This window comes from Collimonas sp. OK307, assembly GCF_900113705.1.
GTDB lineage: Bacteria > Pseudomonadota > Gammaproteobacteria > Burkholderiales > Burkholderiaceae_D > Collimonas.
Genome location: NZ_FOQI01000018.1, coordinates 57,098 through 100,212, shown reverse-complemented (window position 1 = coordinate 100,212; position 43,115 = coordinate 57,098). Strand labels below are relative to the sequence as shown.

Below are 43,115 nucleotides of genomic sequence, written 5' to 3'. Positions count from 1 at the left end.
TGACCCGATGCCCCATCTCCATTAATCGGCGTGCCCAATGTTGAGCCCCACCGCAGGCTTCCATGCCAATCAGGCAAGGTGCCAGATTGGCAAAATGGGACAGAAAACCAGCCCGTTTGAGCTGCTTGCTCCTGATCTCGCCGGTCTCTGCTTCCACCCAATGCAACTGAAAAACAGTCTTTGCAATGTCAACACCAATTACGGTATTCTTCATTTCGGGTTCTCCTGTCTTAAGTGGTTTTTGCGAACCTCTACTTTGGCACAATGATGCCGTTGACAGCGAGAACCCCTTGCGTATTCCATCCCGTCTTGTCAGCTTCGCCCCTTAGGGGGAGGCGTCCATTCCATTTCTTTGGCGAAGCAAAGAAAGTGAGCGGCTGCCGGGCCGCCCCCGGCATGCATCCACGGAGTAGCAAACGTTTTAAGTAACGAGAATTTTCGCGTCGACCGCCAACGAACGTACTCCGTGGGCCGTTAAAAGGGGGCAGAGTAATTTACGACGATACGACTGTCGTAAAAAAACTCTGACCCCATTTAACTACGCTGGCTCTATTTCGAAATGTCCGAGATAGTCTATCTTGCCGATGGCCACACCTTTGTGCCGCAAGATGTCATGCGCCGTGGTTATATGAAAGAAAAAATTCGGCAAGGTAAACGTCAGCAAGTAAGCATCCCCCTGCAAAGTAGTTTTGAATTTGCCAAAACTCAACGTCACCGATCGCGTCTCGCTTCCCTGCAAATCCTCCAACCGTGCACTGTCCAAAAACGCAATAGTCTTGGCAACCCGCTCCTGCAACTCCGCAAAGGTAACTTCATTATCCTCGAAGCGCGGCGCCTCAATCGCCGACAACCGCCCAATCGCATTCTTCGAAGTATCGCTAGCCCGCTGCACCTGCCCCGCCAGCGACAACATATCCGGCGCCAGTTTCGCGTTAATCATCTCCGCAGGATCGATATTGTTAGCCTTGGCATACGCCTCCGCCTTCTCCAGATACCCAGCCAACACCCCCAACCCACGCACGAACACAGGAACGGAAATTTGATACATCGACAAGGATTGCATGTTGAACTCCAAAAAAGAAGGGCATCAGGCTGGAGCGAGCGTCAATCCGTCGTCCAACCCTATCAACCGTTACAGTAATCGTCCCGCAGGAAAGATCATTTATCTTTAGCGCTGACTGGCTGCTGCACCGCGAATTTGACGTTCGATTTGAGCAGATCCGATTCATCGCCAAGGATCTGCGCCGCTTCGTTCAGCAATACGTCTTTCGCATTCTTCAGCGCCTTTTCCGCCGCAATATCCGCACTCAGACTGCGTTCGTTGGCTTGCAAACCGTCGTCCGGCCGGTTCAGATCTGCGTCGGCATCGCCATCCTTGTCGTTCGCGCCGCCGCCGTCAGCTTTGCCGCGCGCCTTGAGACGCGCTTCCTGCTGGGCCATCTCGGCACGCCTGTCAGCTTCGTTGAGAGAGATGAGGCGCTTCTTGCGTTGCACATTCAACTCATTCACATCTTCCACGAAGCGCTGGAAATCCTTGTTTTTCTCGACACGCGCATCATGCCGGCTCTGGATCTGCGGCACCAGGCTTTTCAAATCACCGTAAGGCACATAATCCGCTGCCTTCACTTGCGACCACGGCAGCGCGTTATCGTAACTCGATTCGCCAAAAGCCTCGGTATCGGAGAAGCCGGGCAAGCTGATGTCAGGCGTTACGCCGCGCAGCTGGGTGGTGCCGCCGTTGATCCGGAAAAATTGCGCGATGGTCATCTTCAGTTCACCGTACTTCGGTTTGTCGTTATGCGTCAGCTCGTCAAGATTGACCATGGTCTGCACGGTGCCTTTGCCAAAACTGCCTTCGCCGACGATGATGCCACGGCCATAGTCCTGGATTGCCGCAGCAAAAATTTCCGAAGCCGAGGCCGAACCGCGATTGATCAGTACTGCCAGCGGGCCGGTCCAGGCTGGAGTAGGACGGTCATCGGCTTCGACGTTGACGTCGCCGCGCGCATTGCGCTGCTGCACGATCGGGCCCTTGCCGACAAACAGCCCGGTCAGGTCGACCGCTTCAGTCAGCGAACCACCACCGTTGTTACGCAAATCGATCAGGACGCTGTCGACCTTTTCCTTTTTCAGGTCGGCCAGGAGTGCCGCCACATCGCGGCTGGCGCTCCTGAAATTCTTGTCGCCCTTGCGCCGCGCGTCAAAATCTTCATAGAAAGCGGGCAGGGTAATCACGCCCACTTTGCGGGTGACGTCGCCGTTCTTGGTGGTGATGATGGTTTTCTTTGCCGCCTGTTGCTCCAGGCTGATCTTGTTACGCACCAGGCTGATCAGCTTGTGCTTGCCATCCGGACCGGCATCGGCCGGCAAAATGTCCAGGCGCACTACCGTGTCCTTGGCGCCGCGAATCTGTTTGACGACGTCGTCAATCCGCGTGCCGACCACATCTGTCATGGCGCCCTTTTCACCTTGCGCCACGCCGACAATCCGGTCGCCGACCGCAAGCTTGCCGGACAATTGCGCCGGACCGCCTGCCACCAGTTCGCGTATGGTCGTGTATTCATCCCGTTCCTGGAGTACGGCGCCAATGCCGACCAGGGACAGCTTCATGGAAATATCGAAATCTGCCGCTGCGGTGGTGCCCAGATAATCGGTATGCGGTTCGATCGATGTCGCATACGCGTTCATGAAAATCTGGAACACGTCGTCACTCTTATACCGATAGGCGCGCGTCAGGGAATTTTCGTAACGCTTGCTGAGCGTATCGCGAATCGCCTGGTCCTTCTTGCCGGCAAGCTTCAGGCGCAGCCAGTCGTTCTTGACACGCTTGCGCCACAGCTCACGACTGTCTGCGGTGGTTGTCGGCCATGGTTCCTTATCGCGCACGAAGGAATAATCTTCTTTCTGGGTAAAGTCGAAACCTTGCTTGAGCAATTCGCGCGCATAGGTCAGGCGTTCGACGATGCGTTGCTGATACACGTTGAAAATGGAGAAAGGAATTTGCAGGTCTTCGCGATAGATCGCATCGTCGAGTTTACTTTGCTGGGCTGTAAACTGATCGATATCCGCTTGTGTGAAAAAGAATTTTTCCGGGTCGAGCAATTTGATATAGCGAGTGATGATCTTCGCAGCCAAGGCGTCGTCCAGCGGCACCGGTTTGTAGTGGAAACGGCTCAGGAATTGCGCGCTCAGGTGAGCCGCTTGCGCTTGCTGCTGCTGTGGCGCCAGGACTGGAGGTGGCCCGGCTTCCAACGCATGGGCGGCGGTGGAAATTGCCAACAGTACACATAACAGAGTATTTCTTAGGCGCATATAACCTTCAATTCGATGTTCGGTGATGATTTGAGCAACAAGTGCATTGATTTTTTCCGCTTATCAAGAAGATCCGCAGCATGGTGCAATTCGACCTGCACGCCAGGCAAGCGTTCAATTTGACTAATTCTACTTGGCTTTACTTAAGGTTTGCTTAAACGGGTTTTCCTGAGTGGACTTGCCACCAGAACCGGCAGATGCTTTCAGTATAGTATTTATTTGGCAAGTCGGAGATGCTGCGGGAAGCGAACCGCAGCTGCGTGCCCTCTGGAACGAGGACGGCCGCGGCTGCACGAGGGGATTGGTGCCGTAATGAATTGAAGTAGTCGAACTCAGGCCTTGACGCCGACGATCACATGCGAAGCTTTGAAAATCGCCACTGCCGGCTTACCTGCGGCCAGGCCCAGCGCCACTGCGCTTTCCTGGGTAATGATGGCAGTCAGCGTAGCGCCGCCGTTCAGGCTTACCGTTACCTCGGTATTCACCGCGCCGGTCTTCACTGCCTTGACGGTGCCTTCCAAACGGTTGCGCGTAGAAAATTTGATGCCGGCGTCAGGGTTGGACAAAATCACCCATGGCGCTTTCACCAGCGCCAGTGCTTCCGTACCTGGTTTCAGTTCGAGGTATTTGGTGCTTTCCCGGGTGATGACCGCAACGATGCGGTCGCCGCCGGCGAGCGTGATCTCCACTTCGTCGTTGACGGCGCCTTCGTTAATCGCGGTCACCTTGCCTGCGAATTCGTTGCGTGCACTAGTCAGCATTTTGTACTCCTTGAGCTATATCGAAATTATGTCGGGTGCCAAGCCAGGGACTTGGAAAAGAAAAGGGCGAGGGGTTTTATCATACCTTGCTGCGAAATCATGGCAATCACATCCTGATGTTAATACCTATAGCCATGCGGTAATACGTTGTCTGCCGACGAGGTCTTGCAGGTGTTTCGGATAGGAAATCTGGAAATAGCGTTATATTCGCATATACATAATGAATCCCGGATAGCAATCAATGTCATTCGCCAACTGACGTACCTGGTTACCCTTGAACGAGAAAAGCATTTCGGCCGCGCCGCGCAAGCATGCAACGTCTCGCAACCGGCATTATCGGGCGCGATTCAAGAATTAATGATGGACTGATTTTGCCAGGAATGGGAGAAGGCCGATCGGTCTTTCTCCCGGCCACGCTGCGATATTCGCTATAGAATATTTCCAGGTGGAAATGAACTGTCTCTCCCAACCTTGGTCATACAGAAACCAGATGTTGACCAGACACGGAGTATTGAGGCCATGGCAAAAATCCCGAAGTCCCCCAAGATACCTCTTCCCGGCAGCGAACGCACCGTCCTTTCCGGAGCTCGCTGCATCGGCGCGGCAGCGCCCTCCGAGCAGATTGAAGTGACGATTGTCATGCGCTGCAATGCGGATCAAGAGTTGTGCGATATCGTCGATAAACAGAGTGCAAGCGCGCCTGCAGGATCACATGCAGCACATCTTTCACGTGAAGAATTTGCCCGTAGATTTTCCGCCACGGCACAGGACATTGCCAGGGTCGCCACGTTTGCGCACGATCACGGGTTGGAGGTGGTGCGCGAGAATCCAGCCTGCAGCAGCGTCACCCTGTCCGGCTCGGTAGCACAGTTCAATCAAGCATTCGATGTCGATCTGCAGCGTTATGAATCGCATCTTGGCAACTATCGCGGCCGTACCGGTGTAGTCAACATTCCTGCCGAGTTGCAAGATATCGTGACGGCCGTCATCGGCCTTGACGATCGGCCGCAGGCGCATGCACATTTTCGCTTGCAGCCGCCATTCCGCTACGCCGCGCACAAGGTTTCCACCTCCCTCTTGCCGACGCAGCTGGCGTCCTTGTATGACTTCCCTGATAACCTTGGTAAAGGCCAATGCATCGGCATCATCGAACTGGGCGGTGGCTACCAGGCGGCCGATCTGCAGACGTATTTTTCAAAACTCGGCATTGCACCTCCCAACGTTACTGCGGTCGCGGTAAACGGGCCGGGCAACCAGCCAAGCGGCGATCCTAACGGTGCAGATGGCGAAGTGGTGCTGGACATCGAGATCATCGGGGCGCTGGCGCCGGAAGCGCATATCGTCGTGTATTTTTCGACGAATACTGATGCGGGTTTTTTCAACGCACTCAACAACGCGGTACACGATAACGTCAACAAACCATCTGTCATCTCTATCAGCTGGGGCAGTGCCGAACCGCGCTGGACGCAGCAAGCCATGCAAGCCTTCAACACAGCGTTGCAAGCCGCCGCCGCGATGGGAGTGACGGTGTGCGTAGCCTCTGGCGACAGCGGTTCGGGAGACGGCGTGGCAAGCGGCAACCATGTCGATTTTCCGGCATCCAGTCCGTATGCGCTGGCCTGCGGCGGCACGCGTCTGCTCGTTGCCGGCAATGCGATCGGGAGTGAAGTGGTTTGGAATGACGGCACGCAAGGTGGTGCCGGCGGCGGCGGTGTCAGCGCGGTTTTCGCGTTGCCGGCGTGGCAGCAGAATCTGGTCCTGGCTGATAGCAACGGCAAGAGTCAGCCGTTACTAAAACGCGGCGTGCCGGACGTCGCCGGCAATGCCGATCCGGTCACCGGTTACCAGGTCTATATCGACGGCAGCGATGCGGTGGTAGGCGGAACCAGCGCGGTGGCGCCGCTGTGGGCAGCACTGTTCTCACGCATCAATACCGCGAAGGGCAGTGCGGTCGGTTTCGTCAATCCGAAGCTGTATCAGCAACAGGCCGCCTTCCATGATGTCACGCAGGGTAACAACGGCTACTATGCCGCCGCGCCTGGATGGGACGCTTGCACCGGAATGGGCAGCCCCGACGGCAAGAAACTGGCCAGCGTACTTTGATGTGCGCTGGCAGCCGGCCGGCTGCCAGCTGCCAGCATCTCGCAAGCATCTAACGATTGTCTCGGAAAGGAAGTGATCATGAGCTTCAATTTCGCATCGATCCGTGCCAAAGGCTCGCCGCTAGACCAGCCGTATTTCGATCCCACTGCCTACGGTAACGGGCCGGCCGATTCAGTGACCGATTCGAGCGAGAACGCGGCCATCACCCATCACAGCGTAAAGATCGGCAAGCGGACCTATCCGTACACGGCGACTGCGGGCCATCTGGTGGCGGTCGATGCTGATAATTCACAGCCCGCCGCAAAAATATTCTACGTGGCGTTAACCGTTGACGGTAGCGATCGCAATACTCGCCCGGTCACTTTTTTCTATAACGGCGGACCGGGTTCATCCTCGGTGTTCGTCATGCTAGGTTCGTTTGCGCCCAAGCGCATCAAGACCTCCATGCCGGGGTTCACGCCACCGGCGCCCTATACCCTGGAAGATAATCCGGACAGCCTGCTCGACAAGACCGACCTGGTATTCATCAATCCGGTCGGCACCGGTTATTCCGCCGCCATTGCCCCATACAAAAACAAGGATTTCTGGGGCGTGGACGAGGATGCAAAATCGATCCGGCAATTCATCAAGCGCTACCTCACCGCGAATGACCGCTGGAATTCGCCGAAATTCCTGTTTGGCGAATCGTATGGCACGCCGCGTAGCGCCGTGCTGGCATATCTGCTGCATGAAGATGGCGTCGACCTGAACGGCATCACCCTGCAATCGTCGATTCTCGATTACGCGCAAGCGGGCAATCCGGTGGGCGCGTTGCCGACAGCGGTAGCCGACGCCTGGTACCATAAGAAAACCCACCTGAAACCGCCGCCGGCCAGCCTGCCGCCACTAATGGCGAGCGCGGCGCTGTTTGCGCGCAGCGACTATGCTACGGCTTTGGAAAAATTTCCAAAATCCGATCCGGCGACGCTAAAAAAATTGAGTGATTTTATCGGCATAGACCCAACCACGCTAACCGCCTGGGGGCTCGATATAGCGGCCGGCGACAGCAACGGCAGGACGCTGTTCCTGATCAGTTTGTTGCAAAGCCAGGGTTTGGCGCTGGGTTCTTATGACGGCCGCGTCACCGGCGTCGATACCGGGATTGCTGCCGATATTTCGCCGAACTCGGGAGGCAACGATCCAACCATGACGGCGGTGTCCGGCGTTTATACGGCGATGTGGAACTACTACCTGAACGACGGTTTGAAGTTCACATCGAATTCGGCCTTCACAGATCTGAATGATCATGCATTCCAGAATTGGGATTTCAGCCATATCGATCCGACCGGCGCGCAAAAGGGCATCGATGCCAAGGGCAATATCATCTTGTACACCGCCGGCGACCTGGCCGCGACGATGAGCTTGAACGTTGATTTGAAGGTGCTGTCGGCCAATGGCTATTACGATTTCGTCACGCCGTTCTACCAGACCGTCATGGATCTGCAGCAAATGCCGCTGGTCGATCCCGCCGTGCGAAAGAACCTGAGCGCGAAGTTCTATCCGTCGGGCCACATGGTCTACCTGGACGGCGGATCGCGCACCGCCTTGAAGGCCGATGTGGCGGCGATGATAGATGCGGCGACTTCCGACCATCAGGCGATGGCCAGGATCCGTGCATTGCAAACGCTTAAAACCACCTGATCATCGACTGTCATCGACGCGTCACCCAAGCGTCACCGTTGCGTAATATTTCACCTATAGAGTCGGGCTTTTCTTACTCTATGGAAACAATATGACGCACGCAAGCCGTAGAAAATTTCTCAAAGGTTCTGTCGCAGCAATGGGGGCATCCATGCTGCCTCCTGCCGTGCAACAGGCGTTGGCCGCGCCCGCTGCCAGCGGTACCTTGGGTTCGATTGCCCATGTCGTGATCCTGTGCCAGGAAAACCGCTCGTTCGATCATTATTTCGGCACCATCAAAGGCGCGCGCGGCTTCAACGACGATCACGCCGCCACCGTCCAGGCCACCACCCGCAACGTATTCACGCAAGCAGACAGCATCGGCAACCTGTATACACCGTGGCGCCTGAATTCCAGCACCAACTCCGCGCAATGGCTGGCGGATGTGCCGCATGACCTGAATACGGGCACCGCAGCCTGGAACAAGGGCCGTAGCGACAAATGGATTCCGAACAAAGGTATGAATTCGCATACCTACATGACACGCAACGACATTCCGTATCACTATGCGCTGGCTGACGCCTTCACCCTGTGCGACAACTATTTTTGCTCGGCGCGGACCTCGACCAATCCGAACCGGCTATACCTGATGAGCGGCACCATCGACCCGCAAGGGCTGAACGGTGGCCCGGCAACCACCAACGGCTTTACTTATGGTTCGCTGACCTGGCAAACCTATCCTGAAGCGCTGCAGGCAGCCGGCATCTCCTGGCGCACCTACCAGGAAGTCGACAACTTCGACGACAACGCTTTGGCATGGTTTAAGCAGTTCCAGAATCTGCCGACCAATTCGCCCTTGTACATCAACGGTGTGCAGACGCGCGTGCTGGCCGATTTCCAGAACGACGTCACCAACAATACCTTGCCGGCGGTGTCGTGGATTGTCGCCCCGGCGGCAAAATCCGAGCATCCAAGCGGCTCGCCGAATGTCGGCGTCGATTACGTGAACCAGTATCTGCAGGCGCTGGCGTCCAACCCCGCCGTATGGGCCAAGACGGTATTCATCTATACCTTTGACGAGAACGGCGGCTTTTACGATCATGTGACGACACCAACGCCGCCAGCCGGCACCGCCAATGAATTCGTCAGCGGCGTGCCCATCGGCCTGGGTTCGCGGGTGCCGACGATTGTCTGTTCGCCATGGAGCCGCGGCGGCTGGGTTGCCAGTGAAGTGTTCGATCACACCTCCACGATCCAGTTCCTGGAAAAATGGACGGGCGTGACTTGCCCCAACATCGGCCAATGGCGGCGCGACATTTGCGGCGACATGACTTCCTGCTTCGATTTCTCGGTCAGCAACGCAGCATTCCCGGTATTGCCTGATACTGTGCCGCTGGCGGCGCAAGCCAACGCGCAGAAGACCTTGCCCACACCGGTCGCGCCGACTGTAACCGCCACTGTCATGCCGCCATACGAAGCAGGCCAAAAGCCGTTGCGCGTGCAACCGTATCAACTCGACGGCTGGCTCACGCAAGATTTCGCCGGCAAGCAAGTATGGACCAACTGGCGCAACGGCGGCAGCAAACCGGCATCGCTGCAAATCAATGTCGACAACTACCGTACCGATAACCCGTGGATGTACACCATGGCCGCTAACGCTACATCGAGCGACTACTGGCACGTCATCAGTTATGGCGGCGGCTACTACGATCTGGAGATGATCGGCCCCAATCAATTCTACCGGCGCTTCAAGGGTTATCTCAGCACAACGGCATGGCAGGGCCAGCCGGAACCACAGGTGAAGTTGACCAACAACGGCGTAGGACAGGCGGTCAGTATCCTGTTCGACAATAGCGGCACCACGAATACTGCGGTGTTCACGCTGCTGGACCGTATCACCTCCGGCAGCGTCACCACCCAGACCATCACGGTGGCGCCCAGGCAGACTGCCACGGTGCAATTCGCTACCACCGGCGGTTGGTACGATGTGAAGATAAGCTTAAGCGGCGACAGCAATTTCATGCAATCCATGGTGGGTTACACCGAAGGACAGCAAGGCTTGACGCGGCCGCCGGTGTTGCGCTGGTAGGTTCATAGGCGGAGCCGGGGCTGTCGCATCGCCGATAGCACCGGCTCGAGAGCAAGGTGCAGTAATGAATGAGAAAAAATTTGCGTTGGGGATAGGCTTGGCAGGAATCATATTCATTGCCTTGCTGGTATACCTGACCGCCCCGGATATGTTGCCCCGCTCTGCCATAGTGCTGTTGCCAGCCAGCGGCGCTGCTGCAATCACGCCCGGTCACGCCATGCCGATACAGCCAGTCGCCGCAGGCAGTGTCGCTACGGATTGTTCCGCAGAACGCTTGAATTCATGGCGGCTTATCAGCCTCGGAGCGGGCGGCTATCGGCAAGCCGGTTTCGCCGTGCTCAACAATGAGACGCGCGGTTCACTTATTGTCGCTGAGGCGCAAATGTTTGACGGCAATCTGTTGCTGGAAAAAATCGCAGGCAATGCCGTCGTATTGCGTTGTGGTCAAATCGCGCAGACCCGGGTGTTGACGGATAGTCATGGCGCCAGTGACGGCGCCACAGCGCCGGAAATGAGGACGGCGTTGCCGGATCCGTCTTCCAATACAAACTGACGGTTCACTGGCCGCACCATGGCTGAACCAGTTTGTCGAGCGTGGAAATCCGGCTCGTGGCATTCTTATGGGAGAAGACGATTACATCCATTTGGATTTCCATCAGGACGATGCCATGAAGCACCATTTCATTTTTTTTGCTGCGGCCATGTTTTTTGTTCCGCTAGCTTCAATCGCAGCGACAGGAAGTCACGACTTTTCGAACGGATTCAAAACCTGTCTCGCCGCCGCCAACACAAGCGAGAAATCGAAATCAGCTTGCCTGAGCGACGAATTGAACCTGCAAAGCAAAGCTGTCGTAGCTCTGCATCAATCGATATCGCAGTCGTTGGCAGGTGCAAAAAAACAGCAGCTTGCCGATGATTTTGTGGAGTGGAAGAAGACGATCCTGCTGGATTGTTCAATCCAGGCTGATAACAAGACCGTGCCGATAGAAAGAGAAAATACCAGGAAGTATTGTCTCATCGAACGCACGATTGGACGTATGGATGCCTATGAATTGCTCCGGCAAGATCAGTCCCCGGGACGGTAAGCCATTCCAGCCAGCCGCGCCAGGGAAGCGTCACGCAGCAGGGGCGCCTAGGTAACTTTGGCGTCGCGCATCTCCGCCAGCGATGTCCGCTGCTGCCCTTGCGCATCGAAATTCTCCGGCGCCAGCCATTTCTCAAAGGCCGCGCGCAACGCAGGCCACTCGCCGTCCAATATGGCGAACCAGGCGGTATTGCGGTTGCGCCCCTTGGCGACGACAGCTTGACGAAATATTCCTTCAAACTGGAAACCAAGGCGCAGGGCCGCCTGGCGTGAAGGTGCGTTCAGGCTGTCGCACTTCCATTCGTAGCGCCGGTAACCCAGCTGCTCGAAGGCATGCTTCATCAGCAAATACTGGGCCTCGGTGGATATCGGGGTGCGCTTCAGAAGTGGCGAGAACGTCACGAACCCGACTTCGATCACACCGTTAGCCGGATCGATCCGCATCAGGGCCAGGGTGCCGATTGCGCGACCGGTCTTGAGATCGATGACAGCGTAGTGCAGGGGATCAGGGCTGGCTGCAGCGCGCTCGGCATAATCGCGGTAGCTCGCGGCATCGGCAAACGGGCCGACCGACAAATAGGTCCAGTCGCGCGCGTCCGGCGCTGTGCTGTAGGCCGCAAAGAGGTCTGCCGCGTGGCGCTGCGGATCCAGCGGTTCCAGGCGGCAGTAGCGGCCTTCGATTACGGTACGCGGTGGCCGCGCACGTGGGGCCCAGTCGGGCACAAGTTCGCCGATTGGCTGTTGGTATTGATTCAGAATATTTGGCATGGATGGTTCCTCGGTTCCTCGCTACATGAAGTTGGACGTGTGTCGGACATGTGCTACAGTAAGCGCTTCGTGGATCCTTTAAAAGTGCCACATCGTACGTATTTAATAGTGCCACGAAATGATGTTCAAACCATACCGATGGCACATTCGCACTTTCTCGATCTTCCCATGACGACGACTCCCCCAGCTCTGGTGCCACAGGTTTTACTCGAGGCTCCGCTGGACAAGCACCGCGATGCGGCGCCCATGCAACGCCAGCTGCACCATCGCATCAAGGAAGCTATCCTGGATGCTCGCCTTGCACCTGGCAGCCGTTTGCCGGGCTCGCGCGCCTTGGCCGAGGCGCTGTCGATATCGCGCAATACCGTCACTGCAGCATACGACCTTCTTGCTGCGGAAGGGTATGTGCAACCTGATCGCCAAGGCACCAGGGTGGCGGCGCTATCGCGTCCGGCGCGGCCACGCTCTGCCCGGACGACAGGCAATGCGCCATCCGCACCCGTCATCGCGCAACGCCTGGCGCATATCAAGCCGACCACGCAGCCGACTGTGCCACGCGCCGATGGCGGCGTGACGTTGCGCCCTGGCGTCCCGGCCTTGTCTCATTTTCCGCTGGCCGCCTGGCGGCGCGGGGTAGACCGCGCTATCCGCCGAGCCGGACCAGCGGCCCTGGGCTACGGCGATCCGCTGGGTGAGCCGGCGTTGCGCGCCTCTATCGCACGTCATCTGGGTGTCGCTCGCGGGGTACGCTGCGAGCCGTCTCAAGTCATCATTACTGAAGGCGCGCAGGAGGCTCTGGCACTATGCGTACGTTTGTTAAGCAACCCCGGCGATACGGCATGGGTTGAGGATCCAGGTTATCGCGGGGCAAAGGCCGCGATGCATGCGGGCGACCTGCGCATAGTGCCAATGCGCGTCGACGCCGACGGCTTGATCGCAACCGAAAACGATTGGCAGTCTCAGCCGCCACGCCTGATCTACACCACGCCGTCGCATCAGTATCCGACCGGCGCCGTGTTGACCGCGGCGCGCCGTCTGGAACTGATCGCGCAAGCGCAACGCCACGGCGCATGGATCATCGAAGACGATTACGACAGCGAATTCCGCCACGCCGGCGAATCCATCGGCGCCATGCAAGGGCTGGTGACGCAGGCGCCCGTGCTGTACGTCGGCACGTTCAGCAAGACCATGTTTCCGTCGTTGCGGATGGGTTTTCTGGTCCTGCCGGAAGCGCTGGCCGCGGAGATGCAGGCATCGCTGGAAGAAATGCTGCGTGGCGGCCATCGCTACGAACAGCTGGCGCTGGCCGAGTTCATCGAAAGCGGCCAGTTCAGCCGCCACCTGGGCCGCATGCGCCGCCTGTATCGCGACCGCCAGCAAGCGCTGCGCGAGGCGCTGACTCGGCACTTGCTGCTGCCGTATGTCATCGAAGGCGGGCATTGCGGATTGCATCTGACTGTGCGATTGCCCGCGCGTTATCCCGACCGCAAGATCGCCGAGGCCGCCCGGCGTTACGGCATCGCGCCGTCTCCGTTATCGGGTTTTGCGTTGTGCCCTATGGCCGGGGATAACGGCTTGGTGCTGGGATACGGCAATACGTCGGCGGAACTGTTCGCGCCTTTGGTCCACCGGCTTTCGCAATTGATTCAGGCCGCAGAGATGTCTTAGGTTGCTGTACTTGTTCCGGCAATCCAAGTCTCGAACAAAGCCGGCCATGCGTGCACCGGGCTCCCGGTTTTCCCCAATCCCCAGCCATGGCCACCCTCTTGGAAAATGTGCATTTCCGCTGGAATCTGCGCGGCCTTGAGCGCATTGAACATGAGCAGGCTATTTTGAATCGGAGAGATCGGATCATCGGCGGCTTGCGCTAAAAAGGTCGGCGGCATCCTGTTTCCCACATGCCGTTCCACCGAAAAAGCTTCGCTTTGAGCAGCGGTGGGATGCTTGCCCACAATCTCACGGCGCGACCGCGTATTGTCATAGGGTGGCATGAAGGTGAGCACCGGGTAGATCAAGCCGGCGAAATCGGGGCGAGCGGATTGCTGGTCTGCCGCATCGATTGCCGGGTAGCGCTGGCTATCCGGTTCTGCCGCAGTGGTGCCTGCCAGATGGCCACCGGCGGAAAATCCGATGATCCCGATGCGGTTGGCGTTCAGGCCGTACTTCGACGCTGACGACCGGATCAGGCGCATGGCGCGCTGGCCATCTTGAAACGGCGCACTATTCGACCAGCCTTCGCCCGGCAAACGATAGATCAATTCAAACACGGTAAATCCAATCGACTGAAGCCATCGGGCGGCCGGGAAGCTTTCCGGACCGCGCTCGATATGCGCGTATCCGCCGCCGGCAATCACCAGCACCGCGTTGCCGTTGGGACGTTCCGGACGATAGACGACCATGCGCGGACGAGAGATATTCGTGACGGATCCTTTGGCGCTGGTTCGCTCAGTTCCTTGAGGACCGTTTCCGCCAGGCGGCTTGTCGTCGGGCCAGAGCGGGATCTCTTGTTCGGTAGCGGATAGCGGCGCTGCGTAGAGATGACGCGGGCTGAGCATCGCCGCCGATGCACCAGCAATGCCAATTCCCAACAGGGTTCGTCGACTTATGTTATTCATTTCTATTCACTTGAAGGTTCATGCCAAATGGATGCAAGAATTGCAAGCCGGTCGACCGGACTATCTATGCAACTTTCCTTTCTTCGCGTAACTCGCGGCGCAGAATCTTGCCGACATTCGACTTTGGCAGTTCGCTGCGAAATTCGATGTACTTCGGTCTTTTGTATCCGGTAAGTTGTTCCTTGCAGTAATCCATCAATTGCTCAGCCGTCAACGTCGCGACTCTGGGCACCACGAATAGCTTGACCGCTTCGCCGGCATGGCTGTCCGGGACGCCAATGCATGCGCATTCCAGCACATCGGGATGTGCGGCAACCACACCTTCGATTTCAGTCGGATAAACGTTAAAGCCGGATACCAGGATCATGTCCTTCTTGCGATCGACGATCCGGGTGTAGCCGCGCTCATCCATGATGCCGATATCGCCAGTCTTGAAAAAACCGTCTGCGCTTATGGCCTGCGCGGTTTCATCGGGACGCTTCCAGTATCCGACCATTACCTGCGGACCGCGAATCGCGATTTCGCCAGCCTGGCCGAACGGCACGGCATGGCCGTCGTCATCGAGGATCACGACTTCCGTAGAGGGAATCGGTATGCCGATCGAACCTGAAAACTCTGTCGTATCGGACAGGTTGGAGATTGCCGTGGGCGATGTTTCCGACAGGCCGTAGCCTTCAATGATCAAGCAGCCGGTGAGCTTCAGCCATTTTTCGTTGACGGTCTGTTGCACCGCCATGCCGCCCCCGGGGCACATCTTCAGTGATGAAAAATCAAGCTTTGCAAAGTCCGGATTATTCAGCAAAGCGTTATATAAAGTGTTAACTCCTGGCAGGACATTGAATTCATGCTTCGCCAGTTCCTTGACGAACCCTGGAATGTCTCGTGGATTAGGGATCAGGATGTTCATTGCACCCCAACGCGTACCCATCACCATACACACGGTGAGCGCGAAGATATGGTACAGCGGCAGTGCGCAGACGATGCTCATCGCTTCGATCTTCGGTTCCTTCTGTAATGCCGGCTGAGCCCAGGCGTCGTTTTGCAGCGCGTTGGCAATCATGTTCCGATGCGACAGCACCGCGCCTTTCGAGACCCCGGTGGTGCCGCCCGTGTACTGCAGGAAAGCGATGTCGTCATGCCCCAGGGCGACCGCAGCAAGCGGCATACGTGCTCCCTCTGCCAGCGCGGCCTTGAACGGGGTGGCGTTCGGCAGCGAGAACGCCGGCACCATCTTTTTTACCTTGCGCACGACAAAATTGACCAGCATGCCTTTTGTGCCGCCCAGCAGATCGCCCATGCTGGCGACAACAACGTGTTTTACCTGGGTTTTGGCAATAACCTGCTGCACCGTCACGGCAAAATTTTCCAGGACGATCAGCGCTTCCGAGCCTGAATCAATCAGCTGATGTTCGAGTTCACGCGGTGTGTACAGCGGGTTGACATTGACCACCGTGTAACCGGCACGCAAGATGGCGACCACGGTGATCGGGTACTGCAACACGTTCGGCATCATGACGGCAACGCGCGCCCCTTTTTTCAGGCCTCTGCCCTGCAGCCAGGCCGCCAGCTTTTTTGAATAGTCATCCACCTCGGCGTAGGTCAGGAACTTTCCCATGCAGGCGTAAGCGTTGCGTGCACCGAATTTACGGAAAGACTCTTCCATTAAATGCACCAGTGAGTGGTACTGCGAAATGTCAATTTCCGCAGGAACGCCCTTGGGGTACGATTTCAGCCAGATCTTATCCATTACCTGCCTTTTGTCTCGAGATGTTGTTATGTCCGACGCTTAACTTCGCACTAATAATATGCTGAATTGATGCGGATTTTTATTTTGCGTACCCGCTCTGGGAAATTCTCTTTTATTCCTTGGCATTGATTGAAATCGTACGCGGCATCGACAGGCTGGCGGAATCAGGGTGCTATCGAACTTGCCTAGCATGCATCTGGTAGCATGTCGTTCGGGCATCGACTTGTTCTGACGCAGAGGTTCGCCTTCGATACAGATAAAACCGGATAATTTCAGCTGCCGCAAGCCGGCCTCCCCAACACACCAACTTTTATTTCTCGCACAGAGAGGACCCATCATGAGCGTTACCACCAAATGGATCGACATCGAGGCTGCCGACGGTACCTTCGGTGCTTACCTGGCCATTCCGCACACCGGTAAAGGCCCCGGCATCGTCCTGATCCAGGAAATTTTCGGCGTCAATGAACACATCCGCGCGGTTGCCGAGCAATACGCTGCCGACGGCTACGTGGTGCTGGCGCCGGATTTATTCTGGCGCAGCGGCCATCGCATCGAATTGGGCTATGACGAAGCCGGATGGAAACGCGCCATGGAGTTGAGGCAAGCTGTCGACGTCGCCAAGGCGGAATCCGATATCGCGCTGACCGTTGCGGCCTTGAAGGAGCAACCTGGCCTGGACGGCAAGCTGGCCGTCATCGGTTATTGTTTCGGCGGCTTGCTCGCGTATCTCGCCGCAGCCAACGGCCAGGTCGATGCGGCGATCGCGTATTACGGTGGCGGCATCCAGAATCAATTGCAACGCGCCGACGACATCAAAGTACCGCTGCTGATGCATTTCGGTGGCGCTGACAGCCATATTTCAATGGAGACTGTGCAGAGCATTGCCGAGCGTTTTGAAAACAATGAAGACGTCGAGGTTCACATCTATCCGGGCGCTGAACATGGCTTTAATTGCTCGCACCGGTCGAGCTATCACCAGCGCGCCGCGGCAGAAGCGCATGGTAATTCGTTGACTTTTCTTAGCGATAATTTGTAAGGGATGTTTGGGAGAGCTGGTTTGGGCGGTCCCGGCCACGTGCTCCGGACCAGGCGTCCCCGGCTATGCGTCCCAGTCGTTCCCGCGAACGCGCGAATAGACAGATTTTTTCCTGCCCAATAATGGGAAAATTCCGATATCTATTCCATATTAAATATTGCACCATACCAACCGGCTCGCAACGCAAGTTCACTCTGAACCCCAGTTAGTTCGGACTGTTCGTCGCATGGATAGTAAAAAGCTTCGGTATTGCAATTGTGGGAGTGCTGGCTAGATCGCTACCGGGGGCTATATTTTGCTATGCTAGCGTCTTTCCACCGGTTGACACTATTATTCAGACCGGCGAACCCTATTTTCGGAGCAGCACGTATGGCCTCGTTACAAGAACAATTTTTAAAAGCCGGCCTGGTCGACAAAACTAAAGTCAAACTGGTTAACCAGGACAAGAACAAACAGAAGAAGGCTGAGCGCCGGAGCGGTACGACCAGCGTCGATGAAACGCGCCTGGCTGCACTCGAAACACAACGCAAGAATGCAGAACGGGCGCGTGAACTCAATGCCCAGCGCGATGCGGCGGCTACCCAAAAGGCGATCGTGGCGCAAATTGCCCAGATGGTGCAACAGAATCGCCAAAGCAAGGGTAGCGGCGACATCGCCTACAATTTCACCTACGACAAGAAGGTCGAACGGCTCTATGTGTCGGCCGCAGTGCAGGCGCATTTAGTGGCTGGGCGCCTGGTGATTATCTGTCAGGGCGACGCCAGAGAATTGGTGCCGAGGATAATCGCCGACAAGATCGCGGAACGCGATGCGTCGATCGTCGTGCGGGTAAACAAGACCAGCACCGAGATCGATGCGGACGACCCGTACGCGGCCTTCCAGATCCCGGACGACTTGATGTGGTAGCTTCGGCGCCTGTCTGCTCGTTCCGATTTCGTATTTGGAAAACCGTCCAGTCCTAAAATAGGTTGACAGTATTTACTGCCATAGAAACGCTCGATGCACTGCATCGGGCGTTTTGTATTTCAAGGCGGTGTGCGGCCGTTCTTGGTTATAAATTTGAACTGATTGGGCCACCATTTTGCGAGCTTGCTTCAGATCGGCCGACTGGCTTAGCAAGAATTCTCCCTTGAGGATGCCCCCGATTCTGAGCGGCGGCTCTACTTCATATAGCAGCGATACCAAGCGTTTCTTCGAAGGTTAGGTTGACAGCAGATTTTTTATGGAGAATTGAACGAATGCGTCGGCATTATCTGCGGCCCGATGAGGACTGCACTTGGCGCGTTTACCACCAAGGTATAGCCATCCGGCGGAGCCCTGACGACGCACTCCGAACCGATTACGACCGTGGCAACTGACTTGTTTTCAACGATGATCGGCACGCCCGGAATTTCCGAAAGCGGCCGCGTGAGGACCCGGACACCGAAGTCGACGGATCCACAGGGCGGGGTGCCGATGATGAGGCTGATCGGGCGTTTTGGGTAGGTGTCGGCAAATACCGCGAAGGGAGCGAGGCCGAGGGGCGCTCCCCCAGGCAAGGAGTTCACGACGGGAAATTCTCGCACATTACTTTTTCGCTTACGTTCAGTTCATGGTGAGGCCACCGTCGACGATCAGGTTCTGGCCGGCGAACATGCCTGCATCGGGCCCAGCCAGGAACAGCACTGCGCCAGCGATGTCGTCAGGCGCAATGTCGCGCTGCACGACGCGCTGCCGCTTTATATCTTCGCTCTGCTGGCCACGCGCCGCGCCGCCGGCCAGGATGCCGTCGCTCTGCGTAAAGCCCGGCGACACCGTGTTTACGCGTACGCCGTACGGTCCGAGTTCGCGCGCCAGTGTGCGCGTCATCGCTACCACCGCGGCTTTGCTGGCTACGTAGTGCAGAAGACCCGCGGTGCCCTTGGACGCAGCCGCGGACGCGATATTGATGATGTTGCCGTCGCCGGCCGGCTTCATGTAGCGCGCCGCTGCGCGGCAGCAATACCATACGCCTTCGACGTTGACGTTGAACACGCGCTTCCATTCATCGGGGTCGATTTCGTCGAACGATGTTTTGGCGAGCGAGGTGTAGATGCCCGCGTTGTTGACCAGCACCGATACTCCGCCGGTGCGTTCGGCCGCGAACGCCATCAATGCATCGACTTGCGCGGCGTTGCTCACGTCCGCGTCGAAGCCTAGCGCATCGTGGCCGAGCTTCTTCGCCGCAGCCTCGGAACCACGCAAGTCGGCAATCACCACGCGCCGGCCCAGAGCCGCAAAACGCTCGGCAATTGCGTAGCCTATTCCTTGCGCCGCGCCAGTCACCACCACCGCGCCGCTCTTAATTGTCTGCTCCATGTTCTACCTTTCGTGTACTCCTCCTGGCACCACCTGCTCAGGCTGGAGCGGCCAGTCTAGCATGGGGAAATGTGCCGACGGCGTCTCGAAGTGCAACAAAAGATACAGTGTGCCGCCGATTTTTTTAACCACGATTCTTGCGCCGGATATTATTAATTTGCCGGCGGAAATCGTGTGACGCTATGTGTCCTTGCCAGATAATTCGGTGGCAATTAGTAACGCAATATTAAAAAATAAATCAAAATAATTACAACTTACACAGGAGACAAAATGAAGGCGCTTAAGGCAACAATACTGTTGGGCTCAGTGATGGCATCCACCGCCCTGCACGCGCAAACAAACGTTCAAATTTACGGGATTGTCGACGTCGGGGTCGAATATGTAAATAAGGCGCGAATAAGCAGTACGGGCACCGCGACCGGAAGCCTGGCTAAAGTGGACTCGGGAAACGCAGCTGCTTCGCGCATCGGATTTCGCGGTCGAGAAGACTTAGGGGATGGATTGGCAGCGGTCTTCGGACTTGAAAATGGCTTTTCGGCCGACACCGGTGCTCTTGCCAATGGCGGACGCCTTTTTGGACGCCAGGCTTACGTTGGTCTGGCAGGAAAATTTGGCGAGGTGCAACTGGGGCGAGAGACGACGCCGATATTTGATTTTGGCGCGATCTACGACCCCATGATTCCCGCACGCTATTCGGCGCTCGCGCTGGATGCCGCCTTCGCTAGTCGCGCCGATAATGCGATCAGATACGGCGGGAAATTTGGAGGTTTGACTCTCAGTACCCAATATAGCTTTGGCTTTGACAGCACTATCGTAAACGGAGGCGAAGTCCCGGGCGCATTCCAGGTCGGAAAGGAAATGTCTACAAACGTAAACTATCAATTTGGGAATGTGTTGGCTGGCGTGCTGTACGATCGCCAAAATGGCACTTCAGTAGCCACCCAGCAGAATACGGTTGAGCGAATGGCACTCGGGATAGTCGCTGACTTTAATCCAGTAATGATATACGCTGCCTTTCAGAGACGAAACATGCGTACGTCACCAACCTCCACGAGGACGAATCTCTACTGGGTTGCAATGTCATACAACCCCACTGCCGCAGTGACGTTGCTCGCTGCCGCATATTCCTACAATCCTGCCGGCGCTTCAAACAGAACTGGAATGTACACGCTCCTTGGCAGCTATGCACTCTCTAAACGAACCGATATCTATTCAGAGCTGGGGTTGATGCGAAATCAGGCAAAGGCTGCTATGGCGTTAGATGGGACCGTCAATCCTGGTGACAATCAGGCAGGTCTGACGCTCGGGATACGCCATCGGTTCTAATCACGTTGGCGCTGCAAGACAATTGCAGCGCCATTCTGTCACGCAGATTGCGGTTATCGAGGGCGCCAAAATGAAGTCGCCGCTATGCTACACTGCGGTTACAAACCTTCATCGAGCACTCCTTAAGTGCATCTGCTATAGCAGTTCTGTCATGGTTCGAAATGTCAGCCTGCCGGTTGCTACGTGATGCTCGCACCGTTTGGTGGGGTATCCGACTCACCGGGGAAATCGTAACTACGAACCCTAACTGGTTCTGCTGATATGGAAAACACACTGGTCCGGCTGACGATTTCGCAATCCGAGCTCTTTGCCAATTGGCCGGATGCAGCTATCTCGCGGCTCGTCAAGGCGGCCGACGCAATTACGGTTGAAGAAAACACCGTTATTCATCGGACGGGTGAAGTACCTACCTACCTATATTTGCTTGCGACAGGCTCGATGCATTTGATAAGGAAAATGCCATCCGGGCGCGACTTTACAGCTGGAATCCATCTCGCGGGAGAGTTCCACGGCATTGGACCAGTGATTACCCGGTCACTCCATTTCTATACTGCGGAATGCAGGGAGAAAACCGTACTCGTCCGAATCTCTGGCGAGCTGCTGCGTGAAATGATTAGTCATGACGGAAGTCTCGCGTACTCTTTAATGGGCGCAATGGTTAATCGACATCGTGGTGCGCTGGATCGGTATGAAGGGGCAGCGGTCCTATCGACCCGCGCAAGAGTGGCAACCCTTCTGAACTCTATCTATACGAGAAGCGCTCGTGGCGGCCGCGTGTCTTCGATCAACCTGTCCCAAGAGGAAATTGCAACGATGCTTGGCACGCGCCGTCAGGTTGTCAATAGAGTTTTACGGGAGATGGAATCAGAGGGCGCAGTTCAAGTTCTATACGGAAGAATTGTAATCAGTGACATCGGTAAGCTTGAAAAGATGGCAGAGCATTCCGAATAATGTTTGTACGCCACAAACGCTAAATGTTGTTCGTGCCGCATCCTCGATATCACGCCAGCCAGAGTTAAACCAATAGTACCAACGCACCGCGCAGCCGAAGATTCCTTCCGGAAAGCAGTAGACATGATAGGGAGATTTCGTCTCCCTCGTTTCGTTTCGTTTCATTTCGTGCTCTTACCCGACTACCCCTCCCCAACGTGACAGCCCTCTCCAGGCGCTTGCGCTTGCGATTCGAACGTCTCACTTCCATCTACGAAGCGTTCGTGAAAACCGACTGCCGCATCATTATCTGACGGCAACTTCAACCTTCGTTGTGTCTTGATTCTACTTGCCATTGAGGAGCAGGGAAGGCTGGTAGCCGCAAACCGCTACTTGCGTTCTCCGTTCCCTTTGTCGAATGCAACAAACCGTACAAAGTATCGGATCACGTGCTCGCCTTGTGGATTTGGAGCATTCACAATGAAAGCATCAAAACCAAAGTAAAAAGGCTCGAAATGCAAGAAGAGAGTTTTAGGCTTGGTCGATACCAAGTAGGCGATCAAATTCTGATCGGCCAAATTGAAGGCGATTTTATCAAAGTGGTTTGCGAGCGAGACGAGCTGAATCAGGCCTTGGAAGCGGCCGTACCTGCGAATCCCGATGCAAGAAAAATCGCGCTGTCAGATGTAGTCATGTTGCCACCCGTGGATCAGCATGCCAGAATTTTTGCGGTCGCTGTCAACTACCACGCCCATGGCGCTGAAGCGAGCGCAAAGCCGCCGGAAAGGCCCCTGGCATTTTACAAGGCGCCGACAAATTTTGTTGGTCACGAGGGTGTGTTGAATCCGGATCGGAGGCTGACATCTCGCTTCGATTACGAGGGCGAAATTGGAGTGGTGATCGGTAAGCGTTGCAAATCGGTATCGGTGGCGGATGCACTGGATTATGTCGTTGGTGTTTGCGCACTCAACGACGGTTCCGCTCGAGATCTCACGCGGGTTCCTGCCGGGCAGGGCTGGTGGCCAGACTGGACTGCCGCAAAGGGCTTGGACGAAGCCTCGGCGCTGGGGCCGGCAATCACGTGCGGGGCGCAAGTCGTAGACGCGGTGCGTAAGCGAAGCCTGAACATCACGACGCGGCTGAACGGCGAGGTGGTGCAGGACTGCAGCATGAAGGAAATGATTTTCTCGACAGAGGAAATCATCGCGACTCTGTCCTCATACATGGTATTGCTGCCGGGCGACATTATTGCCACTGGTACACCAGCCGGTGTCGGCATAGCCCGTAATCGCTTTTTGATTAGTGGTGACGACTTGTCGGTCGAAGTAAGTGGACTCGATATTTTACGTGTAAAGGTGGCTTAATCATGAGTACAGTACCAATCAGAATGCACGGCCAATTGGCTGAAAAAATGATGCAGCTGTCGGAAACGTCGGCAGGTACGCCGATGGGAGAACTCTTGCGGCGGTTCTGGCATCCTATCGCGATTTCCGCAGACGTGGCGCCAGGGAAAGCGAAGAAAGTGCGCCTGCTGAGCGAAGATCTGACGCTCTACCGCAGCGAGAGCGGGAATGCCCATCTGGTTGCCGGGCGTTGCGCTCACCGGTTGACCATGCTGCATACGGGTTGGATTGAAGGTGAAGCAATCCGCTGCATGTATCATGGTTGGAAATTCGACGGTGAAGGAAAATGTGTTGAGCGTCCGGCGGAAAAGAATTGCCGCGAAACGAACATCCGGATTGCCGCTTATCCTGTTCAGGAGTACAGCGGACTCATATTTGCATACTTGGGCAAAGGCGAGCCGCCAGAATTTGATCTCCCGCGGAATACAGCGTTCGAGCGCGAGGATGTCATGCTGTTCCAACGCAAGCAGATATGGCCTTGCAGCTGGCTGCAAAATGTCGAGAATTCACTCGATGCTGCTCATGTGAGTTTCGCGCACGTGATGGGGCGGGTCGGTGAATTCGGCAATGCCATTACCACCGAAGTCCCGGACCTGGCTTATCAGGAAACCGAGGCTGGCATATGCCAGACGGCAACCCGCCGTGCAAGCTCGCAAGTACGGATAAGCGACTGGACTTTCCCTTCCGAGAACCATGTGACGATGCCGGGGATTAGCCCTGAAGATCCTTGGATCGAAGTCTCCAACTGGATGGTGCCGATCGACGATACCCATGTGATGCGAACATCGCTCTACGCGGTGCCTCTATCGACTCCTGAGTCGAACGAGCGCATCTCCGCCTACTTCAAGGATGTCGGTAACTACAATGCCGCCGACTACCATGACGAATTGTTCGCTGGCGAGTATCCGGTTGATCCGCTGATTCGCTTGACCGCGGCACAGGACTATGTGGTTTTGGTCGGTCAGGGTGCTATTGCGGATCGCGTGAACGAGAAGCTCGGTTCCTCGGATTTGGGCATCGCAACGTTGCGCAGGATCCTCTGGCGCGAGCTTGACGCGATGCGTGCTGGCACGCCGACGAAAGCATGGCGACGGCTGGAGCGTTCGTCCCAGCTGTTCGTCAAAGGCGACATGGTTAAGTAAACTGCTTCCCCAAGTAAGAGGATGAGGCCCCGGCTTGTTGCCGAGGCCTGGCCCATACGTTCGCCATGAGCGTGTGGCTATAACGGGACTGGGGCGCACGATTGCTGCGCCTCTGTTCATTTTGGCCTGTGATTTCTCCCACGCCGCTGATGGGCGTTGCTCAATGCGTCATGCACAATCTTGCCCGTCTCGCCCCCTCCGTCTCCCAATACGATTTGTGCCAGTGAGACGTTCCGCGGAAATTCTGCTGGTGTGAATTGACATCATCGCGACAAAGGATGCATGCCGGCGCTCGCCCTGCACCGGCCGTAGCGGGACAATTATACGTACGAGGTGAGGAGCGATTGGTATAGCTCTGCGTTATCAAACTAAACCTCCTGAATCAGATTAATCCACGTGGCCAGTATCGATTCCTGATGATTCGAGTGAAGTACGAAAGCCATGTCAGGCCGATACCCGACGTGACTGGATAAAAAATAAAATTTGGAGATGATCATGCGAACAATTAAAGCAAGGATACATGCGATTGAGTTTCTGGCAGAGGATATTCTCGGCATTGACCTGAGACCGATCGATGGTGCAGAGTGGCCCGTGGCGATTGCCGGATCCCACATCGATCTGCATCTTCCGGGCGGCATGATACGCAGCTACTCGTTAGTCAATGCACAAGGCGAGAAGCATCGCTACGTCATTTCAGTGAGCCGTGATGCCAATAGCCGGGGCGGATCTAAATATCTGCATGAGGTACTGCGGGTCGGTGATGTCCTCACCATTTCAGAGCCGCGCAACAGCTTCGCCCTGAAGGAATCTGCAACGCATTCCATCTTTATTGCCGGCGGCATTGGGATCACGCCGTTATGGAGCATGGCGCAGCGGCTGTCGCAGATCGGCGAACCCTGGACGATTTACTATTCTGCGCAAGCTCCAGAGCGGGCGGCATACGTTGAGCAGCTTTCGTCGCTCGCCTCTGACGCCGGTGGCACGATCCATCTCAATTTCGACGGTGGACAGAGAGACAGAATGCTCAACCTCCAGCAAATTGTGGATTCCAGTCCGCCTGACGCTGACCTGTATTGCTGCGGACCGATTCCTATGTTGCGTGCGTTCGAAGCCGCTTGCGAAGGACGTAATCCCGATACGGTGCACCGGGAATATTTTGCCGCGCCAGTGTCAGCATCAGCGCCGGCGGAAAAGGGCAACGAAGAGGAATTCATTGTCGTTTTATCCAAATCGAACAAGACGGTGAAGGTTGGACCGACAACCACGATTCTGGATGCGGTGCTTAATGCCGGCGTAGAGGTGTCTTACTCATGCATGGCAGGTATCTGCCGGGCATGTGAAACAAACGTGCTTGGCGGACTCCCTGATCACCATGATCTGGTACTTAGCGATAGTGAGCGCGAATGCGGAGCGACGATGATGATTTGTTGTTCGCGGGCAAAAACTGCGGAATTGATTCTCGATTTGTGATAACGCGATGCCAGTCGAGTCACTAAACCGTAACAATCCGGACAATCAACCGCACTAGTTCCTCGCAATGCTTGCGGGTGGTAGCGATACTAATACCTACAGACATAGGATAACGCCGAGTAGCGCGGTCGTTGGACAGACCTACAGACGCAAGAGCTAGCGCTGGCGCACATGGCGACCATACCCGAAGTCGGCGATTCGAACATAACTACGAAAGAAACCACGATGGACTCAACCTATCCGCGCATCGGGCTGCATATCGACGGCGAATGGCTCTACGACCGCCCCGCCTATACCGAGGTCTTCAATCCGAGCAACGAGGCTACCCTCGGCAGCGTACCGGGCGCGACGCCAGAGGATCTCTCGCGCGCACTCGCCGCCGCGGAGCGTGGCTTCCGTGTATGGCGCGACACGCCGCCGCTGCAACGGGCGCAGCTGCTGCTGCGCACTTGCGCGCTGGTGCGCGAGCGTGCAGAGTCGATCGCAGAGATTCTCACGCTAGAACAAGGCAAGCCGATCGCCGACGCCCGCAACGAAGTGGCGCGCGCCACCGCCTTTCTCGAATGGGATGCGGCGGAGGCGCAGCGCCTCTACGGCAGTATCGTTCCGGCCGGGCCACAGATGCAGCAGATGATCCTTCGATTGCCGGTCGGCCCGGTGGCCGCCTTCACTCCGTGGAACGTTCCGATCGGTTCCCCTGCACGCAAGATCAGCGGCGCGATCGCCGCGGGCTGTTCGGTGATCATCAAAGCCGCCGAGGAAACCCCGGGTACCGCGTGCGCCTTCGTACAATGCTTCATCGATGCCGGCCTGCCGCCTGGCGTGCTCAATCTCGTTTTCGGCAATCCGTCCCTGATCTCCTCGACGCTGATCGCCTCGCCGGCCATCCGCATGGTGACCTTCACAGGTTCAGTAGCGGTCGGCAAGCACCTGACCCAGCTCGCTGCTGCGGCCATGAAGCCGGTGCTGATGGAACTGGGCGGCCATGCGCCGGTGCTGATCGGCGCCGACGTCGATGCGGCGGCGCTGGGCAAACTCGCGGGTAGCGCCAAGATGCGCCTGGCCGGTCAGTTCTGCGCCTCGCCAACGCGTTTCATCATTCATCAGAAGTCTTATGCCGCCTTCGTCGATGCATTCGCCAAGGCCGCCAGCGAAGTACGCGTGGGCGACGGCTTCGAGCCGGGTGTGCAGATGGGGCCGCTCCTCAACGCCAAGCGCATGGTCGCGATCGACGAATTGGTGCAGGACGCCAAAGCGTGCGGTGCACGCGTCGCGGCCGGCGGCCAGCGCATCGGCGAACGCGGGTTCTTCTATGCACTCACCGTACTCGCCGACGTGCCGGCGCACGCCAAGGCGATGTCCACCGAACCATTCGGCCCGATGGCGCTGTGCGTGCAGGTCGCCGACCTGGACGAAGGCATAGCGCTTGCCAACAGCCTGTCCGTGGGACTTGCCGGCTACGCTTTCACCAATTCGCTTGAAGAAGCGGAGCGCTTCACGCGCGAACTGGAATGCGGTGTGCTGTCGATCAACCATTTCGGCATGTGCGGCGCCGACACCCCCTTCGGCGGCGTCAAGGAAAGCGGCATCGGGCGCGAGGGCGGCGCGCAGAGTCTGGAGCCCTACACCATTACCAAGACAGTGCTGCAACGGACCGCGCGGGTTTGACCGCAAGGGGCGGATGGCAGGAAAAAAGCTTGCGCCGCCCATGCTGATCCGGTAAGCAATTTTGTGTGTGATGAATAACACGACGCTTAGAGAAAACATGTCTGCCACTGAAGAAGAAAGCAGCATCGAAGGCGTTAAAAGGAGATAAAAATGCTATTACAAGAGACCGCACTTCAAACGACTTTAAGCCTCCCCGAGATCAATCTCGCGGATCCAGATTTCTGGATGAGAGATGACTTCCATGGTGCGCTGGCGGTTTTACGTCAGGAACAGCCGATTTCGTGGCACGAGCATCCCGAGTGCGGCAAGGGCTTTTGGGCACTCCTTGACTACGAAGACATCGCCGAAGTCGACAAGGACTGGGAAACATTTTGTAGCAAATATGGTGTGCGTGTCTATCATGATGCCGGCACCAAGATCCGGCCCGGCACGGGCGCGTTGATCGAACTCGATCCGCCAAACCATACCGTCAACCGGAAACGCGTGAGCAAGGCGTTCATGCCGCGCCAGGTGGGCCGGCTAGAGGATTACGTGCGGGAGCAGGCGCGCCGGTTGGTATCTCAATTCTCCGATGGCCAGGAGATCGATTTTGTAGACGATCTGGCGGCCATTCTTCCTTTCGAGATCATCAGTGACCTGGTTGGCATCGACCCCGCAGACCGGCCGCGTCTGCTGGAGTTGTCGAAGATCGGCCGCTCCGAGCAGGAACCTGAATATGCCGGAAAACCTGAGATCCCGCAGCAAGCGGTCATGGAACTGCGCGAATACGGCATCAACCTCGCCGCAAAGCGTTTGCTCGACCCTAAGGAAGATCTGATTTCAGAACTGGCGCAGGTTCGGGTCGACGGTCAGCTGCTCGACAAGGAAGAGTTGGGCGGATATTTTGGTCTGATGATCGCTGCCGGCAGTGGCACGACGCGGGCAGCGCTGTCGCACGGGATGCTGGCGTTCACGCAGTTCCCGGAGCAGCGCCGCCTGTTCATCAGCGACCCTGTGCTGCACGAGAGGACGATGGCAGATGAGGTCATTCGCTGGGCGACGCCGATCAAGCATCAGGGGCGCGTTCTGACCCGAGACATCGAATTCAAGGGCGTCCAGATGAAGAAGGGGCAGAAGATCGGCATGTGGTTTATCTCGGCGAACCGTGATCCACGCCTGTTCTCGGATCCGTTCAATTTCGACATCACACGAGATCCCAATCTGCACCAGAGCTTCGGTGCAGGTGGGCCACATTTTTGCATGGGTGCGAACGTTGCACGCCGTGAAATCTGGATGCTGTTCCAAGAGTTGTTTGCTCGCTTTCCCAACGCGCAGGCCATTGCAGACCCTGTTCGCGAACGGTCCCTGCAATCGAATGGCTTCAAGCACTTGCAAGTGCGTCTGTCGCGTTGAATCAGGTTGGGAGGAATATCTGCAATGACCGATCAAAAATGGACAGTTGCCGTCGAACCCGAGATTTGCGAGGGGTATGCAGTGTGTCAGCGTATCGAAAAATCGATCTTTCAGTTCGCTGAGGACGATGACGTCGTGCGCATTATCTCTCAGCCTGAAACGCCGGAAATGCTCGAGCGTGTAAAGCTGGCCGTTCGCCGATGCCCAAAGCAAGCGCTGAAACTACTGCCGCGCGATGGCGCGGAGTAATTACCTTCATGGAAGAGGAATATTATGCCTAACGTGATTTTTATAGATGCCAACGGCAAGTCGAAAACCATCGATTGCACGGTTGGGACCAGCCTGATGAAGTCCGCGCAGCTCCACGGGATCTCGGGTATCTACGCCGAGTGTGGTGGCCAGAAGATGTGCGCGACATGCCATGTCTACGTTGCCGAAGAGTTTCTCGATACACTGCCGGAAATCTCCGTCGATGAAGACGAAATGCTTGAAGCGACGGCATCCGACCGTTTGCCCAACAGCCGGTTGTCGTGCGCGATCATCGTCAGGCCGGAGCATGAGAACCTGGTCGTTCATCTTCCCAGGTTGCAGCGATGAGCAGCGTCATTGTCGTCGGGGGTGGGCATGGGGGCGTCGATGTTGCATTCGGCCTGCGCGAGCGTGGTTACACAGGGCGCATCACTGTGCTGGATAAAAGCGGCTTTGTCCCATACGAGCGCCCCCCCATGTCCAAATCGTGGATCAACGGGACCGGCGGTCCGGAGGAGCTTACGTTGCGTGGCCACGACGCTTTCTCAGGCGCCAATATCGACCTGATGCTTAACTGCGAGGTGCTGAGCATCAACAGGGATCGAAAGGTCGTGGAGACCAGCAATGGGAGCCTCGAATACTCGACGCTCGTGCTGGCTCTTGGATCCAGTCCGCGACAACTCCGGCTTTCGGGCGCTGCACTGGCTGGCATGCATCACCTGCACACCCTCGAGCAGGCCGTCGCGCTCAGAGACGACCTTGCATGCGCCACCAGCGTGGGCGTCATCGGTGCCGGTTTCATCGGGCTGGAATTCGCGTCATCGGCCGCAAAACGTGGGTTGCCCGTGACGGTCATGGAGACTGCGGGACGCGCGATGCCCAGAACCGCGAGCGAGTTCACGTCAGGTTACATGCGCGCCCGGCACGAAGAGAGTGGTACGGTTTTCCGCTTCAACGCCACGGTTCAGGAAATAATCGGCCATTCAGATCGTGTTGGGCGGGTCAACCTGTCGGATGGGTCACACGTGGAGGCAGACCTTGTGGTGCAGGGTGTTGGCGCCATCGCAAATGGCGGATGGGTGACAGATTTCGGCCTCGATTTTGATAACGGAATCATCGTAGACAGTACCCTGCGCACCAAGGATCCGGACATCTTCGCGATCGGCGACTGCGCGCGCTTCCTGGATGATGAAGGGGGCGCCACGCGGCTGGAATCCATCGGCAATGCCGCCGACCACGCGCGGCGCGCCGCAGCAACAATTGCGGGCACGCCTGTGTCCTTACCGGATGTTCCATGGTTCTGGACTCAGCAAGCCGGCGTTCGGCTTCAGATGGCCGGCCGCATCGACCGTGTGGAGGAATGGTTGCTTACGGGTGCTGTTGAGTCGAACTCGTTCAGTGTGCTTGGTTGGCGCAACAGAAGGCTGGTGTATGGCGAATCTATCAACAGTCCAAGCGATCACGTAGCCATCCGGAAACTCCTGGCTGAGAATACGGCCCCAACGCTGCCGGTACTGCGGCCGATCGCTGAAATGGGCTTGAAGGCGGCTATCAAGTCCTTGGCATAACTTCGATCAGTTCCAGAAAAGGCATTGTGTTAGCGCCTCTTAGCGGGGCACGGTATTGACGGCGACTCGAAGTGCAACAAAAGAGACAGTGCCCCGCCGATTTCTCATAACCACGGTTCTTGCGGCGGATATCATCAAATTGACAGCCGAAGTAACCTTGACGCCATAAGTCTTTGCAAGATAATTCGGTTGCAAAAAACGCTCGTAAACGAGCCGCACTGATTGAGATGTTCTCATCGACACTATGGACACCATAGTGTCACAGTTGGTCGTGATTCAAACTATAAGAAACTATAAAAAACTATAAGATACGGAGATAGACGTTAATGCAAAAAGAACTTTTCAAGGTGAGTTGGGCCGGTCTGCTGACCGCCTGCGCCAAGTGGCATGTACTCGCGCAGGCTGAGCAATATCCTGATACCGGACAACGTACGAATAGACAAGCACGCGCGTGTTGGCGTATTCAAGGCCAATCCACGTTTGTCATCCGGAGTGCAGTGCTCGCCGCTTAAAGCGTTGGAGCATGACAGAACCCAAGCGACGTCCGTGGTACGTGAATTGCGCTCGTTTGCCATCCTGGAAACGCCACGCTTTCCGTAAACATCGGAAGTCGTCTGTATCGGCCATCGCTCCTTTGAATCGAATCTTTACTTAACAGTCAATAAGGATCATATGCACACTTCTCAAGCATACGCTTCAGTCGCGGCCGGCCATCTGCCTGACGAAATCGATCGGACTTACCGCAAGGTGGCCATACGGCTCATGCCGTTTCTCGTGCTCTGCTATTTCGTCTCCTACATCGACCGCGCGAATATCAGTTTCGCCAAGCTCCAGTTCATGAACGACCTGGGTTTTTCCGAGGCCGCCTACGGATTTGGAGCGGGGCTTTTCTTCATCGGCTATTCGCTGTTTGAAGTTCCAAGCAATATCATGATGCAGCGTGTCGGCGCACGCCGCACGCTGCTGCGCATCATGGTTCTCTGGGGATTGGTCTCAAGCGCCATGATGTTCGTGAGCTCGCCGCTTCAATTCTACGTATTGCGCTTTTTCCTCGGCTGCGCAGAGGCTGGATTTTTCCCGGGCGTTATGTTTTATTTAACCTATTGGTTTCCGGCTGCGCGTCGAGGACGAGCGACGGGTTTCTTCATGATGGGTGCCGCCGCGGCCGGCGTCATTGGCGGACCTGTCTCCACCTGGATCATGGTCCACCTGGCTGGGTTGCATGGCTTGCATGGCTGGCAATGGTTGTTCCTGCTTGAAGGGATACCTGCAGTCATCCTGGGCGTCGTCGCATTCTTTTTCCTCAGCGATCAACCCAAGGATGCGGCATGGCTAACTGCGCGCGAGAAAGCCATTGTCCTCGGTGACCTCGCGGCGGAGGAAAAAGGAACATCCAACGGCAGTGGACACGGACTGCTTGATGCATTAAGGAACGCCAAAGTCTACGTCGGAATCCTGGTGTATTTTTGCATAGTTGTTTCGTTCAACTCTATAGTACTTTGGGCGCCAACCATCATCCGCGAGGTTGGCGTGAAGGATTTATTCAATGTCGGATTGTTGTCCAGCGTAGTTTTTTTGGCTGGAGGGGCCGGTACCTATCTCATCGGTTATAGCTCTGATCGCAGAATGGAGCGACGCTGGCACTTCGCCGCGAGTTGCGCTGTCACCGCCCTGTGCTTTGCACTTTTGCCACTAGCATCCCACAGCACACCGATTGCCATTACGCTGCTTTCAATCGCGGCGGCTGCATCCTACGGTACCTATACGGTGTTTTGGACAATCCCGGCAACATTCCTTCCTGGAAACTCTAAAGCTAGCGGGATTGCCCTGATTACCAGTGTGGGAGGATTAGCGGCATTTGTAAGTCCAACTTTGGTTGGCTGGATGAAAGCCAGCACGGGAAGCATTTATCTCGGACTAACTTTAATGGGTGGAATCACTTTGTTTGGCGCTCTTATTTTGTTGATCGCAATTCCGGCAAACAAATCATCCAACGGGGCCACGAGATAATTTTGTCGCGCGAGTTTTACCTCATATTCACCTAACGAGAAGGCTACAGGTTTTTTTAATCGCGTTGTCCGAATAGACGACGGTCCGGATGGTAAATCGCTTTGCAGCAACCTTGCGTCCGAAATAGTCCAGCCATAACTTCATTTGTTCCGGGAAAAAAGCGCCAACCTGTATGGGGTGGCGTTTCGTGCGGTAGCATCTTTGTTCTGAAGGACCCTCTGTCACGTTTGCGTCACGATCAGCAATAGAAAAGGGGCTGCATTTGCATGCAACCCCTTATATATTTGTGCTTCCCGACTTGGGTTCGAATTAGGGGCCTGCGATTATCGGTGAGCGATGCCGACCCTGTGTTTTCGACTTTAATGTTTTGTTTTTGACTTTAATGACCTGTTTTCGACTTTTATTCCTTGCAATTAAAGTCGAAAACATGGCGATAGCATCCATGCGGGTTCCAGACCGTGCAAATCCGGTCACATATTGTCCAAAGTCGAAAACACACCCTCCGCCACTTCTGGATTCCTGCCAGCAGGTTTCTTTGTCTAACTTAGCAAATATCTCGGCACGATTTTCTAACTGTTGACGCGCATCAGCAGCCTGCGCCAGGCGCTGCGAGGTTTCGGAAATCTGAAGTGACTCTTTGCCAGTTTGATTAGCTTGGCGAGCGGCTTGAAGCGAAAAATATGACGCAATATCGCCGTAGCGACACCAATCTGTCCAGTTTGTCCGCGAGCGGCGTGAATTCTGGCGTCAAAGGGAGTGATCGAACCTTTTATTGCCTCAAGGGACAGGGCTCCAGCTACTATGCCTGCCGCAAAGACACTCTCAGCACCAAACAATCCCGCAAGTGCAAGCGACGTCGAAACTTGAGTTCCGTTTAGCAAGGCCAGACCTTCCTTCGGACCTAAAATAAATGGTTCCAGTCCGATCATGTGCATTGCATCAGCACCGGAAATTTCTTCGATATTTTTCCTGGCAGTAACGCTACCTTCACCAATTAACACGCATGCAAGATGTGCAAGTGGCGCAAGATCGCCTGATGCGCCCACTGAACCCTTCGAAGGAATGCGCGGCAGCAGATTATTATTGAACAGAGCTAGGAGAGCCTCCACTAGTTCGATTCGAACACCTGAGTGTCCGCGTGAAAGGCTGATAGCCGCTTTCTGACATAATGTTGAACGCGTGCAATCGGCCACAACCGGCCGGCCACCACAGTCCGCTATGCGGCGGCACGACAGTCGCGGAGCGAGGCCGCGGGGCTGATGTCGTAGCCCGACTGAACATCGCCGATCGGTCCTTGGCTTCCTTGCCCTCTCGGACGATGACCGCGCGGCGTGCGAAACTTATGGACCAACAATGGCGGCAGGAGGTCGCGATGACAATACCAAAGTACGACTACGACGTAGCCATCTCGTTCGGCTACAAGGACGAACCGTTCGCGAACAAGCTTCACTCGCTGCTCGAAGGGCGTCTGAAGTTGTTCCTGTACTCGAAGGAGCAGGAGAAGCTTGCCGGCACGGACGGCGAGGCAAAGTTCAACGAGGTGTTCGGCAAGACGGCCAAGTTGGTAGTGATCCTGTATCGCGAAGCATGGGGCCACACCCCATTCACACGGTTTGAGGAAACAGCCATTCGGAACCGTGCGTACAGCGAGGGCTACGACTTTGCTGTGTTCATCCCGATGGATGACAGCGAGAAGCAAAAGGTCCCTGCGTGGGTGCCGAAGAATCGGCTGTACATCGGGCTTGAGCGATGGGGCATCGAGGCTGCTTGTGCCGTGATCGAGGCTCGGTTCAGCGAACTGGGCGGTGAGATTCACGAAGAGTCCGTTGCGGAGATGGCAGTGAAGGTTGCTGAGGCGATTGGGTATGAAGAGCGCCGACAGAAGCACTTGAACAGTCACGAGGGCGTGCAAGCGCAACGCCTGTCGTTCGATGAAGTCCGCGAGAAGTTGATTGAGGGTGTGGCGACCATTCAGAAAACGTTGCCAGCGATCAACCTTCATGAGAAGCACATTGGCGAGTCCGGTGGTGCGATCATTTTCCTGTCGGACCCAACTGGCATGTCCGTGAACTGGCGCCCTGAGTATGCAAACGTCATGCGTGACTCGAAGTTGAAGGCCACGTTTTGGAAGGGTCACCCACCGTATCCAGGGGTCACGCACTGGGAAAAGCCGGTGGAGGGCGCGAGCATCACATTTGCGCCAGACCTCACCGAAGACGGACGGCCAGCATGGAAACAAACGCACAAGGCTGGCGACGTCTTGCTCAGCCCAAACGGAGTGGCAGATGTGATCCTGAAGTGGTTCCTGGCGAAGTGCCAGAAGGGTTGATCACTTCGCGACGCCCTTGAGCCTCTCGAAGGTGCGAAGGCCAGCCATGCTGAACATCGCGCCGAGCAGTGCGGGGCTCCTTCGAGTGGCTTTGCATGGGTCCGAGCGGCGGCTTTGTGGCGACTCGATCCGGCTCGATCCGGGCAGCGAATGTCGCCGAAGGGGCGTGAGCCGCTTGCTAGGTTTATGAAAACCAGCCGTTCGTTGAGAAATTTCTGACCCCGACCGGTCTACTCGTCTAAGTCGCTATTCGCTCCAACATAGAGGAAGAACGCCTTTAGAGAACTGTTTGAAGTTCCATCGAAGCCCCGTGATCGCAAGTAGTCTGGAGCAGACCTTTGTCGGTATTTCTCGACCGGCTACTGCTGACAGATAGCAAGCTTTGCTATGAATGGCGCGTATCTATCCACGACATAACGTCGTATTGGAACCAGTCACCACCTCACAGATGCAGCGAGATATCCGTCGCCAAAATGCGCGTATCGACGTTTTCGACTTTATTGTCTTGTTTTCGACTTTAATGACCTGTTTTCGACTTTAATTGTAAGGAAAAAAGATGAAAGCGAACAATAAAGTCAGTCAGGAGCTCATTTCGTAAGTATCTGATTTTTATGGAAAAGAAAAATCAAGAGATTGACGGCAAAGTCTGTCGGAACAACCTCGATTTTTAATTTTTCAGTCAGAGCGGACAACATAGTCTGTCGAGCCCTTTGTGGACGCGGCTTTACCAGGGTAAGCCGGCAGGGTGACAGGACAAGTATCAGACTATCAAATGCCCATTTTTCTTAGCAATGCCGAGTTCTGCAACGATTCCAGAATTGAACTCGATGTAATCAGTTTCAATCCCATCGCTGAAAATCACGCGGTTCTCCGGCATCAGCGATGTCATACACGGCTGAGAATGCTGGGTGATCTTGCCGGACATCAGCGACGCTGCGGATGTCTTGCAGGGAAAAGGCTCGCGCACCATGAAGTATAGAAAATCCGCATCCCATGGAGACTGTGTATTTTTAGCGTGTTCTGGCTGCTGTCTATTCGCAATCGCGCTGGCGCCGGCCAGCAAGCTTTTCAGCAAGCCGGTTGAGCCTAAAAGGGGCAGCACCAGCTAGAACGTAGCTCCAACTTCAAATTTCGCGGTCGCCGCCCGCGCTCAGTTCGGCCCAGTCAAGCTCCCTGATCAAGATGCGGTAAGCGTCGTCGCCTATAATATCGGTGCGGCGCAGCTCGGTCGTCTCCTGGCGCGCAAGCATAATAGCGCCGCGCCTCAGCGGGCCGCCCGGAACGTCATCAACCGGTGCATCTAACGTGTTCCCAGTGTTAAGATCGAGCAATGCGGCGTATTCCTTGCTCAGCAGTTTTGCAGGAAGAGAATCGTTGTCCTTCAGGGAATCAAGCACGGCTTGGTAAGCACGCGCCCGGCCAAAACGGACTTCGCGCGTTACGGGATTGTCATCGGTGAGGCCAAGTCGTCGAATCAGTAGCTTGATGGTAAGACCCTGCAGCACCAAGGTGCCAAGCACAACTGCAAATGCGCACATCAGGATCAGATCGCGGTACGGGAAAGGCATGCCGTTCGGCAATGTCTCCGGAATCGCAAAGGCTGCGGCGAGTGTGACGATGCCGCGCATGCCAGCCCACGATACGACGACGCCGCTTCCAAAAGTTGGCTTGACACTTTCGTTGGTACTGGCGCGGTCGTATAACCGTCTTTTGAGAGCGGTGTAAGTTATGACCCAAGCAAACCGCGCCGAAATCGTGACGATCAGAACAACCCCGGCTGTCAACAGCACATCTATACGCGCGCCGCCTCCCTCCAGCCGCTCCCAGATGGGCCGTAGCTGCAAGCCGATCAGCACAAAGGCAAAAGCGTTCAAGACGAAGACGACCGTCTCCCATATCGCAAAGACTGGGATTCGCATGCGTGCCGGGAGATTCGGCCCGATGTGTCGTGCCATCGTCATCGCAAAGGCAACCAGGGTCAGGATGCCGGAGAGGCCAATAGCTTCCGCCGCGATCCAGACGCCGAAGGTGCATGCAAACTGCAAAATCACAGAGATCGGCACGTCCCGCACGAAACTGATTAAAGGGCGGATGGCAAAAGCGCAGGCGATGCCTGTGGCAAGACTGCCAAAGACGGTCAACAGGAACACGGGCGCAAAACTGCTTACCCCGAAAGTTCCTGTTATCGCACTCATGATCGCAAGGCGATACACGAGAAGAGCGCTCGCATCATTGAGCAGGCTTTCGCCTTCGAGGATCTTCAGAAGCCGGTGCGGCAGCTTGACCTGACGCATCACCGCCGTTGCCGCTGCCGCGTCTGGCGGCGCAACGATGGCGCCGAGGGCAATAGCGATCGGCCACGGCATCCCGGGTATGAGCCATTTGGCCGCAATTGCAACCGCAATCACTGTGGTTCCGACTGCCGCAATGACCAGGCCGGCGACGGGCCGCCAGTTCGCACGAAGGTCACGCAGTGAAGTGTCATAGGCAGCATCAAGAAGCACCGGCGCGACGAACAGCGTCAGGGCAAGATGCGGGTCCAGCGTCCAGTTCGGACTACCAGGAATGAATGCCAGCAAAACGCCTCCGAGCGCCAAAAAAGTCGGATAGGGAGCGCCTAATTTTTGTGCCAGGACCGCGAGCAGTGCCGCACCCAGCAACAAAGCGATGATCCATTCAAAAATTTCCATGGCTGCAGTCCTCCTTGACCGGTTTGCTTTACTGGTGAGGCCCTCTCCATCCTGCCCACGACACTCTAACAGCGGGCGAGGCAAGTGAAAAAAATGCCGCGATAGGGGACAACTACACCCCCGGAAAGCTCGGCCGTCCGCGATCCGCATCGATGCCCTCCGGGCTGTGGGGCGCACAGCGATGCCACGGCGTCAGCGTCTCGGCGGCGCCTCAATATCTGAGAAAGCCAGTACGCTATCAGGAAGCCGGGCACCTTCAATGTGAATCGCCATCGCAGCGGAGTTCAGTTCGGCCAGTTCTAACGGTGAAAACCGGACTGCAATGGCGCCGATGTTGTCGAGCAAATGTTGCACTTGCGTCGTACCCGGGATTGGTACGATCCACGGCTTCTGAGCCATCAGCCAAGCCAACGCGACCTGGGCCAGGGTCGAACTCTTTCGGTCGGCCCAACTCTTCAAGAGTTTCACGAGTGCCAAATTTTTCGGCAGGTTCTCAGGCGAAAACCTTGTTTCAATCTTGCGAATGTCGCCCTCGGCAAACCGCGTCTTGACGTCGATAGCACCCGCGAGGAAACCTACCCCCAAGGGACTCCAGGGCACGAAACCTATACCGAGCTCATCGCAAAGAGATAGCACCCATTTCTCCGGACCTCGCCACAGCAGAGAGTATTCATTCTGAATGGCGGTGAGGCGCTGCTCGGCATGCGCGCGGCGCAGCGTCTTGGGGCCCATCTCACAGAGGCCCCAGTGCAGGACCTTGCCCTGAGCCATGAGATCTTTGACCGCGCCGGCAACATCCTCGATCGGGACGTCTGGGTCGACGCGGTGCTGGTAAAGCAGGTCGATTCGATCGGTGCGCAAGCGCTTCAACATTCCATCCACCGCCAACTTGATATGTTCCGGACGGCTGTTCAACCCCGGGCGGCGCTCACCGGTCTTAAGATCGATGTCCCACCCGAATTTTGAGGTAATCACGACCTTGTCGCGGATTGGCCCCACGCCTTCGCCGAGGATGCGCTCCACCTCATGCGGCCCATAGGCTTCGGCTGCATCGAAGAACGTAACGCCGTTGTCGAACGCTGTTCGAATGATCCTGATCATCTCGGTCCGGCTCGGTACCGTAGTCTGGTAGGTGCGGCTCATGTTCTGTACGCCGAGCCCAAGACTGGATACTTCGAGCGATCCGAGCTTGCGCCGCTCCGCCCCAAGTACCGAAACTGGGGTTGCCAGACCCTGCGTCTGCGCTGACTCCGGCGTAGCGGACATACCGAGCAACGGTGTGGCAGCCAAGCCTCCAACCAAGCCGAGGAAGCTTCGGCGTCCCAACTCTGCATTCATTACTGGGGCCATGACTGGCTCCTCCTGTTTGTGTTCTGTTCTGTATGCTTTAAACATCGAGCCTTCGCTCGCTCATCCACTTGACGATTGCCGGATCGCGATGCGAGAAGAAGCTACTTTCCGCTTTGTCCAGCATCGCAATCCGCGCCATGTCGGCGTCATCCAGCGCGAAATCAAAAACATCGAGGTTCTCTTCCATTCGCTCTTTCCGGACGGATTTGGCAAGGGATACGACGCCGCGCTGAACGAGCCAACGAAGGACGATCTGACCAACTGATTTGCCATACTTTTCGCCCACGGCGACCAGCTCCTCGTTCTGAAACAAGTTGTTGCGCCCCTCGGCGAACGGTGCCCAGGCTTCTGCCTGCACGCCGTTATTGCGCATGAAGCTCACGCTCTCTTTCTGCTGATGGAAGGGGTTGATCTCGATCTGATTGACGGCAGGGACCACGTCATTAAAGGCGATGATGTCCATCAGGCGATCAGGCTGGAAATTGCTGACCCCAATGGCGCGCAGCTTGCCGGCCTTGTAGGCTTCTTCCATCGCGCGCCATGAGCCATGAACGTCGCCATACGGCTGATGGATGAGGTAAAGGTCCAGAAAGTCAAGCTGCAGCCGGCGAAGCGACTTGTCAATGGCCATTAAGGTGCGCTCGTATCCAGTGTCCTGCACCCAAAGCTTGGATGTAACAAACAGCTTATCGCGCGGTACGCCGGAATTTTTCAGCCCCTTACCTACGGCCTCTTCGTTCATATAAGAGGTTGCAGTATCGATCAACCGATAGCCGGCCCCGATGGCATCGACGACACAGCGCTCGCATTCTGCGTGATCGGGGATCTGGAAGACGCCGTAGCCGACGATCGGCATCTGAAGACCATTGTTCAAGGTGACGTTTTGCATGTTAGCTCCTTTCAAAGTTATCTCGGTGAAGGTGGTTCTGCCATCGGCCAGACAGTGACGCGAGCCACGGTTTTCCGGTCATGGTCGGCAGACTTGTTCCATGCTGCTCTAATGCAGCGGGATGGCGAGAATCACTCGATGTCCTTTTCCGGCGTGGTCGCGCCTGCAAGGTATTCCGCATCGGTGACCTTTTCCATCCAGTTGACGTTTTTTCCATCAAGCGCCTCCTGGACTGCGATATGAGTCATCGCAGTCGTGGGCGTGGCACCGTGCCAGTGCTTATGACCGGGAGGGCACCAGATTACGTCGCCGGCTCTGATTTCAACGATCGGTTCATCTTCACACTGAGTCCATCCGCACCCTGCCGTGACGATCAGCGTCTGTCCAAGAGGATGCGTGTGCCACGCAGAGCGGGCACCAGGTTCGAACGTGACGCTCGCGCATGATACGCGTGAGGGCGCGGGGGCGACGTTGAGCATGTCGACGCGGACGTTCCCGGTGAAGTATTCCTCGGGGCCTTTGGCCGACGGCTGTGAGCCTGGACGTTTGAGCTGCATAAGAAGTCTCCTTTGAGATTGATTGCGGGTTCCAGTTTTTCGGGTGTGACGCGTAACGCCGACATATTTGCCGGTCACTTCGGAGCAAGTTCTCCATACCAATAAGATGCCGTCACACCGCCGTCCATAAGGAAGTCGCTGCCCGTGATGAACCCGCCATCCGCCCCCATTAGCAGTGCGCCGACAACCCCGACCTCGTCCGGGGTGCCGCCGCGTTTGGCGGGCGACAGATCGATCATGCGACGGTAGCCTTCACCGCGCGGACCGCTCAGCTCGTCCCTTGCAAGGGGCGTGAAGATGATCCCCGGGCTGATCGCGTTGATGCGCGCGCCGCGTTTACCCCATCGAACAGCTTCGGCCATGACCCGCAGAGAATTTCCGCGTTTCGAGAGCTGGTAGGCATGCAGCGAGTCCTTGACCTGGTCAGGCTGCAGCATCGGCAGAGCCAGCAAGTCTTCCACCGGGCTAGTTGCGAGAGCGGCGTTCTCCTCATTGCTCAGGCCGGGCAAACGGTGCCCGGATTGCGAGGCGATCACGACGCCAGCGCCACCGTCCGCTATAACATTGCCGAATTCTTCCAGCACAAGGGCGGTGCCGTACAGGTCGACCTTAAGGATCGTAGCCGGTGAGGCCTGCGACGGCGAGACGCCAGCGGCATGGATCAAGCCGGTCACGCTTCCGAGTGCTGTAGCGGTCTGAGCAAGGCCATGGACCGATGCGCGTGACGACACATCCACGACGGCCGTCGTCACCTCGAAGCCGGCGTCGGTAAGAGTCTTTGCGGCAGCGTCCGCGTTCTCCTTACTTAGGTCTGCGAGCAGCACATGCTTGCCGGCACTGACGCGGCGTGCGATAGCCTGTCCGATCGATCCGGCTCCGATAACAACAATGACATTCGCCATGATAAGTTTCCTTCTTGCTGTTGGGTAAAGTCTTTCCGTGCGACGTATTTAATTTCCGACGAGCTTTTGCCGGTCCGCCGAATAGCGCTCGCCCTGAAGCTTGATGCTGGAAACTGCCGCCTCAATTTCGATCAGGTCGTCGGGTGACAGCACGACCGCCGCTGCGCCAGCGTTTTCTTCAAGACGATGCAGCTTAGTCGTGCCGGGAATCGGAACGATCCACGGTTTCTGCGCAAGCAGCCACGCGAGCGCGAGCTGGGCAGGCGTGACCTGCTTGCGGGCAGCGATGCCTGCCAGCACGTCCACGAGCGCCCGGTTCGCCTGACGCGCCTCCGGTGCAAAGCGCGGTACGGTGTTGCGGAAGTCTTTTTCGCCGAACGATGTCTCGGCATCAATAGCGCCGGTCAGGAATCCCTTGCCCAGAGGGCTGAACGGCACGAAGCCGATACCGAGTTCTTCAAGGACAGGAAGGATCTCCTTTTCGGGCTCACGCCACCACAACGAATATTCGCTCTGCAGAGCGGTGACGGGCTGGACCGCGTGAGCACGACGAATGCTCTCAACGCCAGCTTCCGACATGCCGAAATGCTTCACCTTGCCTTCGCGGATCAGCTCTTTGACTGTGCCGGCCACATCTTCGATCGGGACGGCCGGATCGACGCGGTGCTGGTAGAACAGATCGATGCGGTCTGTACGCAAGCGCTTCAGCGCCTCTTCGGCAACCTGCCGAATGCGTTTCGGCCGGCTGTCGAGCCCTTTGGTCGTGTCTCCGTCCCGAAAGCCGAACTTGGTTGCGATCACGACCTGATCACGCATCGGTTCAAGTGCTTCGCCAACCACGCTCTCGTTGATGAACGGGCCATAGGCTTCTGCTGTGTCGAAGAAGGTGATGCCGCGCTCGACGCCAGCACGAATCAGCTTGATGGCATCAGCTGTGTCGGTTGCAGGTCCATAACCATAGCTCAGGCCCATACAGCCGAGCCCGAGGGCGGAGACTGTTAAACCACTTCTGCCAAGTTGTCGTTGTTGCATTTTTCACTCCTTTGATGACGCGATGAAGTTGTTTGTCACTGACTTACACCGATGCTGCTGCGGACGTGCAGCGTTGGATCGAGAGCTAGTTTGACGATCAGATCCGACAGACTGTTCAACGATATGTCATGTCCGTGAAATGGTTCGCCCTTCTGCGTGATTTGGTAGCTCACCTTCGGGTTATTTGTAAACCACCCAGGACGCAGGATCGTATAGTCGAGGCTTGAAGCCTCGATGATGGCGGCCGAGTCACGGTATGGGTCCAGTACGCTGCGGTATTTTTCGCCTGGCACTTCGCCGTAGATGCCCATTGAACTAATGAAGATCAGCCGTTTCAGGCTCGCTTCCTTCATCGCAGCCACGATCTTCTGAGCCTGCTCAGCCATTTCACCGGCCAGGCTGGCGAAGACCACATCCTGACCTTTCATCGCGTCGATCAAGGCTGCGCGGTCGAGGACATTACCCTCGACGATGGTTGCTCGCTTTGGATCTGGATTCTTTAACCGGCTCGTATGGCGCAGATACAACGTCAGATCTACATCTGTGTTTTCAAGAAAGCACGCGGTCGCGTGGCGAGCGACCTGACCGTTTGCACCGAGGATAAGAACGCGGGTCATTTCTGCCTCCTATCGGTCAGCAATTGAGGTGAGTCCTTCCGATAACGGAGCGCCTTTTACATCGATGGCTGCGAATGCCT

36 protein-coding genes and 6 pseudogenes (1 of these 42 cut by a window edge) are annotated in these 43,115 nt (G+C 56.4%); 22 read left to right on the top strand and 20 right to left on the bottom strand.

Features of this window, described 5'->3' with window-relative positions; genetic code table 11:
- The 4 genes and pseudogenes from BM205_RS20370 to BM205_RS20355 form a co-directional block, all read right to left on the bottom strand.
- Window positions 1-214, bottom strand: a pseudogene (locus BM205_RS20370) (IS110 family transposase); the annotation flags it as partial.
- Window positions 215-538: 324 nt separating this feature from the next.
- Window positions 539-1,063 (bottom strand): DUF1993 domain-containing protein, encoded by a 525-nt coding sequence (locus tag BM205_RS20365; RefSeq protein ID WP_092416691.1) that lies wholly within the window; start codon window positions 1,061-1,063, stop codon window positions 539-541.
- 95 nt (window positions 1,064-1,158) lie between these two features.
- Window positions 1,159-3,312: a carboxy terminal-processing peptidase gene (locus BM205_RS20360; protein ID WP_092416690.1), complete on the bottom strand. Its 2,154-nt coding sequence runs from the start codon at window positions 3,310-3,312 to the stop codon at window positions 1,159-1,161.
- A gap of 332 nt (window positions 3,313-3,644) precedes the next feature.
- A complete protein-coding gene (locus tag BM205_RS20355) occupies window positions 3,645-4,073 on the bottom strand; it encodes a TOBE domain-containing protein (protein ID WP_092416689.1) in 429 nt (142 codons plus the stop codon).
- 237 nt (window positions 4,074-4,310) lie between these two features.
- Between BM205_RS20355 and BM205_RS24795 the strand changes: the two are divergent.
- The 6 genes and pseudogenes from BM205_RS24795 to BM205_RS20325 all read left to right on the top strand — a co-directional run.
- A pseudogene (locus BM205_RS24795) lies at window positions 4,311-4,430 on the top strand (LysR family transcriptional regulator); the annotation flags it as partial.
- A 162-nt stretch (window positions 4,431-4,592) separates the two neighbouring features.
- Window positions 4,593-6,176 (top strand): S53 family peptidase, encoded by a 1,584-nt coding sequence (locus tag BM205_RS20345; RefSeq protein ID WP_092416688.1) that lies wholly within the window; start codon window positions 4,593-4,595, stop codon window positions 6,174-6,176.
- A gap of 123 nt (window positions 6,177-6,299) precedes the next feature.
- A pseudogene (locus BM205_RS20340) lies at window positions 6,300-7,856 on the top strand (S10 family peptidase); the annotation flags it as partial.
- Window positions 7,857-7,947: 91 nt separating this feature from the next.
- Window positions 7,948-9,924, top strand: coding sequence for a phosphocholine-specific phospholipase C (locus BM205_RS20335; RefSeq protein WP_092416686.1), 1,977 nt, complete (start codon window positions 7,948-7,950; stop codon window positions 9,922-9,924).
- Between the two features lie 64 nt (window positions 9,925-9,988).
- The gene (locus BM205_RS20330) at window positions 9,989-10,477 is read left to right on the top strand and encodes a hypothetical protein (RefSeq protein ID WP_092416685.1); all 489 of its coding nucleotides are present in this window, start codon (window positions 9,989-9,991) and stop codon (window positions 10,475-10,477) included.
- Between the two features lie 67 nt (window positions 10,478-10,544).
- Window positions 10,545-11,009 (top strand): hypothetical protein, encoded by a 465-nt coding sequence (locus BM205_RS20325; protein ID WP_092416684.1) that lies wholly within the window; start codon window positions 10,545-10,547, stop codon window positions 11,007-11,009.
- A 56-nt stretch (window positions 11,010-11,065) separates the two neighbouring features.
- Here BM205_RS20325 and BM205_RS20320 read toward each other — a convergent pair.
- Window positions 11,066-11,776 (bottom strand): annotated as a pseudogene (locus BM205_RS20320) (GNAT family N-acetyltransferase); the annotation flags it as partial.
- 168 nt (window positions 11,777-11,944) lie between these two features.
- On the opposite strand from BM205_RS20320, the gene BM205_RS20315 reads away from it, so the two are divergent.
- Window positions 11,945-13,444, top strand: a complete 1,500-nt coding sequence (locus tag BM205_RS20315) for a MocR-like pyridoxine biosynthesis transcription factor PdxR (RefSeq protein ID WP_092416697.1) — start codon at window positions 11,945-11,947, stop codon at window positions 13,442-13,444.
- On the opposite strand, the gene BM205_RS20310 is transcribed toward BM205_RS20315, so the two are convergent.
- Together BM205_RS20310 and BM205_RS20305 are read right to left on the bottom strand one after the other, a co-directional pair.
- A complete protein-coding gene (locus BM205_RS20310) occupies window positions 13,441-14,391 on the bottom strand; it encodes an alpha/beta hydrolase (protein ID WP_092416682.1) in 951 nt (316 codons plus the stop codon). The two genes, BM205_RS20315 and BM205_RS20310, sit on opposite strands and share 4 nt — an antisense overlap.
- A gap of 64 nt (window positions 14,392-14,455) precedes the next feature.
- Window positions 14,456-16,138: a long-chain-fatty-acid--CoA ligase gene (locus BM205_RS20305; RefSeq protein ID WP_092416681.1), complete on the bottom strand. Its 1,683-nt coding sequence runs from the start codon at window positions 16,136-16,138 to the stop codon at window positions 14,456-14,458.
- A 337-nt stretch (window positions 16,139-16,475) separates the two neighbouring features.
- On the opposite strand from BM205_RS20305, the gene BM205_RS20300 reads away from it, so the two are divergent.
- Both BM205_RS20300 and BM205_RS20295 read left to right on the top strand, forming a co-directional pair.
- Window positions 16,476-17,174 (top strand): dienelactone hydrolase family protein, encoded by a 699-nt coding sequence (locus tag BM205_RS20300; protein WP_092416680.1) that lies wholly within the window; start codon window positions 16,476-16,478, stop codon window positions 17,172-17,174.
- Window positions 17,175-17,543: 369 nt separating this feature from the next.
- Complete coding sequence (locus BM205_RS20295; protein WP_092416679.1) at window positions 17,544-18,080, top strand: DUF2058 domain-containing protein; 537 nt, start codon at window positions 17,544-17,546, stop codon at window positions 18,078-18,080.
- A 72-nt stretch (window positions 18,081-18,152) separates the two neighbouring features.
- Here the strand turns inward: BM205_RS20295 and BM205_RS20290 are convergent.
- The 3 genes and pseudogenes from BM205_RS20290 to BM205_RS20280 all read right to left on the bottom strand — a co-directional run.
- A pseudogene (locus BM205_RS20290) lies at window positions 18,153-18,323 on the bottom strand (integrase core domain-containing protein); the annotation flags it as partial.
- A gap of 71 nt (window positions 18,324-18,394) precedes the next feature.
- A complete protein-coding gene (locus tag BM205_RS20285) occupies window positions 18,395-18,721 on the bottom strand; it encodes a tripartite tricarboxylate transporter substrate-binding protein (RefSeq protein WP_175511335.1) in 327 nt (108 codons plus the stop codon).
- Between the two features lie 37 nt (window positions 18,722-18,758).
- Window positions 18,759-19,511: an SDR family NAD(P)-dependent oxidoreductase gene (locus tag BM205_RS20280; protein ID WP_092416677.1), complete on the bottom strand. Its 753-nt coding sequence runs from the start codon at window positions 19,509-19,511 to the stop codon at window positions 18,759-18,761.
- Between the two features lie 270 nt (window positions 19,512-19,781).
- Between BM205_RS20280 and BM205_RS20275 the strand changes: the two genes are divergently transcribed.
- The 12 genes from BM205_RS20275 (at window position 19,782) to BM205_RS20220 (ending at window position 32,669) form a co-directional block, all read left to right on the top strand.
- Window positions 19,782-20,837 (top strand): porin, encoded by a 1,056-nt coding sequence (locus tag BM205_RS20275; protein WP_092416676.1) that lies wholly within the window; start codon window positions 19,782-19,784, stop codon window positions 20,835-20,837.
- 261 nt (window positions 20,838-21,098) lie between these two features.
- Window positions 21,099-21,788, top strand: a complete 690-nt coding sequence (locus BM205_RS20270) for a Crp/Fnr family transcriptional regulator (protein WP_092416675.1) — start codon at window positions 21,099-21,101, stop codon at window positions 21,786-21,788.
- Between the two features lie 428 nt (window positions 21,789-22,216).
- The gene (locus BM205_RS20265) at window positions 22,217-23,131 is read left to right on the top strand and encodes a fumarylacetoacetate hydrolase family protein (protein ID WP_139227345.1); all 915 of its coding nucleotides are present in this window, start codon (window positions 22,217-22,219) and stop codon (window positions 23,129-23,131) included.
- Window positions 23,132-23,133: 2 nt separating this feature from the next.
- Window positions 23,134-24,312, top strand: a complete 1,179-nt coding sequence (locus BM205_RS20260) for a Rieske 2Fe-2S domain-containing protein (RefSeq protein ID WP_254783974.1) — start codon at window positions 23,134-23,136, stop codon at window positions 24,310-24,312.
- A 495-nt stretch (window positions 24,313-24,807) separates the two neighbouring features.
- On the top strand, window positions 24,808-25,782 hold the full coding sequence (locus BM205_RS20255; protein WP_092416673.1) for a PDR/VanB family oxidoreductase: 975 nt from the start codon (window positions 24,808-24,810) through the stop codon (window positions 25,780-25,782).
- Window positions 25,783-26,007: 225 nt separating this feature from the next.
- On the top strand, window positions 26,008-27,450 hold the full coding sequence (locus BM205_RS20250) for an NAD-dependent succinate-semialdehyde dehydrogenase (protein ID WP_254783973.1): 1,443 nt from the start codon (window positions 26,008-26,010) through the stop codon (window positions 27,448-27,450).
- Window positions 27,451-27,600: 150 nt separating this feature from the next.
- Window positions 27,601-28,842 carry a cytochrome P450 gene (locus BM205_RS20245; protein ID WP_092416671.1) on the top strand — a complete coding sequence of 414 codons (1,242 nt, stop codon included), beginning with the start codon at window positions 27,601-27,603 and terminating at the stop codon, window positions 28,840-28,842.
- Between the two features lie 24 nt (window positions 28,843-28,866).
- Window positions 28,867-29,091, top strand: coding sequence for a 4Fe-4S domain-containing protein (locus BM205_RS20240; RefSeq protein ID WP_092416670.1), 225 nt, complete (start codon window positions 28,867-28,869; stop codon window positions 29,089-29,091).
- Window positions 29,092-29,115: 24 nt separating this feature from the next.
- A complete protein-coding gene (locus BM205_RS20235) occupies window positions 29,116-29,439 on the top strand; it encodes a 2Fe-2S iron-sulfur cluster-binding protein (RefSeq protein ID WP_092416669.1) in 324 nt (107 codons plus the stop codon).
- A complete protein-coding gene (locus BM205_RS20230) occupies window positions 29,436-30,659 on the top strand; it encodes an NAD(P)/FAD-dependent oxidoreductase (RefSeq protein ID WP_092416668.1) in 1,224 nt (407 codons plus the stop codon). Before BM205_RS20235 ends, BM205_RS20230 begins: the two co-directional genes overlap by 4 nt.
- A gap of 387 nt (window positions 30,660-31,046) precedes the next feature.
- Complete coding sequence (locus BM205_RS20225) at window positions 31,047-31,259, top strand: hypothetical protein (RefSeq protein WP_092416667.1); 213 nt, start codon at window positions 31,047-31,049, stop codon at window positions 31,257-31,259.
- A gap of 72 nt (window positions 31,260-31,331) precedes the next feature.
- Window positions 31,332-32,669: an MFS transporter gene (locus tag BM205_RS20220; RefSeq protein WP_092416666.1), complete on the top strand. Its 1,338-nt coding sequence runs from the start codon at window positions 31,332-31,334 to the stop codon at window positions 32,667-32,669.
- 689 nt (window positions 32,670-33,358) lie between these two features.
- On the opposite strand, the pseudogene BM205_RS20215 reads toward BM205_RS20220, so the two are convergent.
- Window positions 33,359-33,874 (bottom strand): annotated as a pseudogene (locus tag BM205_RS20215) (aromatic amino acid lyase); the annotation flags it as partial.
- A 167-nt stretch (window positions 33,875-34,041) separates the two neighbouring features.
- Here BM205_RS20215 and BM205_RS20210 point away from each other — a divergent pair.
- A complete protein-coding gene (locus BM205_RS20210; RefSeq protein WP_139227343.1) occupies window positions 34,042-34,998 on the top strand; it encodes a hypothetical protein in 957 nt (318 codons plus the stop codon).
- Window positions 34,999-35,758: 760 nt separating this feature from the next.
- Here the strand turns inward: BM205_RS20210 and BM205_RS20205 are convergent.
- From BM205_RS20205 to BM205_RS20165, 9 genes are all read right to left on the bottom strand, one after another.
- Complete coding sequence (locus BM205_RS20205; protein ID WP_139227341.1) at window positions 35,759-36,073, bottom strand: hypothetical protein; 315 nt, start codon at window positions 36,071-36,073, stop codon at window positions 35,759-35,761.
- Window positions 36,074-36,122: 49 nt separating this feature from the next.
- On the bottom strand, window positions 36,123-37,688 hold the full coding sequence (locus tag BM205_RS20200; protein ID WP_092416662.1) for a cation:proton antiporter: 1,566 nt from the start codon (window positions 37,686-37,688) through the stop codon (window positions 36,123-36,125).
- A gap of 192 nt (window positions 37,689-37,880) precedes the next feature.
- On the bottom strand, window positions 37,881-39,038 hold the full coding sequence (locus BM205_RS20195; protein ID WP_254783972.1) for an aldo/keto reductase: 1,158 nt from the start codon (window positions 39,036-39,038) through the stop codon (window positions 37,881-37,883).
- A gap of 37 nt (window positions 39,039-39,075) precedes the next feature.
- Window positions 39,076-39,927, bottom strand: coding sequence for an aldo/keto reductase (locus tag BM205_RS20190; protein WP_092416661.1), 852 nt, complete (start codon window positions 39,925-39,927; stop codon window positions 39,076-39,078).
- A gap of 131 nt (window positions 39,928-40,058) precedes the next feature.
- Window positions 40,059-40,484 carry a (R)-mandelonitrile lyase gene (locus tag BM205_RS20185; protein WP_092416660.1) on the bottom strand — a complete coding sequence of 142 codons (426 nt, stop codon included), beginning with the start codon at window positions 40,482-40,484 and terminating at the stop codon, window positions 40,059-40,061.
- Window positions 40,485-40,558: 74 nt separating this feature from the next.
- Window positions 40,559-41,386, bottom strand: a complete 828-nt coding sequence (locus tag BM205_RS20180) for an SDR family oxidoreductase (RefSeq protein WP_092416659.1) — start codon at window positions 41,384-41,386, stop codon at window positions 40,559-40,561.
- A gap of 48 nt (window positions 41,387-41,434) precedes the next feature.
- Window positions 41,435-42,418, bottom strand: a complete 984-nt coding sequence (locus BM205_RS20175; RefSeq protein ID WP_092416658.1) for an aldo/keto reductase — start codon at window positions 42,416-42,418, stop codon at window positions 41,435-41,437.
- A gap of 35 nt (window positions 42,419-42,453) precedes the next feature.
- Window positions 42,454-43,035, bottom strand: coding sequence for an NAD(P)H-binding protein (locus tag BM205_RS20170; protein WP_092416657.1), 582 nt, complete (start codon window positions 43,033-43,035; stop codon window positions 42,454-42,456).
- Between the two features lie 9 nt (window positions 43,036-43,044).
- Window positions 43,045-43,115, bottom strand: the end of a protein-coding gene (locus BM205_RS20165) for an aldo/keto reductase (RefSeq protein ID WP_092416656.1). Its footprint extends 922 nt past the window's final position; 71 of the gene's 993 nt are visible here — the last part of the coding sequence; its start codon lies beyond the right edge, outside the window — the gene reads right to left on this strand; it ends in the stop codon at window positions 43,045-43,047.

Bases quoted from the DNA above. Each gene is read 5' to 3' on its own strand.
- BM205_RS20365 (WP_092416691.1), bottom strand. From the start codon at position 1,063: ATGCAATCCTTGTCGATGTATCAAATTTCCGTTCCTGTGTTCGTGCGT.
- BM205_RS20360 (WP_092416690.1), bottom strand. From the start codon at position 3,312: ATGCGCCTAAGAAATACTCTGTTATGTGTACTGTTGGCAATTTCCACC.
- BM205_RS20355 (WP_092416689.1), bottom strand. From the start codon at position 4,073: ATGCTGACTAGTGCACGCAACGAATTCGCAGGCAAGGTGACCGCGATT.
- BM205_RS20345 (WP_092416688.1), top strand. From the start codon at position 4,593: ATGGCAAAAATCCCGAAGTCCCCCAAGATACCTCTTCCCGGCAGCGAA.
- BM205_RS20335 (WP_092416686.1), top strand. From the start codon at position 7,948: ATGACGCACGCAAGCCGTAGAAAATTTCTCAAAGGTTCTGTCGCAGCA.
- BM205_RS20330 (WP_092416685.1), top strand. From the start codon at position 9,989: ATGAATGAGAAAAAATTTGCGTTGGGGATAGGCTTGGCAGGAATCATA.
- BM205_RS20325 (WP_092416684.1), top strand. From the start codon at position 10,545: ATGGGAGAAGACGATTACATCCATTTGGATTTCCATCAGGACGATGCC.
- BM205_RS20315 (WP_092416697.1), top strand. From the start codon at position 11,945: ATGACGACGACTCCCCCAGCTCTGGTGCCACAGGTTTTACTCGAGGCT.
- BM205_RS20310 (WP_092416682.1), bottom strand. From the start codon at position 14,391: ATGAATAACATAAGTCGACGAACCCTGTTGGGAATTGGCATTGCTGGT.
- BM205_RS20305 (WP_092416681.1), bottom strand. From the start codon at position 16,138: ATGGATAAGATCTGGCTGAAATCGTACCCCAAGGGCGTTCCTGCGGAA.
- BM205_RS20300 (WP_092416680.1), top strand. From the start codon at position 16,476: ATGAGCGTTACCACCAAATGGATCGACATCGAGGCTGCCGACGGTACC.
- BM205_RS20295 (WP_092416679.1), top strand. From the start codon at position 17,544: ATGGCCTCGTTACAAGAACAATTTTTAAAAGCCGGCCTGGTCGACAAA.
- BM205_RS20280 (WP_092416677.1), bottom strand. From the start codon at position 19,511: ATGGAGCAGACAATTAAGAGCGGCGCGGTGGTGGTGACTGGCGCGGCG.
- BM205_RS20275 (WP_092416676.1), top strand. From the start codon at position 19,782: ATGAAGGCGCTTAAGGCAACAATACTGTTGGGCTCAGTGATGGCATCC.
- BM205_RS20270 (WP_092416675.1), top strand. From the start codon at position 21,099: ATGGAAAACACACTGGTCCGGCTGACGATTTCGCAATCCGAGCTCTTT.
- BM205_RS20260 (WP_254783974.1), top strand. From the start codon at position 23,134: ATGAGTACAGTACCAATCAGAATGCACGGCCAATTGGCTGAAAAAATG.
- BM205_RS20255 (WP_092416673.1), top strand. From the start codon at position 24,808: ATGCGAACAATTAAAGCAAGGATACATGCGATTGAGTTTCTGGCAGAG.
- BM205_RS20250 (WP_254783973.1), top strand. From the start codon at position 26,008: ATGGACTCAACCTATCCGCGCATCGGGCTGCATATCGACGGCGAATGG.
- BM205_RS20245 (WP_092416671.1), top strand. From the start codon at position 27,601: ATGCTATTACAAGAGACCGCACTTCAAACGACTTTAAGCCTCCCCGAG.
- BM205_RS20240 (WP_092416670.1), top strand. From the start codon at position 28,867: ATGACCGATCAAAAATGGACAGTTGCCGTCGAACCCGAGATTTGCGAG.
- BM205_RS20235 (WP_092416669.1), top strand. From the start codon at position 29,116: ATGCCTAACGTGATTTTTATAGATGCCAACGGCAAGTCGAAAACCATC.
- BM205_RS20230 (WP_092416668.1), top strand. From the start codon at position 29,436: ATGAGCAGCGTCATTGTCGTCGGGGGTGGGCATGGGGGCGTCGATGTT.
- BM205_RS20225 (WP_092416667.1), top strand. From the start codon at position 31,047: ATGTACTCGCGCAGGCTGAGCAATATCCTGATACCGGACAACGTACGA.
- BM205_RS20220 (WP_092416666.1), top strand. From the start codon at position 31,332: ATGCACACTTCTCAAGCATACGCTTCAGTCGCGGCCGGCCATCTGCCT.
- BM205_RS20210 (WP_139227343.1), top strand. From the start codon at position 34,042: ATGACAATACCAAAGTACGACTACGACGTAGCCATCTCGTTCGGCTAC.
- BM205_RS20200 (WP_092416662.1), bottom strand. From the start codon at position 37,688: ATGGAAATTTTTGAATGGATCATCGCTTTGTTGCTGGGTGCGGCACTG.
- BM205_RS20195 (WP_254783972.1), bottom strand. From the start codon at position 39,038: ATGGCCCCAGTAATGAATGCAGAGTTGGGACGCCGAAGCTTCCTCGGC.
- BM205_RS20190 (WP_092416661.1), bottom strand. From the start codon at position 39,927: ATGCAAAACGTCACCTTGAACAATGGTCTTCAGATGCCGATCGTCGGC.
- BM205_RS20185 (WP_092416660.1), bottom strand. From the start codon at position 40,484: ATGCAGCTCAAACGTCCAGGCTCACAGCCGTCGGCCAAAGGCCCCGAG.
- BM205_RS20180 (WP_092416659.1), bottom strand. From the start codon at position 41,386: ATGGCGAATGTCATTGTTGTTATCGGAGCCGGATCGATCGGACAGGCT.
- BM205_RS20175 (WP_092416658.1), bottom strand. From the start codon at position 42,418: ATGCAACAACGACAACTTGGCAGAAGTGGTTTAACAGTCTCCGCCCTC.
- BM205_RS20170 (WP_092416657.1), bottom strand. From the start codon at position 43,035: ATGACCCGCGTTCTTATCCTCGGTGCAAACGGTCAGGTCGCTCGCCAC.